50 protein-coding genes (2 of these 50 only partly in view) are annotated in these 57671 nt (G+C 66.8%); 15 read left to right on the top strand and 35 right to left on the bottom strand.

Annotation, left to right across the window (positions count from 1 at the left end; translation table 11 throughout):
* The 5 genes from ACFVVI_RS19245 to ACFVVI_RS19225 form a co-directional block, all read right to left on the bottom strand.
* Positions 1-1182 carry the 5' portion of a hypothetical protein gene (locus ACFVVI_RS19245; protein WP_387446150.1) on the bottom strand. Its footprint begins 384 nt before the window's first position, so the window shows 1182 of its 1566 coding nt (coding positions 1-1182); the start codon lies at positions 1180-1182; its stop codon lies beyond the left edge, outside the window.
* The gene (locus ACFVVI_RS19240) at positions 1179-1604 is read right to left on the bottom strand and encodes a DUF2744 domain-containing protein (RefSeq protein ID WP_378635157.1); all 426 of its coding nucleotides are present in this window, start codon (positions 1602-1604) and stop codon (positions 1179-1181) included. Before ACFVVI_RS19240 ends, ACFVVI_RS19245 begins: the two co-directional genes overlap by 4 nt.
* Positions 1605-1630: 26 nt before the next feature.
* On the bottom strand, positions 1631-3313 hold the full coding sequence (locus ACFVVI_RS19235) for a phage tail protein (RefSeq protein WP_387446149.1): 1683 nt from the start codon (positions 3311-3313) through the stop codon (positions 1631-1633).
* On the bottom strand, positions 3310-4188 hold the full coding sequence (locus ACFVVI_RS19230) for a phage tail protein (RefSeq protein WP_387446148.1): 879 nt from the start codon (positions 4186-4188) through the stop codon (positions 3310-3312). The genes ACFVVI_RS19235 and ACFVVI_RS19230 overlap by 4 nt, the downstream gene beginning before the upstream one ends.
* 92 nt (positions 4189-4280) lie before the next feature.
* Entirely contained in the window at positions 4281-6149 is a 1869-nt protein-coding gene (locus tag ACFVVI_RS19225; protein ID WP_387446147.1) for a hypothetical protein, read from the bottom strand.
* A gap of 65 nt (positions 6150-6214) precedes the next feature.
* Here ACFVVI_RS19225 and ACFVVI_RS19220 point away from each other — a divergent pair, with 65 nt between their 5' ends.
* Positions 6215-6916: a hypothetical protein gene (locus ACFVVI_RS19220; RefSeq protein ID WP_387446146.1), complete on the top strand. Its 702-nt coding sequence runs from the start codon at positions 6215-6217 to the stop codon at positions 6914-6916.
* A gap of 21 nt (positions 6917-6937) precedes the next feature.
* Here the strand turns inward: ACFVVI_RS19220 and ACFVVI_RS19215 are convergent, their stop codons facing one another.
* The 11 genes from ACFVVI_RS19215 to ACFVVI_RS19165 all read right to left on the bottom strand — a co-directional run bounded on the left by ACFVVI_RS19215 (position 6938) and on the right by ACFVVI_RS19165 (position 14016).
* Entirely contained in the window at positions 6938-7234 is a 297-nt protein-coding gene (locus ACFVVI_RS19215; protein ID WP_387446145.1) for a hypothetical protein, read from the bottom strand.
* Between the two features lie 161 nt (positions 7235-7395).
* A complete protein-coding gene (locus ACFVVI_RS19210; protein ID WP_387446144.1) occupies positions 7396-7740 on the bottom strand; it encodes a hypothetical protein in 345 nt (114 codons plus the stop codon).
* Between the two features lie 53 nt (positions 7741-7793).
* On the bottom strand, positions 7794-7940 hold the full coding sequence (locus ACFVVI_RS19205; protein ID WP_378635134.1) for a hypothetical protein: 147 nt from the start codon (positions 7938-7940) through the stop codon (positions 7794-7796).
* Positions 7941-8040: 100 nt separating this feature from the next.
* Positions 8041-8706 carry a hypothetical protein gene (locus tag ACFVVI_RS19200; protein ID WP_378635131.1) on the bottom strand — a complete coding sequence of 222 codons (666 nt, stop codon included), beginning with the start codon at positions 8704-8706 and terminating at the stop codon, positions 8041-8043.
* 31 nt (positions 8707-8737) lie between these two features.
* The gene (locus tag ACFVVI_RS19195; protein WP_387446143.1) at positions 8738-9193 is read right to left on the bottom strand and encodes a hypothetical protein; all 456 of its coding nucleotides are present in this window, start codon (positions 9191-9193) and stop codon (positions 8738-8740) included.
* Between the two features lie 232 nt (positions 9194-9425).
* Entirely contained in the window at positions 9426-10193 is a 768-nt protein-coding gene (locus ACFVVI_RS19190) for an N-acetylmuramoyl-L-alanine amidase (protein WP_387446142.1), read from the bottom strand.
* 228 nt (positions 10194-10421) lie between these two features.
* On the bottom strand, positions 10422-10676 hold the full coding sequence (locus ACFVVI_RS19185; RefSeq protein ID WP_063005185.1) for a hypothetical protein: 255 nt from the start codon (positions 10674-10676) through the stop codon (positions 10422-10424).
* Positions 10677-10695: 19 nt separating this feature from the next.
* Entirely contained in the window at positions 10696-10926 is a 231-nt protein-coding gene (locus ACFVVI_RS19180) for a hypothetical protein (RefSeq protein WP_387446141.1), read from the bottom strand.
* Positions 10927-10959: 33 nt separating this feature from the next.
* Positions 10960-11727, bottom strand: a complete 768-nt coding sequence (locus tag ACFVVI_RS19175; protein WP_387446140.1) for an alpha/beta fold hydrolase — start codon at positions 11725-11727, stop codon at positions 10960-10962.
* A gap of 276 nt (positions 11728-12003) precedes the next feature.
* Entirely contained in the window at positions 12004-12573 is a 570-nt protein-coding gene (locus tag ACFVVI_RS19170) for an ImmA/IrrE family metallo-endopeptidase (RefSeq protein ID WP_379316974.1), read from the bottom strand.
* A 750-nt stretch (positions 12574-13323) separates the two neighbouring features.
* Positions 13324-14016, bottom strand: coding sequence for a hypothetical protein (locus ACFVVI_RS19165; protein ID WP_378989182.1), 693 nt, complete (start codon positions 14014-14016; stop codon positions 13324-13326).
* Between the two features lie 381 nt (positions 14017-14397).
* Between ACFVVI_RS19165 and ACFVVI_RS19160 the strand changes: the two genes are divergently transcribed.
* A complete protein-coding gene (locus ACFVVI_RS19160; protein ID WP_378989183.1) occupies positions 14398-14787 on the top strand; it encodes a helix-turn-helix domain-containing protein in 390 nt (129 codons plus the stop codon).
* A gap of 55 nt (positions 14788-14842) precedes the next feature.
* Here ACFVVI_RS19160 and ACFVVI_RS19155 read toward each other — a convergent pair whose 3' ends face one another.
* The 4 genes from ACFVVI_RS19155 to ACFVVI_RS19140 all read right to left on the bottom strand — a co-directional run bounded on the left by ACFVVI_RS19155 (position 14843) and on the right by ACFVVI_RS19140 (position 19038).
* Positions 14843-15229, bottom strand: a complete 387-nt coding sequence (locus ACFVVI_RS19155; protein WP_378989184.1) for a hypothetical protein — start codon at positions 15227-15229, stop codon at positions 14843-14845.
* 559 nt (positions 15230-15788) lie between these two features.
* A complete protein-coding gene (locus ACFVVI_RS19150; RefSeq protein WP_379315044.1) occupies positions 15789-16319 on the bottom strand; it encodes a hypothetical protein in 531 nt (176 codons plus the stop codon).
* Between the two features lie 494 nt (positions 16320-16813).
* Entirely contained in the window at positions 16814-17683 is an 870-nt protein-coding gene (locus ACFVVI_RS19145; protein WP_387446139.1) for a MaoC family dehydratase, read from the bottom strand.
* Positions 17683-19038, bottom strand: a complete 1356-nt coding sequence (locus tag ACFVVI_RS19140) for a 3-oxoacyl-ACP reductase (RefSeq protein WP_387446138.1) — start codon at positions 19036-19038, stop codon at positions 17683-17685. The genes ACFVVI_RS19145 and ACFVVI_RS19140 overlap by 1 nt, the downstream gene beginning before the upstream one ends.
* Positions 19039-19244: 206 nt before the next feature.
* Here ACFVVI_RS19140 and ACFVVI_RS19135 point away from each other — a divergent pair, with 206 nt between their 5' ends.
* Complete coding sequence (locus ACFVVI_RS19135) at positions 19245-20582, top strand: acetyl-CoA C-acetyltransferase (RefSeq protein ID WP_378989187.1); 1338 nt, start codon at positions 19245-19247, stop codon at positions 20580-20582.
* Between the two features lie 443 nt (positions 20583-21025).
* Here ACFVVI_RS19135 and ACFVVI_RS19130 read toward each other — a convergent pair whose 3' ends face one another.
* The 3 genes from ACFVVI_RS19130 to gnd form a co-directional block, all read right to left on the bottom strand.
* Positions 21026-21994, bottom strand: a complete 969-nt coding sequence (locus tag ACFVVI_RS19130; protein ID WP_387446184.1) for an alpha/beta hydrolase — start codon at positions 21992-21994, stop codon at positions 21026-21028.
* Between the two features lie 115 nt (positions 21995-22109).
* Positions 22110-22811 (bottom strand): hypothetical protein, encoded by a 702-nt coding sequence (locus tag ACFVVI_RS19125; protein WP_387446137.1) that lies wholly within the window; start codon positions 22809-22811, stop codon positions 22110-22112.
* Between the two features lie 318 nt (positions 22812-23129).
* On the bottom strand, positions 23130-24161 hold the full coding sequence (gnd, locus tag ACFVVI_RS19120; protein ID WP_378653866.1) for a phosphogluconate dehydrogenase (NAD(+)-dependent, decarboxylating): 1032 nt from the start codon (positions 24159-24161) through the stop codon (positions 23130-23132).
* A gap of 429 nt (positions 24162-24590) precedes the next feature.
* Here gnd and ACFVVI_RS19115 point away from each other — a divergent pair, with 429 nt between their 5' ends.
* Complete coding sequence (locus ACFVVI_RS19115) at positions 24591-26324, top strand: VanW family protein (RefSeq protein WP_387446183.1); 1734 nt, start codon at positions 24591-24593, stop codon at positions 26322-26324.
* A 60-nt stretch (positions 26325-26384) separates the two neighbouring features.
* Here the strand turns inward: ACFVVI_RS19115 and ACFVVI_RS19110 are convergent, their stop codons facing one another.
* From ACFVVI_RS19110 to ACFVVI_RS19100, 3 genes are all read right to left on the bottom strand, one after another.
* Entirely contained in the window at positions 26385-27557 is a 1173-nt protein-coding gene (locus tag ACFVVI_RS19110) for a DUF5685 family protein (RefSeq protein ID WP_387446136.1), read from the bottom strand.
* Positions 27558-27617: 60 nt separating this feature from the next.
* Complete coding sequence (locus tag ACFVVI_RS19105) at positions 27618-28217, bottom strand: TetR/AcrR family transcriptional regulator (protein ID WP_378989192.1); 600 nt, start codon at positions 28215-28217, stop codon at positions 27618-27620.
* Between the two features lie 86 nt (positions 28218-28303).
* On the bottom strand, positions 28304-29482 hold the full coding sequence (locus ACFVVI_RS19100) for a glycoside hydrolase family 3 N-terminal domain-containing protein (RefSeq protein WP_379311883.1): 1179 nt from the start codon (positions 29480-29482) through the stop codon (positions 28304-28306).
* A 114-nt stretch (positions 29483-29596) separates the two neighbouring features.
* Here ACFVVI_RS19100 and ACFVVI_RS19095 point away from each other — a divergent pair, with 114 nt between their 5' ends.
* The 4 genes from ACFVVI_RS19095 (at position 29597) to ACFVVI_RS19080 (ending at position 35844) form a co-directional block, all read left to right on the top strand.
* Positions 29597-30064, top strand: coding sequence for a universal stress protein (locus tag ACFVVI_RS19095; RefSeq protein WP_387446135.1), 468 nt, complete (start codon positions 29597-29599; stop codon positions 30062-30064).
* Positions 30065-30163: 99 nt separating this feature from the next.
* The gene (locus ACFVVI_RS19090) at positions 30164-31318 is read left to right on the top strand and encodes an isochorismate synthase MenF (RefSeq protein WP_387446134.1); all 1155 of its coding nucleotides are present in this window, start codon (positions 30164-30166) and stop codon (positions 31316-31318) included.
* Between the two features lie 67 nt (positions 31319-31385).
* Positions 31386-31556 (top strand): DUF2613 domain-containing protein, encoded by a 171-nt coding sequence (locus tag ACFVVI_RS19085; RefSeq protein ID WP_022566695.1) that lies wholly within the window; start codon positions 31386-31388, stop codon positions 31554-31556.
* Positions 31537-35844 (top strand): alpha-(1->3)-arabinofuranosyltransferase, encoded by a 4308-nt coding sequence (locus ACFVVI_RS19080; RefSeq protein WP_387446182.1) that lies wholly within the window; start codon positions 31537-31539, stop codon positions 35842-35844. Before ACFVVI_RS19085 ends, ACFVVI_RS19080 begins: the two co-directional genes overlap by 20 nt.
* A 7-nt stretch (positions 35845-35851) precedes the next feature.
* Here ACFVVI_RS19080 and ACFVVI_RS19075 read toward each other — a convergent pair whose 3' ends face one another.
* Entirely contained in the window at positions 35852-37045 is a 1194-nt protein-coding gene (locus ACFVVI_RS19075; protein ID WP_387446133.1) for an acyltransferase family protein, read from the bottom strand.
* Between the two features lie 146 nt (positions 37046-37191).
* Here ACFVVI_RS19075 and ACFVVI_RS19070 point away from each other — a divergent pair, with 146 nt between their 5' ends.
* Positions 37192-38382, top strand: coding sequence for a DUF3068 domain-containing protein (locus ACFVVI_RS19070; RefSeq protein WP_378989198.1), 1191 nt, complete (start codon positions 37192-37194; stop codon positions 38380-38382).
* Positions 38383-38466: 84 nt separating this feature from the next.
* On the opposite strand, the gene ACFVVI_RS19065 is transcribed toward ACFVVI_RS19070, so the two are convergent.
* Positions 38467-39663: a polysaccharide biosynthesis protein gene (locus ACFVVI_RS19065; protein ID WP_387446132.1), complete on the bottom strand. Its 1197-nt coding sequence runs from the start codon at positions 39661-39663 to the stop codon at positions 38467-38469.
* A gap of 209 nt (positions 39664-39872) precedes the next feature.
* Here ACFVVI_RS19065 and ACFVVI_RS19060 point away from each other — a divergent pair, with 209 nt between their 5' ends.
* Positions 39873-41717: a hypothetical protein gene (locus ACFVVI_RS19060; RefSeq protein ID WP_387446131.1), complete on the top strand. Its 1845-nt coding sequence runs from the start codon at positions 39873-39875 to the stop codon at positions 41715-41717.
* Here the strand turns inward: ACFVVI_RS19060 and ACFVVI_RS19055 are convergent.
* Entirely contained in the window at positions 41714-42880 is a 1167-nt protein-coding gene (locus tag ACFVVI_RS19055; protein WP_378989201.1) for a glycosyltransferase family 4 protein, read from the bottom strand. The two genes, ACFVVI_RS19060 and ACFVVI_RS19055, sit on opposite strands and share 4 nt — an antisense overlap.
* Before the next feature lie 206 nt (positions 42881-43086).
* On the opposite strand from ACFVVI_RS19055, the gene ACFVVI_RS19050 reads away from it, so the two are divergent.
* Positions 43087-43887: a methyltransferase domain-containing protein gene (locus ACFVVI_RS19050; protein ID WP_378989202.1), complete on the top strand. Its 801-nt coding sequence runs from the start codon at positions 43087-43089 to the stop codon at positions 43885-43887.
* Here the strand turns inward: ACFVVI_RS19050 and ACFVVI_RS19045 are convergent, their stop codons facing one another.
* Positions 43888-44184: a hypothetical protein gene (locus ACFVVI_RS19045; RefSeq protein ID WP_056823697.1), complete on the bottom strand. Its 297-nt coding sequence runs from the start codon at positions 44182-44184 to the stop codon at positions 43888-43890.
* A gap of 211 nt (positions 44185-44395) precedes the next feature.
* On the opposite strand from ACFVVI_RS19045, the gene ACFVVI_RS19040 reads away from it, so the two are divergent.
* Positions 44396-45850 carry an aldehyde dehydrogenase gene (locus tag ACFVVI_RS19040; RefSeq protein ID WP_378989203.1) on the top strand — a complete coding sequence of 485 codons (1455 nt, stop codon included), beginning with the start codon at positions 44396-44398 and terminating at the stop codon, positions 45848-45850.
* Here the strand turns inward: ACFVVI_RS19040 and ACFVVI_RS19035 are convergent.
* From ACFVVI_RS19035 to ACFVVI_RS19020, 4 genes are all read right to left on the bottom strand, one after another.
* Positions 45847-46026 carry a hypothetical protein gene (locus tag ACFVVI_RS19035; protein WP_378989204.1) on the bottom strand — a complete coding sequence of 60 codons (180 nt, stop codon included), beginning with the start codon at positions 46024-46026 and terminating at the stop codon, positions 45847-45849. The genes ACFVVI_RS19040 and ACFVVI_RS19035 overlap by 4 nt on opposite strands.
* Before the next feature lie 234 nt (positions 46027-46260).
* Positions 46261-48090 (bottom strand): phosphoenolpyruvate carboxykinase (GTP), encoded by a 1830-nt coding sequence (locus ACFVVI_RS19030; RefSeq protein ID WP_378989205.1) that lies wholly within the window; start codon positions 48088-48090, stop codon positions 46261-46263.
* 249 nt (positions 48091-48339) lie between these two features.
* Positions 48340-49848, bottom strand: a complete 1509-nt coding sequence (locus tag ACFVVI_RS19025) for a hypothetical protein (protein WP_387446130.1) — start codon at positions 49846-49848, stop codon at positions 48340-48342.
* Positions 49835-50944, bottom strand: a complete 1110-nt coding sequence (locus ACFVVI_RS19020; RefSeq protein WP_387446129.1) for a hypothetical protein — start codon at positions 50942-50944, stop codon at positions 49835-49837. Before ACFVVI_RS19020 ends, ACFVVI_RS19025 begins: the two co-directional genes overlap by 14 nt.
* Before the next feature lie 133 nt (positions 50945-51077).
* Here ACFVVI_RS19020 and trmB point away from each other — a divergent pair, with 133 nt between their 5' ends.
* Genes trmB through ACFVVI_RS19005 form a run of 3 tightly spaced genes read left to right on the top strand, consistent with a single transcriptional unit; the run spans position 51078 to position 56752 of the window.
* On the top strand, positions 51078-51881 hold the full coding sequence (gene trmB, locus ACFVVI_RS19015) for a tRNA (guanosine(46)-N7)-methyltransferase TrmB (protein WP_378635039.1): 804 nt from the start codon (positions 51078-51080) through the stop codon (positions 51879-51881).
* Positions 51878-52594, top strand: coding sequence for an NYN domain-containing protein (locus tag ACFVVI_RS19010; RefSeq protein ID WP_082844190.1), 717 nt, complete (start codon positions 51878-51880; stop codon positions 52592-52594). Before trmB ends, ACFVVI_RS19010 begins: the two co-directional genes overlap by 4 nt.
* A complete protein-coding gene (locus tag ACFVVI_RS19005) occupies positions 52595-56752 on the top strand; it encodes an MMPL family transporter (protein ID WP_387446128.1) in 4158 nt (1385 codons plus the stop codon).
* 58 nt (positions 56753-56810) lie between these two features.
* Here the strand turns inward: ACFVVI_RS19005 and ACFVVI_RS19000 are convergent, their stop codons facing one another.
* Positions 56811-57671, bottom strand: partial view of a DUF2339 domain-containing protein gene (locus ACFVVI_RS19000; protein WP_387446127.1) — the end only. It continues 1344 nt past the right edge of the window; 861 of the gene's 2205 nt are visible here — the last part of the coding sequence; its start codon lies off the right edge, out of view — the gene reads right to left on this strand; the stop codon is at positions 56811-56813.

Raw genomic sequence — 57671 nt, 5'->3', positions numbered from 1 at the left:
CATCTGGTCGTCGTAATTGAGCTTCTGCCCGTAGAGATACCGACGCAAACCGTCGTCCATGCCATCGACCTGAAAGACGCCGTCGGCGGTGGTGGCAAACCGCGCCGACATCCGAACCAACGCGGTCGGCATCCCGTTTTCGAAGTCCTCGAAGAACGACAACTTGACCGGATCCCCTGTGACAGAGGCCTTTCCAATCGAGATGTAAGGCGTCCTCCGTGACGCGAACGACAGGGTTCCCGCGGCGAGTGTCACTCCCGCCGACAACAGCGACGAGGTGCTGAACTGCGCGTTCACCTGGGGCGGCCACACCGTTGCCGGGCGCGGGATGTCGACCGCCTCGATCCCCAGCAGCGGCCTGCGATTTCCGCCGCCGCGCTGATGAATTCCGACGAATGCCGACTCACCCTGCTCGAACATCAATTCGGCCGGCATCTCGACGGTCTGCTCGCCGCGAGCACCGGTGATGAGTGGCGTCTGGTTCGGCGATACCCACTCGATCTTGATGTCACCGTTGTCCAGCATTCGACCGACGACGACATACAACTCGCACGGGGAGGTAACAGCATCCGGAATGTAGCTGACCACCTTCCGCCCGCCGCTGTACAGACAGCGAATGAACGCCCCCTCCAGCGAGTTCGCCGCCGGCGTGTAGCTCGGCACGTAGTTGGAGACCACGGCACCGTTGCTCGCCGAAAGCTCCCAAGCGGCACGCTGCAGGAAGTTGCGCGGAAACGAGGTCTCCTCGGTGAGGTTCATCGATTCCCAATAGGGCTTGACCGGAAGCCCGTCGATCACGACCTGCACGCGCGAGTTCGTGGCTTTGATGATCGTCGTCTGGCCATCCGCGGTCACCTGCGCACCCTGAGCAGTTTGCTGCGCCCGTGCCGAATCCTGGAGTGCTTGATCGGCTTCCGCGCGCAGGTCCCGGGCCCAGCCTCCGAGATTGATCAGCCCCCCGGTGGCACCGGTCACCGCATCGCAGAGATCAGCCGCGAACCGCTTTACGCCCGCGTCGACAGCGGAGCCCAGATTCACCGAGATGCCGCTGAACGACTTGACGATGTCCCCTGAGACGACCGACTTCATCGAATCTTGGGAGAGCTTGCCGATGGTGCCGACAGTTCTGCCACCTGGTCCGGTCAGCGCCCCCGCGGGCATCGCTCGGTCAGGGCTGGTCACGGCTGAGGCCCATCGAAGGTACCGTCCTGCGCCACATCCGGTTCCAAGGATCGTGCATCGACCAGATGCGCCAACTCCCCGGATTCATGGAGCTGTCGCACGAGTTCGCGGCGTTCGTCAACACTGAGATCGGCAACCGAGCCCAGCGTGACTTCCGGTGGGCGCGGGGTACCGATCGGGACCCAGTTGCCCGCCTGGGAGATCCAATGCTCCGAACCCGCTACTGCAGGGTGGTACTCCAACTGCTGCGCTTCCGGGTGATGTCGAAACCCCAGTTCCCACAGATGCTTCGACCATTTCCCGAGCACCTGCTGAGGAACCAGCATGGGGCCGTTGCGAGGGCCCGGCAGGCCGACGAATGCCCATACGAAGGCGTCCTCGGGATCGTTCTGATTACATTCTTCTTGTGATGGCAGCGCCATTGATATCTCCGGATCTGGATAACGAACTACATAACGCCGAGCATCTGCAGGTCACCCATGATGGTTTGCACGTGACGCAAGGACTTGACCACGGGGTCTTCGAGTGCCTTGTCGGTTCCGATGGTGATCCGCCAGGACGGTGTCGCACCTCGGGACCAGGTCAAGTCCAGTGCGGTCACCTGCTCGACAAAGATCTCGCCCGCAGGCATCCCCTCGACGGTTGCACCGATGCGGTCTCCGAGGAAGAAGTGACCGCGGCCGCCTTCGCCGATCAAATAGGGCGCTCCATCGGCAATGGTGATCTTGTGAGACGAGAAGGCCCGAGTCGCCCAAAGTCCTGCTCGGATCGACAGCAATGACGACAGCGTGTAGGCCTTGTCTGCGCCGGTCTGGAACCGCTCGAAATAGTGCGACCAGCCCATCCGTGGCGGACGCAACGGCGATTTGAAGGACATCCAAGCCAGAATCGTGTCGCTGTACAGCGGTTTGAGAAATGTGTCGAGGGGGCCGCCCATCGGAGGCAAGCTCACACCGGCACCTCCGACGATCGGAATGCTCACCGTCACAGTCGATGTCAGGTTGCCGACCATCTGCACCATTGCCGAGATGGCTTCGTTCACACCCGGCATACTGTTGCCGCCGCAGTTGATCTGCACGGCGGTCGCTGGGGAGATCGTGAACTCGGAGGTCTGGATCCCGGTGTACTGATTCTCCCGATACACCACCCAGGGGTTCGACGGGAGTGTGCCGAGCCAGTCCTGCCGTCGGTATTCCTCGGGAGAATTGGGATCGGGCAGGAAATTCGGCTCCTGCTCTGCCATGTCATTGACAAATTCCTGCACTGTGTGCACGAGACCGTCGAGCACCGTACCGCCTTCGGAAGTACCCGAGTAGTAGCCGGACTTGTCGACGATGTCGAATATCAGGCAACCGTGGCGCAGGTTCGCGCCCGGCCAAGGTGGTGGATCACCTGCCAGAAATCGACGGCAAGTGACCATCAGATGCGCGTCGTCGAGAGTGGGCGCCGCCATGTCGTGCCAGGTCTTCCACCGAGACGAGATGATCGTCCAGATCGACGTGTCAGAAAAGAATTCGCTCGGGGCAACCACCATCGACCAGCGCGACTGATCGAGGTTGAACCATTGCTCCGGGTCGAGTGGATCGTCGGGGAGTGCCCAAAGACTCGCCTCTTTTCGGAGGATGTTGAGGAACAGCGACAGCTTCAGGCACCACACCGACGGGCCGGCCAGCATGAAGACCTTCGGGAACTGAAACGCGGCGGGTAGCAGAGGATTGCTCCACACCTGGATGTACTTCAGTTCCTCGTAATCGTGCATGAACTGAACGACCACAGTTTTCAAGCCGGTCTCGGTCTTCTTCAACGTCGCCGTCTTCATGCGGCCGCCCCACCGCGCGCCGTCCTTGTCCACGGTCACATGGACGTTCTGGGTGCTCCGCCCGCGCGCATCCATGATCCACTTCGCCAGGTAGTGGTCGGCCGGGAGAACCAGCTGCCCCGTTCCGGACTCGTTCAACAACCACTTGAAGTCACCGGAGACCTCGGCGTGGGAGATGCCGCGCAGATTCCAGTCGCCGTCCCACAGGCGGATCAGCGGCGCAGATACCCGCAGGTCTCGGCGTTGCGTGCGGACCGCGAGCGCCTTCTCATAGATATCGTCGACGCGACTGCTGGTCGAGGGCTCAGTCACTGGAGCCCCCACGGGCGCGACCAGTTGCGGGGACAGCGAACCTGCACGATCGCGCCGGCCGGCGCGCCCTTGACGGTAACCGGGACCTGCACTTCCGGGGTCCACGGCGGGACCGAATGCACGAACATTCGGCCGTTCATGCGCGCCCAGACCGAGCTGTTGTCCGCCGCGACCACCATCTCCTGCATCGGGTCGGTGTCGACAGTGATGTCCTGACCATTCGTCAGGGTGGGCATGGTGATCACTCGGTTGGCAGCGTTGTCTTCCTTCCACGAGAAGTCCGGCAGCGTCCACGCTCCCGGTGCGGAAGCGACCCACCGCAACCACATCGGCTGGTCAGTAGGGTTCGAGACAGGCACCCAGAGGGTTTCGGATGCGCCGTCTGGACGAGTATCAATCGTGGATGCCGCGATCGCAGTGACATCGTCTTCGATCCACCAGGGGACACCCGCGGTACAGGTCATGGTGACCTGGCTCCAACCCTTCGAGTGGGGATCACGCTTAGGCTTGAACTCAGGCTGCTCGGACAAGCGAAGACGCAGTGTCCGCGAACCGTATTCGGTTGTGACGATCAGCTTCGAGTCCCGGTCGTACGCCCACGCCTTTCGCCATGCAGAGTCGGTGCTCTCCCAGTTCGAGGATTGCGTACCGAACACATTCACACCGAATACGACGTCTCGCTTCTGCCAGGTCGCGCCGCCGAAGGTGGCACCGATCTGGAACGCGGATGAATTCCAGATCGTCTTGACAGGGGCGTCGTACAGCCCGGTAGGCGACGTGCCGAGTTCAACACCCTCACGCCCTTGACCTGCACCAGAGAGGGTCCACAGCGAACCGTCGACCCCTTCGACTTCAATCAACGCAGCAGTAGACAACGCTGATACACCTCATTTCATAGTGAAAGCAAATCGCCCACATCCTGATTGGATGCGGGCGAACAGTTAGACCAGAGAGTTGTTTCGAACTCCTACCAGCGGCCGGCGTAGGTCAACGCCCGCTGCGCCTCCAACGTCTTCGACTTCTGGAATGCAGTATCAAGATCCGGGGTCTGCAAGTTGATCGTCATCGACTGGTCCACCGCACCCCCCTTGGCCATCGCCGAAGCAACCAGAGCCTTCGCCGGAACGGCTTGCTTAGCAGCGGACCCCACCATCGCACCTAGCTGCGGCCCAGCTGATTTCAACAACTCAGCGGCCTGAGTACCCGCCTTCATCGCGGCCGGCGTGTCCTTCAACCCAAATGTCTTCATCACATCGCCGGATTGCCCGGACACAAATGCCTTCGCCGCGTCCCCAAACCCACCGGAAGCCTTCTCGAGCACCGACGACATCGCCGGATTCATCCCTGTTGGAGCAAACCCAGGGACCCCCTTATTAATAGAATCCAACAATGGCTTGAACCGCCCAGCCGAAGCCGCATTAACCACATACTCGCCATGCGAAAGCATCGCCGGGATGATATCCCCGACAGATGAACCAGCACCCAGAACCGGACCACCATCCGCCATCTTCTTCTTGAATTTATTGGCCGCCCAATCCCACCCCTTCTTCGCCGCTTTCGTGGCTCCCAGACCGACAGCTGCGCCTACTACCGCCCCCGCGACAGTGCCCACGACCGGAACCGGAATCATAGTGCCAACCGCAGCTCCCGCCGCGATCGAAGCACCAAGTCCCACCCCATTCGTGACCACCGCCTTTTTAACCGACTCCCCATTCTTGATATCAGAACCAATTGCCAGACCAGTGCCAACAACTCCAAGCGCCCGACCACCCAATTTGCCAACTGGCGAGGAAGCGACCTTGGAAATCTTTGAGGCCGTATTGGAATTTGCGAGATTGGCCGTCGCAGAAGCCAGACTCGAGTTGGCTATTTTCTGGGTTACACCCGCCACCGGCTTGCTTTTCAGCAGCAGATTACCAAAACCGACCCCGGCCGAGATCGGGGCTCTCGTCACCTTTTGCACCACACCTGCGCCAGGAATCTTTGCCGCATTTTGCTGCGCCCACAATATATTGTTATTTATCCGATCGTATCGAGTATCCGGCATCGCTTTTGCAATTGCAGTCAGCGATTCCCGAGCCTTTACCTGGGTAGGATTGGGAGCAGGAATCCACCGGTCCCAGTTTTTCAACGTACTATTGATCAACCGAGGCGTGGCGTTCACATGTCGATCAAATCGTGCTATCTCCACATGCGACACGGCCGCAGGTCGCTGCAGAATATTTTTGTCCTGCAATTTAGCGATTTCATCGGGCAAGAAAGTGTTCGACTTTGCCGGAGAAGTGGGGTGCTTGAATGGTGTTAATGCATGCCCTCCTTCATTGTACGTCTTGAAACCCGGCCGTTGCCCGGCCGTGTACCCGGCTCTCGGTCCGACCTTAGAATCACCGATAACGATATTGCGCATACGAGACCAAGGACTCTGACGGCGGGCGGTTATACTGTCGGGCTCAAAGGCAGCCCCGCCCGCTGGCGGTACAATTTTAGCTCCCGCTCCGCCCCCGACCAAGAATTTGTCTCCCAGAAGATGGTTGAATTGATTCAGTAGCGGCTCGCCAACTGCACCCTTAACCTGTCTGGAAAATTCGAGCGGGTTACCGCTGGGTCCGTTCTGCGCCGGCAAGGAGTTGAATGTGCGTTCGAGAAGTTTGTTCTGCCCCGGCGCAACGGGGTGCAGGTATCGTGGATCCACGCGGGGCGCATTCTCACCGCGCAATGTCGGGTACACCATAGGCTGCCATGGATTCCTCATAACGCCGATGGTATGAGCGCCAACGCCTGCGTCAGTTGCTATTCGAATACCATCAGAAAGCAGCCCTGCATCTTTGTCGGACATGACACTTCCTTAGATTTATAGATATTTGAGCGTATGCGGACCCCGCCATCCAGTACTATGAGCGCATGAGTTCCTCAGGGGGATCGCGGCTGGATCGAGCGATCGACAAACATCTGACGTCCAGTTTGGATGCGCGTGGCTTTTCGTTGAAATCGGCCCCTCGGGGTCCGGATACAGGATGGTTCGTATGGGACCGCCAGCTCCCGCACAACCTCAGTGTTGCGATCGAGGTGATTTCATCGGGCGTTGGTCGCGGCAGTGCTATCCAACTAGATGGGATTATCCATCTCGTCTCGGAACCGGTAGTAGCGAAATTTCAATCGATGCCCATCGAGTTCGCGCATTCGATTCCAATCAAGCGATTCTCGATCGATTCGGCTATACATTTGTGGACGCCAGAGGAGAAACGGAAGAGATTTATTGTTGCACAAATCGTGGACGCAGAATCTGTCTGCAATGAATTTTCCGAGACCTTCGCAACGCTTGCCATAAAATGGGCGTCCGAACGTGACAGCAACGCGAAACTGCTCAGGGTCGCGAAACATCGAGAACGGGTCGATCGTTTCTGGCTCAACATCAGCCCGACCACTGTACGCGGCGTTGCCTTACATCTGGCCACTATTGGAGAATACAAACTAACGAGAAAATTAATGCGATGGTATCTACGCAAACCCATAGGTTTCAATACCGGGATAGATTCCCCGGAGCGCGCCAGAGAGTTTGACGAATGGCTGATATTTGAATTTCCCGACTACGCCAAAGGCTGACGCTGATTTCTAATTACACCGTCAATTGAGAGTCATCGGACAAAATTGCGCGATCAACAATTCGAGACCTCGACGTCGGCGTTCCTCACGCAATTCTTCCAATGCTGTCGTCGGTCGCGTCAAAGGCACGACGGGCGGCGGATCGACGCCGGCTGCGGCAATGACGGCTGCTTGAACGGCTTGCAGGTTGTCCACGATCGTCATCAGCAGATAGGTGTCGACTGTGAACCCTCGGGCGTCCCCGTTGACTTCGTCAGGTTGCGTGTCTGTGCTTTCGTCGCGGAGGAACAGCTCGGCTAGTGGGCGATCGGTTGACAACGCTGTCTTGTAGTGAGAACCGAGCGGGAGTCGATCTTTGAGACGCCAGATCGTGCGCCAATCACGGGTACGGATTTCACTGGGCCCGAAGCAGTCTCGGACATCGATGCCGCGCTCGAACAGGTCGAACTCGAGCGCGGCACCGAATCGGTCCCAGAACTCTACGAGCCCTGAGATCCCCCCGGCAGCTCCGTGGCGCCTTCGCCGAAGAAGAAGGCGTTCAGGTCTTCCTGAAAGGCAAGCCACTCGTCGACCGGTCGGTCGGCGAACAGTTCCTCTACGGCTTCGTAGTCCTGGCCGAGAACGATCGCCAGCTGTTTGTCCTCGTCCTGCTCGGCGCGGATCGCACGCATCTGTCGACGCGTGATCGGCTGGATGAGGATGTCCTCGGTGAGCCGATAGGGGCCGCGGCGCTTGCTACTGAGCTCCTGCTGGATCTCGAAGAAGCGGCCGGCATCTCGTCCGGACTGGTCGCGCTGGTCAGTGTTCTCGGTGGTGGCTGCCATAGGGGATCTCCGGTTCATCTATCGGACGGGAGCGATCCCGCCCATATGGGTTGTTACTGGTCGGACTTCAGCGACTGCTCGGCGGGTTCCGCCAGGCGGTGGCCCAGGCTGAAGACCGCGTTGATGTACTGGGTCGCGTCGTTGACGACGTACTCATTGGTTCCATCCGTCATGAAGACCGGGTACTCAGTGGGGGTCATTTGCTTCCTCGCATATCTCCTCCGGTACCAGTGCTGTACTGGGCTTGCGCACAGGCCGGAGGATCGCTGCGCACGCCCATCGTGGATTCCGCTGAGCCGATCAGGCTGTCGCGGTAGCGATCCCGGCCTTGGTCAGCAGCCGCTTCCAGCCCAGACCACCGAAACCGTGTGCGACGGCGTAGCCGGCGGTGTCGTCCTTGAAAGCGGTGAGGGTCACCTTCTGCGACATCAGGTTGGCCGAGGTCCACTGCTCGCCGCCGTACTTGCTGACCGCGACCTTGGGCATCACCTTGAACACGTAGACCGGGGCGGCGTCGTTGCCGTCCTTGGCGATGACGATTGCCGAGTAGTAGGTGATCTGCTCAGCAGTCGGCTGCGCGAAGAACACCTCACCGGACTGGGCGTTCGCCTTGGCCTGGTCGAGGTTGGCGTTGGTGGTCAGTGCGAGCGTCAGCGCGTTGGTCTGCTGCGGTTCGAACTCGATAGTGCTGATGTCGCTGGTGATGTCGTTGCGCGACGGCTGAAGCTCACCGTAGGACTCGATCGGGGACGCGGTGATGCCGCGGGCGAACGCGATGCCGGTCTTCTTGTCGATCAAACCGACCGACTTGTAGGCGGCGGGCAGGGTCTGCAGCACGCTGGACGCGTCGGTGAAGGCAGTGGGTACGGGGGTGTACCAGGGCGCCAGGAAGACCGCGGCATCGAGCGGCTTGATGAGAAGCTCGTGCTGAGCATCTTTGATCGCGGTCAGGTTGGTTGCGGGCATTTTCTCTCCGTTTCGTTGGTTTCTTTGTTCACTAGCTTTGGCGTCGGGCGTGGACTGTGAATCCGAGCTCTACGAGTTGACTGACTGGGTCGAGGTTCGGCAGGTCAGCCGCGCCCTGACTCCGAGCTAGCGTGGGCGGGAAGTACTTGACTTCTGCGGGCGTCATTTCTTCTGCCCAGTCGATGAGGACCCCGTTGACTGATTTGCCTGGCGCAGCGAGGATCTCCACACGTGCGCGAGCAGCAGCAGCCTGTGCCGCAGCCCGGTCGGAGGCAGCGGCAGTTACTCGCACCTTCGCGGTATAGGTGATCTCGTTGATATCGGTGCTGCCACCGATCTGCCGGACCCAGAAGAACGGGAACTGCGCCACCATCAGCTCGCCCGTGGCGGGCAGGGTTGTCAGCGTGGTCTCGATCGGGGTGAGCAGGTCGACGAGAAACTGCTCGAAGTCGGGGAACTCCCCAGGTTTGGGATATGGCGAAGTCACTGCTTCACCTCGACTTCAACGGCCAGGATGCCGGCGCCGACGATGTCGTCCGCATCTTCTCCGGCGTCGGAAGGCGCCATCATCGTCTCCATATCTTGTGTCGGTTGTTCGTCAGAGGCCGAGTAGCGGCAGGACCACCGGCGCGAGCACGATGGCCAGCTGAAGCAGTTCGAGGAGGACAGGGAGCATGGAATTCACCTCCTTTCGCTGTGCGGCAGACGGCTGTGGCGCGTCAGATACGGGGTGATTCGAGGGCCTTCAGGCGGTCCAGGATGTCGGCCAGGGTGTCGACCACAGTCATCCCGTCGAGCTGTTCCCAGCCCGCGAACATGCCCGCATCCCGCTGCTGGCTACCGCACAGCTGCTCGCGGATGTCTTTGACATCGGTGCCGATCGGGCCGCAGAACGCGGTGATGAAATCCTGGATCTGGGTTACTTCGGATGCGCTCATCGGAGCGTCCTCTCCGTCGATGAATGCCTGCACTTCGCGACGGAACTCGTCCATGTCGATGCCGGCGGGGTCGATTTTTCCTTCGTGGGAGTACTCGCGGTGGGCCACGCAGTCCTCGGCGTCGCGGCCGATGCGGGCCAGGATGGCCGCGCAGCCGCGCTTGTAGGCGTCGAGTTGGGCTGGGGTCCAGTCGGTTCCGTCGCCGCGGGAGACGGCTTCGATGCCGATCACGTGGTAGTTGGCGTTGTCGGTGGGCCAGCCGGGCCAGGAGCCGCGGCCCGCGTGCCAGCACACGCCTGCGGCGATCACGCGGAAGGTGCCGTCGCGTTCGAGGACCAGCTGGGCCAGCGGGCCGGGGAGGTCGGCGCGGCCGTCCTGGACGATGCGCCAGTCGTTCTTGCCGCCGCCCGCGGTGTGGTGGCAGAGCACGCCGCGCAGGTCACGGAAGTCGCCGTGGCCCCGGTCGCGCCAGCCTTCGTGTTCGATGACGTCCAGCCCTGCAGCGCGCAGCACATCGGCCAGCCATACCGGGTCGCCTGTCCAGGCCATGGGTATCTCCTTGTGTGAGTGAAGGTTCGGGGTCCCGCCCTCGTGGACGAGGGGAAGCGCCGAGGGCGGGACCGTCACTCCTGACGCAGCGGCGACATCTACGACCGCAGACCACCTGCGGGAGACGGGCGCGTCAGGAGCGCGGCATGCGGCGGGCTCGAATCCCGCACCGTGTCGAGTGTTCTCCGGGGGCCGACCGCATGCAGTTCGGGAACGGCGGGGTCGCCGTCAGATTTCTTCTTGGAGGGTGGCGGGGATCTTGTAGTCCGCCACCGGGGGCTCCATGCCAGGGACGTGCAGGCGCAGGAAGCCGAGCAGTTCGTCGATGTGTCGCTGCAGTGCGCGGATCAGCCGGATCGCGTCGCGGAATCGGAGGTGATCGTCGGCGGCCTGTTCCTCGAGCGCGACTACCCGCTCACGCAGCTTGGCGACTTCACGGGCCTGCCATGCGGTCACCGCGCCGATGACTGTCGCAAGGGCCATCCCTGCCGCTTGTACGAGTTCAGGGCTCAACCACGATGCCATCCGGTTCACCCACCGATCCGGTCAGCGGGGTGACGGCGGGCCTGATGAGCACGCCCGCGATCAGCGGCGTCGCCAATCCGTACAGGGTGAGCAGTGTTTCGATCCATGCCGTATCGATCTCGCGACCGAGCAGATAGGCGAGGACACCCGTCACAGCGACGAGCACCGACCGGACCAGCGCGGGCTCTGGGGTTTTGCTGATTCTCATGATGTGTTCCTTCCCACTGGTTTTCGCGGGGTCTCAGATGCGCCCTTCGGCGACATCGCGGTTCAGTGCCTGGGCGAGTGCGCGGGCGTGGCCGTATCGGACGTAGTCACTGGTGTGCCTGCCGTCGAACAGATAGCCGCGGGCGTAGGCGATGGCGCCGGTCCAGTGGCTCCAGTTGGACGGTGACCACCAGCGCTGCAGTTGATTTCGGGTGGCGGTGTCGAGCATCCGCTGTGCCCAGCGCACCGCCGAGTTCGCGCTGGCGAAGCTGAAGAAGGCGCTCAGATCCGCGATGGTCCGCAAGGGGTTGCCGGCGGGCAGTGCGGTGATGGGATCGCCGGGCGCCGCGGCCCAATAGGCGGGGATACCGTCGATCGGCCGCTCACCGACAACGCCGTAGCCGCCGGGGTCGGTGTCGCCGAGGTACTTGCCCGCCGGTCTGCGCGGATCGGCGATCAACGCGCAGGCGATCACCGCACGGCCCGGATGCTCACCGCGGCCGATCTCCGCCGCGAGGTCACCGGCAACCGCCGCACCCTGCGAATATCCCGCCAGCACAACAGGGTTCGGTGACCGGTCGACAGCCGCCAGAAGCGCGCGCTTACCTTCGGCAACACTCTCGGCGTAGCTCACCTGCGACCCGTAGTCGGCGGGATACGGGACCATCCGAGGGGTGAACATCGACTTGTTCAGCGCGTCGGTGAAGGCAGCTGTGACGCCGTCGCCGCCAGGATTCCAGGTTCCGCCGACCACGAGTACATCGATCGTGCGGGGCGATCCTTTCGGAGACCACAGTGACATGTTCGTACCTCTCTGGGACGTGAGTGGAGGTCCCGCTCCGACGGAGTGCTCCGCCGGAGCGGGACCGATGCGCCCCTGCGCTGCGACAACGCCTTTCGACCGCAGCGAGCTGCGGGAGACGGGCGCGTCAGGGGCGGGCATGCGGCGGGCCCTGAACCCGCTGGCTCGAGGTGTTCGTGTCCGGGGGCCTGCCGCATGAGTTCTGAATCGGCGGCACGCGCCAACGACAAAGCCCCCGTGCCGTTTTCACGGAACGAGGGCTGAGGAAGACTGTGGCTACCGGTGGTGTCGGCCGGGTGCCAGCTGGCGAAGCATCTCACCCGAGCTGGATGTCGGCCACAAGCACCGATAAGGGTATTCGGAGGGCATCCCGGGCAGCCAGCCCAGGCGGTTCAGCAGGTGCACCGGGATCACCGCGAACTCCTCGTTCGCCAGGTGCTGCAATCGCCAACCGAGCAGGAACTCGGTGACCCCGAGGAGCGCGGAGACATCGGTGAGGTTGTCGCCCACCTCCAGCGCGTCACGCAGGTGGGCGACGGGGATGAGGCGTTGTGCCACCACATCGTGCACCTGCATCTCGATCCGGCCCCGCCATCGCTCGCCGTCGAGTGCTGCTGCCAGTTCGCGTGATTCGGCCATCTCGATGTGGGCGACGGCGTGGGCGATGACTTCGTTTCGTACATGACCGGACAGGTCGGCCTGGATAAGGACTGCGCGGTCGACTACCGACCAATACGACACGAAGTCGAAGACCACGGCCGAATCGACCCGGATTCCCTGGTTGAACGCAGATTCTTGGGCGTTGAACCCATTGCGCTGCACCGCGATATCTTGTCGGTCCGGCATCGAGGCATCCGACTCACCTTCATCACCCATGGCAATACACAACTCTCACAACTCGGAACTGACCACGACCCGTCGCATCATCACCACCGGAGACGGTGTCAGATGCCGTGTGTCAGGTCACCGAGAGGTGGTACGCGTCACCGTGGTCGGCGCCCGGAGCGAGCGCCAGCGATCCACCGCACCAGCGACAACCTGGAGGTCTTCTACGCAGATGTCGGAGAGATCGACATGGCCGACACGGTTCCTTCGACCTGGTATCGAGTCGTCTACTCGATAGAGGGACTCGCCTTCGCGAGTAGGTCTCTCACCGGTCGGCTTACCGGATTCATCGGGAGTAAATGCATCGAATGCACCTGACACAAGTAGAACCTCACCCAGCAGCCGAAATGTCGAGACTCTCGGTCGAGAGCACGCGCCCATTCTAGCGTTGACGTGAACCGAGTCCCGGTCAGGATCTGCGGGATCAGCGCTCGCTGACATCGAATCGCGGTGTGCCGAAATTATTTTGGGCACGACAAATCCCGCTGGCACTAGTTTGCGTCATCGGCCACAACTTGTCAACACCGACTTTCACACGATGCCAAATCCCAGGTAGGCGTGGGTATTTCGATACACCGACGCGACGAGATGAGCCCGAACTTCATGCGGCCTAAGCACTTCGGGCACCCGGATCCAGCCGTTTCGGGTCCCCACAACGCCAGCGGGGCGCCGGCAACAATCTGCCGACGCCCCGCTGGGTCACTCTGTTCGCTATGCATCTTTCGCCCGGTGCCGCGCCGGAAGGGCACGGTGCGCATCCAAAACCTCACCCACGATGAAGAGCTCCGGCCAGTCCGGCGACCAGGGCCCCGGGACGGGACTGATCAGACCAGCCTTGCGCAGTGTGCGCACCCGCCGAGCGGTGAGGTTGCGGAAACCGTCACCCAGCTCTTCGGCGAGTTTGCCGATCGCGGCCGCATGGAGGCGAACCGCCCTGGCGCGCAGGACCAGAGCCGCATCGGCGGGAGCGAGATCGACCGGCGGACACACCACCGCTTCCGCGGCCTCGATCGCCGCGGCGAACTCGGCGGGCGCGGCCTCCACACCTTCCGTCATCGCCAGCGCGACGATGTTGCGCTGCAACCATTCCGCCATGCCGCTGGTGGTCGCGACCCCGGTGTAGTCGATGCCGCGCTGTTCGCAGACCAACCGAACCCAGGCCACCAAGACCGACTGGAGGTGGTCGGCCGCGCGAGCAGCCACGGGATTGAACGGAAGTCGCTGTTCCCGTGAGCCATTGCGCGTGCGGTAGTCCACCGCGCCGAAGCGGGTCTGGCGCGTGCGCGCGTCCGACAGGTCCTCGGCCAGGTCGGGGATGTCCCCGAGCATCCGGGCCAGATCCCGCGCGGCTTCCCGATCCAGGTACAGGTGGTTGTCATCGGCCCACCTGTCCAGGGGGGTCACGCCGCATGAATCCTCACGAATGCGGTTCGACGCCGTGACGGCATCGTATGGGCCCATGTACTTGCTCCTTCGGTCGATAGCGGGCCGGAGCCCCGGTCGTACCCTGCTACGCGGCCGAAATCGAGTGGCGCGCCCCCGGGCGGTGTCCAGGAGTGGCTCCTACTGGGACCCACAATCGGACACCCGTTGTATGCAACGTTGTTGCAACGCGTCTGTCAAGCCGAGGCGGCAGAGTGCTGTACCCAGTCACGTACCGCCACAAACAAACTCGCCATTCGCTGTTACGGTCTACATCCGGTGCAGGATTTCGATTCGCAAATTCGCAGCCGATGACTACATACACTTCATGCATCAGTGCAAACAATCTGCTACCCTCGATGCATGGTGAGACAACGGAGCGCGGTGGTCCCCGCCGAGGTCAGCGCCACCCTGCGACTTGCTCGCAAGGAGCGCGAGATGTCGATGGACCGCGCCGCGAAAGCAGCACGGATCAGTACGAGCCTGTGGACACAGGTCGAGAACGGGACCCAGTACAAGCGCGGACAGAAGGTCCCCGCCAGCACCACGGCCGAGACCTTGCAGGCCATGGCGGCGGCGGTCGGTCTCGATGCCGAACCGCTGCTGACACAGGCGGGGCTGGACCCGATCGAGACGGAGCAGGTTCGGCCGCAATCCACCGAGGGAATCGTCGATCTCTCCGGGTTGTCCGAAGGTGATCTGCGAATTGTCGCCGCTTACGTCAACGGACTTCGCGCGGCCAGACACAGCTGAGCTCGAACGACGAATGCCCCGCTCATCGCGGGGCATTCGTCGTTCGCGTACTGCGTCAGGAGGCCGGGGGAGTTTCCACCGGGGTCTCCTCAGCCGCTGCCGAGCCGCTGGTGAGCGCCTTCAGGATCGCGGCCAGACTGTCGGCCGAACCGGTCGAGGCGTCGTCGCCCGTGCCGCCGGTGCCGGGTTCGGTCTCGTCGGCGACCTCGGTGCCGGTCTCGGTGTCCGCCGGGTCCTCCGCCGCCGACGAGCCGCTGGTGAGCGCCTTCAGGATCGCCGCCAGGCTGCCGGCCGACCCGGTGGTGGCCTCCTCGCCCGTGCCGCCGGTGCCGGGTTCGGTGACAACCGGCGGGACCTCGTCCGCGGTGGCGATGCCCGTGCCGAACACGGCCATCCCGGCGGCGATGACGATGCCGAAGCCGAGCGTGCGAATCTTCTTCATGAAATGAAACCCCTTGGTATTAACCATGATTGCCGACTTTGTTGCCGACTGAAAGTTTCTAACACGGTCGGCGGCGGCTCCCTAGCCCGCGACATTCGGGGCATTCGCCGAACTATTGCTGCACATTTGCCCATTGAGTGCCTGACGGCAGAACTCGTTTCGGGGATCTCATATCGATTGCTCGAAGACCGCCGTTCGGCACAACGAACGGGAGCTCGAACAAGATCATTACCGCTGGACGATCGATCAATCACGCGAACCGCGGCAAGATCCCCGCAGTGAAGGATCGAGGCAGAGCATCACGCTTGTGCCGAACCTTGCTGTATACCCAGTTACTGATCGGCTTAGTCCATGATTGATATCACCATGAAAACCTGTAACGAGTTCCGGTGTGTAACCGATTGAGCGCCAGCCATATTCATGTTTTCCCGCCGTGCGCTGCGCTTACCGGAATATGTGCTGTCAGTTTTCTGCCAGATAGCTGTTTGCTCAGGGCCGCATGCCTTTTCGGGTATGCGGCCCCGACACGTGCGATATCGACCGGGATGGACCGGTCGCGCTACGACGGGCAGTTGACCGTGTACTCCCACTGGGTGTCATTCGGGCCTGTGACCCGAACGCTCACCGTCGAGGACGACCCCGCGGGCAACGAAACGACCCGAGATCCGGTGCCCTGGTTGGCATTGTCGCCGACGTAGCCGGTGTCGAGCACCTGCCCGCCCTCGTAGAAGACCTGAATGCGGTCGGGAATGTTGAGGGTTTCGTAGGTCAGGACGAACGAGGTCGGTCCGGTGACGCCGAGCTGATGCGTCGTATTGGTGACGCCGGCCCCGCCGGACTTGGTCGAGCGGTTGCACGGCTGCACGCTCTCGGACGACCCACCGCTCGAGCTACCGCCGAGGATTCCACTGCCGGTATCGAGCAGATCCCCCAGAATCCCGCTGCCCGTGTCGATTACCCCGCTTCCGGTCTCGCCGCTTCCGGTGTCCGCGCCTGCCGCCGCGCCGGCGCTCGCGACCAGCGACAGCGCCGCCCCCACGAGAGCAACCGCGCGCAGAATCCCCCGATTCGAATGACTGATCTTGTTCACAACGCTTCCTCCACAACACTTCTCGCCACGGATCTGGATCAGGTGAACCCGCCGACGCGACCGAACGATCGCTGGGCAAGAGAAGTTCTACACGCGTTTCAGAGGAACCGGAATGCTCGAAATTCGGCCACCACGGTGTTCAGATGCCGAATAGTTGCCCGGTGGCGCGAGCCCGCGGTATTGACAGCCGGGCAACACTACAAAGTCAGCCCTCCGCGCCCCGGGCAATTTCTTAGCACGCAGAAGAAAACACCGGACGGTAGACCAAAATGGGTGCCAGAATTCCTTATGGCAACTTCATAGCGAATCATTTTATGTCGATGAGTAAAGTCACAGCAATTGCCCGTAACGACACCTATCGGGATGACGATCGGCGAGATCCTCGAAAGCGTAAGGCCCCGAACACAATCCGTCGTGACGACCGATTCACCGTGCCCTGAAACAAGTAAGGGCCGCACACCCCCCTGGAGTGTGCGGCCCTTGCCGGTGGAGACTCAGCGCAAGGTTGCGGTGAGGTGTGGGTACCCCTTCTTGGGATGCAGGATGGAGAGATCCCAGCCGGATCCGACCTGGTCGGCGTAGATGTTCACCGAGGACGGAAGGAAGATCGGCTTGCCGAACTTGACCGCGTAAGTGGCCTTTTCGGGGACGCGGCCCTCGATCGTGCTGAGGATCGCTGCCGCCGACCACATGCCGTGGGCGATGGTCTGCGGGAAACCCATTGCCTTCGCGCCGATCCCGGAGACGTGGATCGGGTTGTGGTCGCCGGACGCGGCGGCGTAGCGGTTGATCATCTTCTGATCCACGCGCTGCACGCGCAACGGGGGCGGGGGCACCTCATCGGCGGGGGGCGCCGACTTGGGACCGCCCGAGAGCGACGTGCGCTGCTGGTGCAGGAAGGTGGTCACCTGCCGCCAGACGAGTTCACGACCGACGCTGATCTCCGTGATCGCGTCCACCAGAAGACCTTTCGGGTGTTCGCGGAGGTTCTCGATATGGGTGGAGAAATCGAGGGGCTCGGCGACCGAGATCTCGCGGGTGCGTTCGATGACGTTCTCGAAGTGCACCGCACCGACCGCGCTGAACGGGAAATCCCGTGCGACGACGAGTTGCATCGCCAGCGGGAAGCTGAGGATGAACGGGTACGTCAGCGGCAAGGTGTCGCTGAAACGCAGGCCGGTGGCATGGCAGTACGCGGCGAGATGGTCGGGGTCGACCCGCACGCCCTCGAGGACTACTCGACGGTCGGGCAGGGTGGACTTGCGCGCCGACAGCGGAGCGGGCAGCGGGATGGCGCCCAGCGCCGCCTTGGCGTACAGGCCGCCGTTCTTGGGAACCTCGGTGAGGGTGATCGTCTGAGTCATCAGGCGCCGATCAGGCTCTGACCGCAGACGCGAACCACGTTGCCGCTCACCGCGTTCGACGCGGGGCTCGCGAAGTAGGCGATGGTCTCGGCGACGTCGACGGTCTGGCCACCCTGCAGCAGCGAGCTCATCAGGCGACCGGCCTCGCGGGTGCCGACGGGGATGGCGGCGGTCATCGCGGTCTCGATGAAGCCGGGCGCCACCGCGTTGATGGTGATGCCCTTCTCGGCCAGCACCGGGGACTCGGCGTCGACCATGCCGATGACGCCCGCCTTGGACGCGCCGTAGTTGGTCTGGCCGCGGTTGCCCGCGATGCCCGCGATGGAGGACACGTCGATCACGCGCCCGCCTTCCTTGAGCACGCCCTTGGCGACGAGGCCGGAGGTGATGCGGTGCGGGGCAGCGAGGTTGACGTTGATCACCGAGCTCCAGCGGCCCTCGTCCATGTTGGCGAGCAGCTTGTCGCGGGTGATGCCGGCGTTGTGGACGACGATGTCGATGCCGCCGAAACGCTCGGTGGCGAAGTCGGCCAGACGCTCGGCGGCGTCGGGCGCGGTGACGTCGAGGGCCAGCGCGGTGGCGCCGATCTTGTTCGCGGTGTCGGACAGCGCCTCGCCCGCGGCGGGGATGTCGGCGACGATCACGGTGGCGCCGTCACGGGCGAACACCTCGGCGATGGTGGCGCCGATACCGCGCGCGGCACCGGTCACGACCGCGACCTTGCCCGCGAGCGGCTTGTCCCACGAAGCGGGGGCGACGGAGTCGGCGGCACCGACCCGGATGACCTGACCGTCGACGAAGGCCGACTTGCCCGAGAGCAGGAAGCGCAGGGTCGACTCGAGGCCGGTCGCGGATGCGCCCGCTTCGGGGTGCACGTAGACGAGCTGGCCGGTCGCGCCGCGCAGCAGCTCCTTGGCGACCGAACGGGTGAAGCCCTCGAGCGCGCGCTGGGCGATCTGCTCGTCGACCGAGCCGACCAGTTCGGGGGTGGTGCCCAGAACCACGACACGGCCCGACGGCGCGAGGCTGCGCATGGCCGGCTGGAAGAACTCGAACAGCTGCGCGAGCTTGTCGATCGAATCGATGCCGGTGGCGTCGAAGACCAGCGCGCCGTACTTGGTGCCCGATTCGAGCGAGTCCGCGACGGTGTAGTCCGACAGCAGCGCGCGGACCGGCTCGGCCAGGCGACCCTTGCCGCCGAGCAGCACCGGGCCGGGCAGCGCGGGCTCGCCCGCCTTGTAGCGGCGCAGTTCGGCCGGCTGAGGGAGGCCCAGCTTGCTCGCGAGGAACGCGCCGGGGGCGGAGTGGATGAAAGATCCGTAGAGGTTCGGTGCACCCTTGCTCTTGGCTGCCACTGTTCCTACCTTCTCTGTGCTCGACGAGTGTGGTGACCGTGCTCCGCCCAGTGTCCCCCGTGTGAGCGCACACTTGCGGGTACGGTGTCGACAACGAACTTACTCCGGAGTAAGTTTAATGTAAACCGATACGACGCCGCGACCGCACGGGGGCCGATTCCAGCGGCCGGCGTTACCCGGAACCGACGAGACCATGGAGAACTCGAGTGACAAGCAAAGCCCGCTCGGCGACGGCCAAGGCCGCAGCTAAGCCTGCCAAGGCCGCGAAGACCCAGCGCCCGATTGCCATCGTTGGCGGCAACCGCATCCCGTTCGCGCGCTCCGACAAGGCCTACGCCAAGGCGTCCAATCAGGACATGTTCACCGCCGCCCTCGATGGGCTGGTCAGCCGGTTCGGTCTGCAGGGCGAGCGCCTGGGCATGGTCGTCGGCGGCGCTGTGCTCAAGAAGGTCGGCGAGCACAGCCTGATCCGCGAGAGCGTGCTCGGCTCGAAGCTCTCGCCCTACACCCCGGCCCACGACCTGCAGCTCGCCTGTGGCACCGGCCTGCAGTCGATCGTCACCGTCGGTGACGCGATCGCGCTGGGTCGTATCGAGTCCGGCATCGGCGGCGGCGCCGACACCACCTCCGACGCGCCGATCGGCGTGAGCGAGGACATGCGCGAGTGGATGCTCACCGCCAACCGCGCCCGGACCACCAAGGACAAGGTCAAGCTGGTCGGCCAGCTGCGCCCCTCGATGCTGGGCATCGAGATCCCCAAGAACGCCGAGCCGCGCACCGGTCTGTCGATGGGTGAGCACGCCGCCATCACCGCGAAGGAATTCGGCGTCGCCCGCGAAGCGCAGGACGAGCTGGCCTACCTCTCGCACAAGAACATGGCGGCCGCCTACGACCGTGGCTTCTTCGACGACCTGATCACCCCGTTCCTCGGCCTGACCCGCGACGACAACCTGCGTCCCGGCTCCACCGTGGAGAAGCTGTCGACCCTGAAGCCGGTGTTCGGCGTCAAGGCGGGCGACGCCACCATGACCGCGGGCAACTCGACCCCGCTCACCGACGGCGCGTCCGCGGTGCTGCTGTCCACCGACGAGTGGGCGGCCGAGCGCAACCTGCCGGTGCTGGCCCACCTGGTCGACTCCGAGGTCGCCGCGGTGGACTACATCCACGGCCCCGACGGCCTGCTGATGGCGCCCACCTACGCGGTCGCGCGCCTGCTGGCCCGCAACGGCCTGACCCTGCAGGACTTCGACTACTACGAGATCCACGAGGCGTTCGCCTCCGTGGTGCTGGCCACCCTGGCCGCGTGGGAGTCCGACGCCTACTGCAAGGAGCGCCTCGGCCTCGACGGCGCGCTGGGCTCGATCGACCGTAGCAAGCTCAACGTCAACGGCTCCTCGCTCGCCGCGGGCCACCCGTTCGCCGCGACCGGCGGCCGCATCGTCGCCTCGACCGCGAAGCTGCTGGCGGAGAAGGGTTCCGGCCGGGCGCTGGTCTCCATCTGCGCCGCGGGCGGCCAGGGTGTGGTGGCGATCATCGAGCGCTAGTCCGCGCTGATCACGCACAGAAACGGCGGGTGTTCTCCGATTCTTCGGAGAACACCCGCCGTTTCGTTGTCAGACCTCAGCGGCACGTCGGGTTCGGGTGCGGCTCCGTGGACGCCCACGGCCCGCAGAGAATGAGCTTGAGGAAGCCGAGTGGAATGTCGATCGCGGCGGAACCGGTTCCGGCGGACCCCGATTCGGCTACCACAGTCGGTTGCGCGGGGGCGGCGAGCGCTGTTGGCGCGCCCGCGGCGATACCGGCGACAGCCGCGGTGGCAACAAGGACTCGGATCATTCGACGGTGCATAACAAGCCTTTCAATGGAAAACTGAGCGAAGCTGATAACCACATCGGGTGCCTCGATACGAGCGTTATCTATAGCTTCCATGGGCTTGACACCTCGAATTATTCAGTGCTACAAGACATTCGAGTTGCACACCGCACTGTCAGTTCGCTTCGATAGCGGCGGCGAGAAGTGGCCAGGAGTTGTGCAGATCTTGTTCCCAATACCGCCAGGTATGGGTGCCGGCGGGGCGGAATTCGGTGTGGGCGGGGATGTTCAGCTCCGCCAGGCGCGCAGCCAGGCGCTGGGTGCACTGGTTGGCAGCGGCTTCGATGGCGCCGCCGAGCAGGATCTGGTCGGTCATGCCGATGATCTTTCCCGGCGTCGCTCCGGGCGGGAGAGTTTCGGCGGCGCCGGGGAGCCCGTTGGCGCTGGACAGGTAGATCGCCTTGCCGCGCAGGCGTTCCGCGTTGAGGTAGGCGTCGTTCGCACGCCAGGCGGGGTCGCCGGGCGGGCCCCACATGTTGGCGGGGTCGGCACCACCGCGGGCGAGGACGAAATCGATATAGGCGCGGCTGACCGGATCGTCGACCGAGGCGCAGCCGCTGTAGGAACCGACGGCGCGGTAACGATCAGGGGCGGCGATGGCCAGGTTGAGCACCGCCGTGGCCGACATCGACAGGCCCGCGATGGCATTCACGCCGGTGGTGCCCAGGGTGGCGTCGATGATCGGCGGGAGTTCCTCGGTGAGGAAGGTCTGCCATTTGTTGCGGCCGAGCTTCGGATCGTCGCGCAGCCAATCGGTGTAGTACGAGAACGCGCCCGCCGCCGGCGTGACGACGTTGACGTTCTTGTCGGCGAAGAACTGCACGATGTCGGTCTGGTTGTACCAGTTCGCGATGTCCTCACCGCCGCCCGCGCCGTTGAGCAGATACAGCGTCGGACGTGGCGCGCTGGTGTCGTGCGGCGTGATGACCTGCAGCGGAATCACCCGGTCCATGGACGCGGAGTACACGTGCAGCGTCTGCTGCCGCTGGCCGGGCCGCTCGATCCGATCCAGCCGCGATCCGTCCGCACCGGCGGTTCCGATGGCGACGACCGACAGCGCGATAACGGCGAGCGCGGTCAGCACCGTCCGCTTACAGGGGAACACGAGTCCTCACAGAGTTCGAAAAGATTGCGCCACACAGAGAATGGTTCGCCGGGACGGCAGCGCGAGACCGTCCCGGCGACCAGGTGCCAGACGATCAGCTACCGATCAGATCGCCCAGCACGTCGGAGATGATGTCGCTCAGCGAGCCGGTGGAGCTCAGCTGGCCATCATCGGAACCCAGCCCGTTGTCACCGAGGCTGCCGATCACCGTCTCGCCGGCGTTGGCGCCGCGCGCGGTGAAACAGGCGGTGAGGCCGGGCATCTCATTGCCGACGCCCACGGTGCCCGCGACCCCGACGCCACCACTGGTGACCATCTGACCCGTCTTGACACTGCTCGGCACCGGGTAGGTGATGGTCAGAGTGACCGGGTTGCCCGAGTTGACGAACCAGCCGGTGCTCGTGACCTTCCAGCCGCCCGCGTTGGGCTCGGCGGTGACGTCCTCGGTGACCTGGCCGCCGATCGCGTGATACGCGGTGATGGTGGCCTTGGTCGGTGCGCCGAAGCCGACCGGCGGGAAGTCGGTGATGGTGTTGACGTACGGGTTACCGATCCCGGTGGTTCCCACGATCACCTTGTAGGTGACCGAGGTGCCGACGCCGATCTGCTCGGCGCTCGCGATCTTGTCGTAGACGTGGGTGACGCCGACGGTGCTCGCGTCTTTCTTCTGCGCGTGACTGCTCACCGCACAGGTGGCGTCTGCGGCGGCGACGCCGGATCCAAGGCCGACACCGACACCGGCGACGACCAGGGCGGTGGTGGCGACGCCCGCGGCGATACGCGAAGTCCGGAACATGCTTTTCCTCCAAAGCCCCGGGCGAGACGACCGGGGCGAATTCCTCATCAGGTGGGCTTTCCCCCCTCTGACCACAAGGTATAGGTCCGACTGGACGCTTGTCCTGGAAAAGAAGAACGTGTTCTTATTTTGTGGAACATCGTTGTTTTACTCTCCGGCGCGGGTAGCATCCGAGGATTTCGATCCACTCGAATCGACCCGGAAACGCGACAACCGGCCTCCGTCTGGCGACGAAAGGCCGGTTGCGGGCGTCTAGGGGGCTATTTCTGCGGCAGCTCGTTGTGGCCGCCGAACGCCTTTCGGGATATACGCGTCTGGCTACTTCTGCGGCAGCTCATTGTGGCCGCCGAACGCCTTTCGCATGGCCGAGAGCATCTTGTCGGCGTAGAGGGCCTGGCCGCGGGAGGAGAAGCGCTGGTAGAGGGCGGCGGAGAGGACCGGGACGGGGACCGCGGTGTCGATGGCGGCGTCGATGGTCCAGCGGCCTTCGCCGGAGTCGGAGACGCGGCCGCTGTAGGAGTCCAGGTCGGGGTCGCTGACCAGGGCCGACGCGGTGAGATCGAGGAGCCAGGAGGCCACCACCGAGCCGCGACGCCACACCTCGGTGATAGCCGGGATGTCCAGGTCGTACATGTAGTACTCGGGGTGTTCCATCGGCGTCTCCTCCGCGGAGTGCTCACCGTGCAGGTACTCCGAGCCCGCGTTGGCGTGCTTCAGGATGTTGAGACCCTCGGCGTAGGCGCCCATCGCGCCGTATTCGATGCCGTTGTGCACCATCTTCACGAAGTGACCCGCGCCGTGCGGACCGCACAGCAGGTAGCCCTTCTCGGCCTGCGACGGCTCACCGGTGCGGCCAGGGGTGCGCGGGGCCGACTCGTAGCCGGGGGCGATGGTCGCCAGCAGCGGCTCCAGGTAGTCGACCTGGGCCGCGTTTCCGCCGATCATCAGGCAATAGCCGCGCTGTAGGCCGAACACGCCGCCCGAGGTGCCGATGTCCAGGTAGTGAATACCCTTGGGCTCCAATGCCTTCGCGCGCTTGATGTCCTCGTGGTAGCGGCTGTTGCCGCCGTCGATGATGATGTCGCCCGGCTCGAGCAGCTCGGCGACGTCCTCGATCACCTTGCCGGTGGCACCGGCGGGAATCATCACCCACACCACGCGGGGCACCTCGAGCATGCCGATGAACTCGGCCAGGTCGGTCGTGCCGCGGAACTTGCCGCCGAGCTCGGACTCCATCTCGGCGATCGGCCCTGGGTGACGCTCGTAGCCGACGGCGGTATGCCCGTCGCGCACGATCCGGCGCACGATGTTGGCACCCATCCGGCCGAGGCCGATCATTCCCAGCTGCATCAGTTCTCCTCGTTCGTCCGGTCCGTGGTGTCGAGTCTCACCCCGATTGTCTCGCGCCGCCGGGTCGTCGGTCCTGGCGGCGTCGGCCCGCGCGCCGAAATTCTTCCGAATGGGCTGTAACGCCCCGCTCCGCGCCCCGATAAACAGATCGGCTCCGTGTAGTTGCCAGACCCCCGACCCGGCAACTACGCGGAGCCTTTCTGCTGCCCCCACCCGGTTGCCGAGCTGCCGAGCGCGCCGAAGCGCGTTACCCTCGGGCCGGACCCCGCAAACATTCGGGGCCAACCTAACGGAAGGACCTCCGTGCCCAGCGAGTCGACCGCCGGACAACCGGCCGACCGAAGGGGCGAGGTCGGATTACGCAAGCTGCTCGAATCAAATCGCACTTTCGATCCGGACACCACCGCCCTTACGCAGCCCTTGAACACCGTGACCCGCGATCGCTGGTCACCCACCCCCGGCCCGGCGGGCCCACCCCCGCCTGCCCCGCCGGGCAACCAGCAGCTGGTCAAGCGGATCGGGATCGCGGTCGGCGCCGTGCTGGCCGTCGGGACCGCCGCCTACCTGGCCGACCTCGCGTTGAGCACGGGTGAGGTGGCGCGCGGCGTCGTCGTCGCCGGTATCGACATCGGCGGGATGGACCAGGCCGAAGCCGACGCGCTGCTGCACACCGAACTCGGGCCCAAGGCCGAGCGACCCCTACCCGTGCGGATCGGCGATGTGCAGGCCAGCATGGTGCCCGCCACAGCCGGTCTGTCGGTGGACTACGACCGCACCTGGGACGCCGTCGGCAGCCAGCCACTGAACCCGGTGAGCCGACTGATCTCACTCTTCGGCACCCGCGAGGTTCCGGTGTCGAGCACCGTCGACACCGCGGCCCTCGACGCACAGCTCGAGAGCTTCCGCGTCCACGACAATCCGACTGTCGAAGGTACGGTGCGGTTCGAGAACGGCAGGCCGGTCGCGGTCGCGCCGGTGCCGGGCCGGGTGCTCGACACCGAGGCCGCGCGCACCACGATCACCGACCGCTGGGCGGCGACCAGCCAACTGGATCTGCCCGTGGTGGCCGCGCCGGTCGCCGTGCGCGCCGACGCCGTGCAGGCGGCGGTGCGCGACATCGCCACACCGGCCGTCGCGTCACCGATCACTGTGTCCGGCAAGGATGTTCAGGCCACGTTGACCGGCGGCCAGATCGCCGACGTGCTCGGTTTCGTGCCGGACGGCAACGGCGGGCTGGCACCCCAGTTCAACAACGACGCCGTCATCGCCTTGCTCGCACCACAATTGGCGAAGTCCGAGGTGGAACCCAAGGACGCCACCTTCACCGTCGGCGCGGGCAAACCGACCGTGGTGCCCGCCGTGGTCGGCGAGAAGGTGGACTGGCCCAAGACGCTGGAGAAGCTGCCCACCCTGCTCACGCAGCCGGGCCCGCGCACCAGCCCGGTGGTGTATCAGCGCATCGAGCCCAAGCTCACCACCGAGGCCGCGAACGCGCTCGGGGTCAACGAGACGATCGGCCAGTTCACCACCGGCGGCTTCAGCGGCCCCTCCGGGGTGAATATCCGCACGGTCGCCGCCAAGGTCGACGGTGCGGTGGTCAAGCCGGGAGATACGTTCTCGCTCAACGAGTTCACCGGCCCGCGCACCGCGGCGGAGGGCTATGTGGAGTCCGGCATCATCGACAAGGGCAGGCCGAGCACCGCGGTCGGCGGCGGCATCAGCCAGTTCGCCACCACGCTCTACAACGCGGCGTACTTCGCCGGGATGGAAGACGGCGGACACACCGAGCACAGCTACTACATCTCGCGCTACCCGGCCGCGCGCGAGGCGACGGTGTTCGACGGTGCGATCGACCTGGCGTTCCGCAATACCGGCACGACCGGTGTCTACATCCAGGCGGTCGCCACCGGCTCCGAGATCACCGTGCGGCTGTGGGGCACCAAAACGGTGAACGTGGAATCGATTACGGGTGAGAAGTCGAAGCCGACCGAACCCAACGAGGTCGTGCTGCCCAAGGGCAAGGACTGCATCGCCTCCGAGGGCGCGCCCGGCTTCACCATCTCCGACACCAGGGTGATCACCGACGCCAAGTCCGGCGCGCAGGTGTCGCGGCACACGCGGACGGTGAAGTACGACCCCATCCCGATCGTCAAGTGCGAGTAGGGGTTCGATAGCAGAAGGCTCGCGCGGTAGGCGGATTCGCCACCGCGCGAGCCTTTTTCGTCAGCAGCCGCAATCGCAGCTGCAGTCACCGCAGCAGCAGTCCTCGCCGCAGCAGTTGCCGCAGCACTCACCGCAGTCGCAGCAACTGCCGCAGTCGCATTTCTTGGCCCAGGCGTCCTTCTGTTCGCCGGTGCACGGGCTGGTGTGGTCGACGCAGCAGGCCATGCCGGTGCAGTAGACGCCGAGCACGAGTCCACTCGCCTTGAACGGCCCCGGTCTGCCGGGGCGCCGTCCGGGCGGGGACGGGAACTCGTACGGCGAATGCTGTTGCGCCGTAACTGAAGTACGGCAGGCATGGCCGACCGCGATGCCGAGACCTCGACCGAGGCTGCGCAACAGGCTCGCCAGCGGATCGAGCAGCGCCCAGCGCACCGTCGGCAGCTGGTCGAGTTCGGCCTCGGACGCGGCCTGCCGGATGCGGGATTCACTCTCGCGCAACAGATCGTAGGCGCGGGGCATATCCGTGCCGGTGGCCGCCAGCGGATTGAAACGGCCACGGGCGCGGTCGCGCTCGAGGTCTTCGATGGCGTCGGCCAGATGCGCGATGCGGCCGACGTGCCGACCGATCTCCTGAAGGGCCGCAACGTTTTCCGGACGCCCGGCCAGGGTGGCGGTGTGCCCGAAAAGGGTCGCGGCACAGAGTTGAGTCGGCCCGGTGAGTTCCTCGAGCGTGATCACCTCGACCGCCGCGCGCGACTCCATCGAGGACTGGGTGGCGATCGCGGTCAGCATGGGCCCCACATCGAGCCCGATCAGATCAGCCTGCTGCTGAGCTCGCGCGGCCCAGGCGTTCGACACCCGCCGCATCGGTCGGCGGGTGAGGACGGAGGTGTCCCCGTCCTCGACGTGATCGCCGATCTTGGCCGCGCCCAGCAGCAGTGACGCCGTGGCGGCCAACCGCACACCCGGCGCGTTCGCGGCGACCACCGACGCGCGCTTCATCCCGCGCAGCGGACACGGACCGGCGCTCGTGCGCGCACTCGCGCCCGACTGCGCCTCGGTGAGCACACTGAGCACGATCGCGTCGGTGTTGGTCGCGGCGCGGGCCAACTGACCGTGCCCGTCTCGCAGACCCAGACACAGCCCGCACATGTGTGCCTGCCACTGCCCCGGATCGATGCCATATTTCGCCGCGCCGTGCGCACACGGCTTCAACACACCGAACACTGCCACCCCGTCTGTCGTGAAACGTCAACCGTGCACGATCGCAGCCGACGGGGCCGGGCGCAACCGCTAGTCGATCTTCTTCCGGCCGGCCAGACCGCGCCAGGCGAGATCGTCGAGCAGGTCGACCGCCTCGGCCACTTCGATCCGCCCGCTCGCGACCCGGTCGGCGATGGCCTCACCCGCACCGATCACCGCCGCCGCGACGACCTCGAAATTGGTGCCGGGGTCGGCGTTCTTGGCACTGGATTCCAGCAGTTTCGCGGTGAGCTCGATGACGCGCTCACGGGCATTGTCGATTTCGGCGGCAAAAGTTTGCTGACCGATAGCCTGACGGTAGAGAACCTGCCAGGACTGCCGATTGCGGTCGACGAAATCGAGGAAACCCTCCAGCGCGGTGCGGACCTGTTCGTGCGGGGTCAACTGCGGATTACCCGCGGGCGCGACGGCCTCGATGAAACGCAGACCCTCGCGCTGGATGCAGGCGCGGAACAGCTCGTCCTTGGAGCCGTAGTACAGGTAGAGCATGGGTTTGGAGATCTTCGCCTCGGCGGCGATCGCATCCATCGACGTGTCGTGGAAGCCCTTGCGTGCGAATACCTCGACGGCGGCATCGAGCATCTGTTGCTCGCGAACTGCCCGGGGAAGTCGCTTGGTCCCGCCTGCCATCCACTCTCCTACCGCAGGGTGAACAACCTATCTTACTCCAAGGTAAGTTCACCCGCGCTCATTTGCCGCACAGTCGCCGGGTGCGATCAGCAGCCCAGCGCTACGCCCTTGTAGCGCGCCATCCGCAGTACGGAAGTGTCGACCCGGTCGGCGGGCAGTTTGCCACTCGCGACCGACTGTTCCAAACGGTCGAGTACCTGCGGCACCGCATCGCTACTGATCCACAGCGCATTGTCGGCGCCCGCGACGAGCGTGGCCTCGACCGCGTCGGCGATGGACATCCGGGCGGTGATGGCGGCCATGCCGCTGAGATCGTCGGTGAAGATCGGGCCGTCGTAGGGGGCGGCGCCGTAGCCCTTGCCCTCGCGCAGCAGCGTCATCGCGGCCGGGCTGATGCTGGCGGGCACGTCGGGCTCGGTCAGGCCGGGCACGTCGAGGTGGCCGACCATCACCGCCGCGCCGGAGTTCACCAGCTCACGGAACGGCACCAGGTCGGTGTTCTGCATCTGGTCCAGCGGCGGGGTGGTGACGGCGCCGGTGTGCGAGTCACCGGAACCGGAGCCGTGGCCGGGGAAGTGCTTGATCACCGAACCGAGGCCCACCTCGTTGGCCGCGCGGATGTAGGCGCCCGCGAATTCGGTGACGACCTTCGGGTCGTCGCTGTAGGAGCGGTCGCCGATCACACTGTCGTCGGGCTGGCTGCTCACATCGACATCGGGAGCGAAATCGACGGTGATGCCCAGATCCTTCAGCGCCTTCGACCTGGTCAGCGTGAACTGGTAGTACTGCTCAGGGGTCTGGGTCTGCGCGATCTCACGGGCCGACGGCGCGGCGCCGATCACGTTCTTCGCGCGCGAGACCCGCCCGCCCTCTTCGTCGATGGTCACCATCAACGGGACCTTGGCCTGCGCTTTCACCGCGTCGAGCGCCGACTTGTCCAGCAGGCTCGGATCAGTCCAGCTGCCGACGAAGATGCCGCCCACCTGCTCCGAACTCACCACGTTCGACGCGTCCGCCGAACCGGTGATGCCTACGGTCAGCAGCTGGGCCAGCTTCTCCCGCTGGGAGAGCTTGGCGAGATAGTCTGCGCCGCAATTGCTTTGGGTCGGAGTCGCCGACCCTGGCGAACTCGGCTCTCCGGCGGCAGAGGGGGCGGCCACTCCGCTGCTACCCGCCGCGGGCGTCGTCTCGTTCGACGAACCTCCCGAACAGGCGGTGGCAACGGCGGCGAGGACTGCGAACACGACCACAGGCGATTTCCGCATGCGCTCCACGGTAGCCCGCTCCCGGCGCGAACCCCACCACGGTGGTTCGGATTGATACACACATCCGCGGGTAACCTGAGGGAAAAGCTGCTCCGACCAGCGCAGGAGGTCGTCATGGCATGCGATCGGATGCTCATCGCCTACGACGGTTCCGAACACGCCAAACGAGCCATCGAGTACGCGGGACGATTCCTGACCGCCGAACGCGCGATTCTGCTCACCGCATGGGAACCGATGGTGCGCCAGGCCGCGCGCATCTCCGGGCTCGCCGGGGTGATGCAGCCGGACTGGGTGCCCGACGAGGAGGTGGAGGACATCGCCTACTCCGACGCCCGCAAGATCAACGCCGAAGGCGTGCACCTGGCCGAACTGGCCGGAATCGACGCCGAACCGCGCACCGCCGAGTGCACCACCACGATCTGGAACACCATTGTGGACTGCGCCGATGAGCTCGACGTCGACATCATCGTGGCCGGTACGCGCGGTGCCACGGGGTTGCGCGCGCTGCTGCACAGCAGCGTCGCCGAGGCCGTTCTCAAGCACGGGCACCGGCCGGTCTTCCTGGTGCCACCGCAGCAGTAGCGGTTCGCCACCCCGGAACTTCGTGGCGCCGTCGCGCGGTGAGAGTTCCGTCGCTCTCCCGGATCGGCGCCACATCGGCGGCGTTATGGTCGAAGCACCATGAACGAATTCCTGCTCGCTCGACCCGACGCGGTGTTGCGGACGTCAGGGGTGCGCCAGGCGTACTCCGACCCTCGGCAGGCAGTGGCGGCGCTGCGTGCGTGGCAGAAACGGCCCGACCACGTCACCGATTCGGCCGAGAAACAGCACGACTCGTCCGGCGCGGCACCGACATTGATCGTCGGAGCGCTCCCCTTCGATCCACGCGAACCCGCGGCGCTCTGGCAACCGGAGACGGTGCTACACACAGCCGGACCGTGGCGACCCGCGGCGCTCCCGGAATTGCCCGGCGTCCGCGTGGTGGCCGAACTACCCAGTGCGGCAGAACATGTCGCGCGTGTGACGAAGCTGGTCGAGCAACTGGGTGACCCGGCGAACGAGCTGCGCAAGGTAGTGGCCGCACGGTCGATAGTGCTGGAGGCCGACGCGCCGCTGGATCCCGAGGTACTGGCGGCACATCTGCTCACCAGGCATCCGAATGCCGCGGTGTACGCGGTCGACCTGTCCACGGCGGGACGATCCGGCGAGACGCTGATCGGGGCGACACCCGAGGTGCTGGTCGCGCGCCACGGCGACCGCGTCAGCCTGAATCCGCTGGCGGGAACCCTGCCTCGCCGCACCGATCCGGCCGATGACGCGGCCCAGGCGCGCGAACTGCTGTCCAGCACGAAGAATCACGACGAGCACGCCTTCGTGATCGACTGGATCCGGCAGCAACTGACCCCCGTCTGCACGGAACTGCGCATCCCCGACGCGCCCGAGCTCCTCAGCACCGAACAGGTCTGGCACCTGGCCACTCCCATTCACGGCGTGCTGCGTGACCCGTCTACCACCGCCCTCGACCTGGCCCTGCTGCTGCACCCGACCCCCGCCGTCAACGGCACCCCGTTCACCGCGTCCCTGGACGCGATCGCGACCGACGAACCGCGACGCGGCTTCTACGGCGGCGCGGTGGGCTGGTGCGGCGACGACGGCGACGGCGAATGGGTCGTGGCGATTCGCGGCGGCGAGCTCTCCGCCGATCGGCGGACGCTGCGGGCGAGTGCGGGCGGCGGAATCGTCGCGGCGTCGGATCCGCGCGCCGAGCTGGCCGAGACGACCGTCAAACTTCGCACCCTGCTGAGCGCCCTGCGTTGCGAGCTGCCCAACGACTGACCGAGCCCGGTAGACCTGCTAGGTTGGCCGGAGACAGGCCCCGTCGTCGAGCGTATTGGAGTGCGCGATGAAGTTTGCTGTTCCGGCTGTTGCCAGCGCGGTCGGCGGCGCCCTGCTGAGCGCGATCGCCGTCTTCGCCATCACGGCGGCGGTGCAGCAGAACACGGCGCCCTCGATCGACCGCAGCGGTGACAAAGACTCGTCGCTGCTCAACGCCCCTGAATACGGCAGCCGCTGACGCCGACGCCCGCGCGTCGCGCCCCGCATCGGGGCAACCGGACAAGGCGCCACTGGGCTGGCGCTGGCTCGTCGGCTCGGTAGTAGCCGCCTTCGTACTGACCTTCGCGCAGGCGCCCGGCCTCACCGTCGCCGACACCAAATACGACCTCGCGCAGAACCCCCTCGGTTTCCTCGCGCGAGCGTCGCACCTGTGGAGCAGCCAGGCCCCGATGGGCCAGGTCCAGAACCAGGCCTACGGCTACTTCTTCCCGCACGGCGCGTTCTTCTCCGCAGGGCACCTGCTGCACCTGCCCGCGTGGGTCACCCAGCGCGTCTGGTGGGCGCTGCTGCTGCTCGCCGGGTTCTGGGGATTCGTCAAGCTGTGCGAAACGCTCGGCATCGGCTCGCGCGGGTCACGGGTGATCGCGGGCATCGCGTTCGCGTTGTCGCCGCGGGTACTGACCACGCTCGGCTCGATCTCCTCGGAAACCCTGCCGATGATGCTGGCTCCGTGGGTGCTGCTCGCGCCCGCGGCGCTGGGCACCGCGATCAAACGGCGGCGCGGCGGCCCGCTCTCACCGGCGGGAAGCGCGCTGGCGCTGGCGCTGATGGGTTCGGTGAACGCTGTCGCGACCGTGGCGGCGTTCCTGCCCGCGGCACTGTGGTGGGCAACCTATCGGCCGAATCGGCAGTGGTGGCGGTTCACCCGAGCGTGGATTCCACTGCTGGTCCTCGCCACGTTCTGGTGGGTGGTGCCGCTGCTGTTGCTCGGCAAGGTGAGTCCGCCGTTCCTCGACTTCATCGAGTCGTCCGGGGTGACGACGCAGTGGGCCGCGTTGAGCGAGGTGCTGCGCGGGACCGATAGCTGGACGCCGTTCGTCTCGCCCGAACGAATCGCCGGCGCGGTGCTGGTGACCCAGCCCGCCGCGGTGCTCGCGACCGGCTTGCTCGCCGCGGCGGGGATGGCCGGACTCGCGCGGTCGACGATGCCCTGTCGGGGCAGGTTCGCCTTGATCCTGTGCGTGGGACTCGCGGGGATCTGCGCGGGATATGTCGGCACACTCGGTGGGCCGTTCGCCGAATCGGTGCGGATCTTCCTCGACTCCGGCGGTGCGCCGCTGCGGAATGTGCACAAGCTCGAACCGCTGATCCGGCTGCCGCTGGTGGTGGGGCTGGCGCATCTGCTCGGCCGGGTCGCCCTGCCCGCCTCCGTGCCGATGCCGGTGTGGCGCAGCTCTTTCGCCCATCCCGAACGCGACCGGCTCGTCGCGGTCGCCGCGCTGGTCCTGGCCGCGCTCACCCTCGCGACCTCACTGGCGTGGACCGGGCGGCTGGCCCCGCGCGGCGCCTACGACCGGGTGCCCGCCTACTGGACCGACACCGCCGACTGGCTGGCCGACAACGCCGCCGACACCCGCGCACTGGTGGTACCCGGTGCGCCGTTCGGCAGCCAGATCTGGGGACTCACCCGCGACGAGCCGCTACAAGCCCTGGCCAGTACCCCCTGGGCCGTGCGCGATTCGGTTCCCCTGAACCCGCCGGGCACGATTCGCGCGATGGACTCGGTGCAGCGGCTGATCGCCGACGGCAGGCCGTCGACCGGCCTCGCCGCCACCCTCGCCGACCAGGGCATCGGAATCCTGGTGTTGCGCAACGACCTCGACCCCGAGACCTCGCGTTCGACGCGTCCGATGCTGGCGCACCGCGCGATCGAGGGCTCGCCGGGCCTCACCAGGGTGACCTCGTTCGGCGCGAACATCGGGCCGCGCGCGGCGGATGCGGGACTGGTGGTCGACAATGATCTCCAGCCCGCCTACCCGGCCGTCGAGATCTACCGGGTCGACGTACCGCCGCCCGGCACACCCGTCGACGTGCGCAGTGGCACCGGCGCGCCGCCAGGGTTCCCCGGCGCGTACACCGTCCCGCTGGAGTCGACCCCCGTTGTCCAGGGTGGCCCCGAAGTGCTGGAGCGGGTGCGCCGCGACGCGGGGAACCCCACGGCGCCGGTACTTCTCGACGCCGACGCGCGACGTGCCGGGTTACCTCCGCGGCCCGTGCTGCTGACCGACACCCCGATGGATCGCGAGTCCGACTTCGGCCGGGTCGACAACCACAACTCCGCGGTCCGCGCCGCCGACGACGCCCGGCGCACCCACAACCTGGTCCCCGACTACCCGGTCGAAGGCGCCGAACTCGTGCAGGGCGAATGGTCGGGCGCGAAGGTCACCGCGTCCAGCTCCGCCGCCGATGCCACCCAGATCGGCGGAGCGGCGCCCGGCAGCTCCACCGCGGCCGCCGTGGACGGCGATCCGAGCACCGCGTGGATCAGCAACGGCTCCGAATCCGCTCTCGGGCAATGGATTCGACTCGATCTCGACAAGCCGATCGCCAACGGCTCGCTGCGTTTCACCACCACGGCGGCGGCGCTGGGTGATCCGGTGAAGTGGGTCGAGGTCCGCACCTCGCGCGGAACGGTGTCGGCGCGGATCACCGAACCCGGTGAGCCCGTGTCCGTGGCGCTGCCCGCGGGCAAATCCGACTGGGTGATGATCAGCGCCGCTCGCACCGAAACAGGCACTCGTGGCGGGCAATTCGGGATCAGCGAACTCACGCTCGACGACTACTCCAACCGGGAAGCGCCGGAGCGCGTGGATATCCGGCACCGGGTCGTGCTGCCCGAGGTGGCCGCGGGAACCGTCGTCAGCGGGTGGGATCTCGGACAGGAATTCCCCGGCCGCGGTAACTGTTTCGACGGCCCCGACCGCGTGCACTGCAGCAAGGGGCTCGGGTTGCCCGCCGAGGAGCCGGGCGTCTTCGGGCGCACGCTGTCGGTGCCGGAACCGCTCACCGTCGGCACCGACCTCACCGTGCGCACCCGGCCGGGGCCCGCGCTGGAGGCGCTGCTCACCGACCCGACCAGGCCGGTGGCACGGGGTCAAGCCGATGTCGCCGACCTGCGCGGCGCCGCCTTCGCCGCTACCGACGGCGATCCGAAGACGACCTGGACCGCACCGGAGTCCACCGTGCGTGAACCGGCGGGCGGCAAACCCACGCTGGTACTGGAACTTCCGGAACCGACACTGGTGACCGGACTCGACATCACCACCGCGCTCGGCGGCTTGCCCGCGACGGCGACCTCCGTCGCGGTGAACCTGGGCAACGGCCCGCAGATCCGCGAACTGCCCGAACGCGACCACGGCGAACCGGCCCGAATCTCGCTGTACCCCACCGAGACCGATCGCATCGAGATCAGCATCCAGAGCTGGAACGAGGTGCTCGACCGCACCGCACTCGGCTTCGTCCTCACCCAGCCCGCGGGCCTGGCCGAGGTCGACGTGCTCGGTCCCGAGTATCCCGCCCACGCTCCCGGCGACCGGCTCATCACCATCGGCTGCGAGGCCGGCCCGGTGATCGCCATCGGCGGACGCGCTGTGCACACCACGATCACCGCCACCGCCGACGAACTCCGTTCGGGTGCACCGGTTTCCGCGCGTGCCTGCCCCGAGGACGCAGCCGACATCGAGTTGCTCCCCGGCCGTCCCGACCTCACCGTGGTCCCCACCGAACTCTTCACCGTCGACCGCCTCCGCCTCCCCCGCACCGACCCTTACCCCGGCGCGCCCAGCGCGCCGACGGACGAGACTTCGGGCAACCCCGGTGAAACCGGCGAACCCTCCAACCCCGGCGAAACCACCTCAGTCGCACCTACTCCCGCCGACCCGACCGAGCAGAAGCCGGGCACTCAACTGCTGGTCCTTCCGCTCAGCACCAACGTCGGCTGGCAGGCGCACACCGCCGACGGACAGGAGCTGTCGCCTGTTGTCGTCGACGGCTGGCAGCAGGCCTGGCTCGTTCCGCCCGGAACGAACGGGGAGATCACCGTCTCGTTCCCGGCGGACCGCTGGTATCGGCTGGCGATCTTCGGCGGGCTGTTGCTGCTGATCCCCCTGGTGCTGCTCGCCGTTCCGCGCCGACGTGCCGTGCCCGACGCCGGGCCCGCACCGAGCACCTGGGGTGTCGGCTGGGTCGCGGCGATCGGGCTGACCGGTGTGATCGCGGTGATCTCCGGGCCGTTCGGTGCGGCGTTCACACTGATCACCTTGGGCTGCAACTATTTCCGGCCCGCGCTGACGGAGCGGACCCTGCCCTGGCTCGCGGGCCTCGGGACGCTGGCCTCGGCCGCGGCACTGTCGACCGGGACCTGGCGTTCCGGCACCGAATACATGGGCGGCTCGCTGCTGGCCCAGGCACCGGCCGTCATCGCGGTCGTCGCCGTCGGGGTGGCGGCGCTCCCCCGCCGTCGCTGAGCGCGACTCAGCGCACCGCCGGACGCCGCGCCGATTCCGGCCGGTGTTCGTCGGCTCGCGCGGACCCGGTCCGCCGATCCCACCGGGCCGCCCAGCGGCGGGCCGGTTCCTCGATCAGGGCGAAGCTCGCGGCGGCCAACGGGAGCGTGAGCGCGGTGGTCAGGGTGATCACGTAGAGGAAGTCACCGTTGAAGGGCACGATGCCGAAGACCGGGAAGACCACGGTGAGCACCACCAGGTGCCACAGGAAGATGCCGTAGGACCAGCGGCCGAGCATCGCGGCGGTGCGCGATTCCAGCCAGCGGTGCGGGGCGCCGGACAGCCGCAGCACCAGGGGTGCGAGCAGACAGAACCCGAAGATCATGCCCAGTGCCATCTTCATCGCGTACTGCCACGGTTGCGCGCGTTCCAGGCCGGCCGGGCCGCCGAACTCGGTCGCCGAGAGCAGGAACGCGGCGAGCGCCACCGCCCACATCAGCGGCTGACTCGACAGCACTCGCGCCCACCGGACCTCGGGTCGCACGAGGTGGATCAGTTCCGCCAGGAGCATCCCCGCCGCGAACCACGGCAGGTAGGCGGGCAGCCAGTTGTCGGCGTGGATCGCCTCCGGCGTCGGGATCGGCCACAGATTCCAGGTCAGACTCACCGCGACCAGCCCGCACAGCACCGGCACCCGCCACCGCGCCAGGGAGCCGCGCAGTCGCACGACCAGCCAGGCCAGCACCGGCAGCACCAGGTAGAAAGCCATCTCCACCGACAGGCTCCACATCTGGGTGAGCCCATCGGTCAATGTCAACGGCACGAACACCTGCAGCAGGAACAGATTCGACACCCACACCCGCAGGTTCGCCGAATGCGCCGCGCCGGGCAGCAACAGCAGCACGAACACGACCACGACCCAGTACGCGGGCATCACCCTGGCCACCCGGTGCAACAGGTAGCGAGAGGTCCGCGGTGCGCGGCCGAGCCCGTGCGCGGCCGCCGCGTGCGGGCGCCACAGCAGGAAACCCGACAGCGCGAAGAACACCGCGACCGCCATATCGAAGCGTTCCAGGATCGGGCCGAGGACCGGCACCCCGGTCGTTCCGGTCTGGAACGCGACGTGCGTGACCAGCACACCGAGCGCCGCCATCCCGCGCATGCCTTCGAGGGCGGGAATGAAGGCGCGCGGGCGCGAAACGGGGGCGGGGGCGGTCGTCATCGAGGTCCAGTCTGCCGTGTCGGCGATTTCCACGGCACAGCACCGCACCTTCGCGGCCTGGGCTGTTAGTGTCGGGGCTCACGAGTGCCTGTGGTGCAATACCAGACCACCGGGCCATCCGTGTTCGAACGACGAGGAGAGTTTGCATGGCACTGAGTGCCGGTACCAGAAGAACGGTCGCCTGCGTGCTCGTGGGTCTGGGCGCGGCATTACTCGTCGCCGCGCTGATGATCCCCACCTACACGGTGAGCAAAGTCGCCAAGACTCCACTCGATCTCGAGATCACGACGATCGCGGAGAACCAGAAGGGCGAGGAGAGCCTCGTCCTCGACTCCAAGTCGCTGACCTCCGGTGACGGTGCCGCCGTGGTGAACAAGGATGTGCCGCTGATCTCCCAGCGTTTCGTCACCGTCGAGGAGCCCTCCGACGCCGACGAGATGACGCTGCAGGCAGGCCAGACACTGCGGCGCACCGACGTGCAGGGCGATACCGGCCTGCTCACCGCCGCCATCGACCGCGTCACCATCTCGCGCACCACCGGCATGCCGGTGGACACCGACCCCAACGGGTCGATCGCGGTGACCGTGAACAAGGACGGCAGCGTCATGGAGCCGGTGCAGCACACCGGCATCGGCTACCGCTTCCCGATCGGCACCGAGAAGAAGACCTACCCGTACTTCGACATCAACGTGCGAAAGTCCTTCGACGCGAACTTCATCGAAGAGACCGAGATCAACAACATGAAGGTGTACCGCTTCCAGATGGAGGCGCCGGTCACCAGCACCTGGGACGTCGTGCAGTCGCCGACCAACCGGCTCACCCTGCCCGCCAGCAAGTGGGGCGTGGAGGGTGGCGACACCCCGGTCACCATGACGCGCTACTACACCAACGTGCGTGACCTGTGGGTCGAGCCGCAGACCGGCACCGTGATCAAGGGTGGGGAATCGATCCACCTGTTCTACGCGCGGTCCGGGGACAAGCCCGAGGTCACCGCGCTGAAGTCGCACCTGGTGTTCGACGAGGCGACCGTCGAGTCGCAGATCGCCATCGCCAAGGAGAACACCGACAAGCTCTCGCTGTTCGGGCGTGTGGTGCCGATCGTGTTCGGCGTGCTGGGTGTACTGGCGCTGCTGGCGGGGTTGTTCCTCGGACTGCGCGGCGGCGGCACCGCGGCTCATGCGAGTCCGCGGGGATCGCGTCCGACGCCCGCGCCCACCGCCGCGCCGGATGACACCCCGACTACTCGGTGGGACGGCGACGACGCGCCGACCACGCAGTTCCCCCGTGGGGACTACGACGCGCCTACCGAGCAGATCGACATCGACAAGCGTCCCTAGGCGGACACGCTCTACAACAGCCCCGGTCTTCGGCCGGGGCTGTTGTGTTTTTCCGGGACACCTCCGCCGAACCGGCCGGTTCGGTCAGTGCAGGACCGAGTCGGCCGGAGCGGGGTGGGTGCGGGCCGCGCGAAGAACGACGGCGGCGACGATCGTGGTGGTGACCGCCGCTACGGAGACAGCCGTGCCGATCAGGGATTCGATCGTGCGGGCGAAGGCGAGCATCAGGGTCACCTCGACGGCCAGGCCGATCCAGGTGACGGCCGCCAAGGCGGTGCGTTCGACCGCGATGGCCGAGAGCAGAGCGCCCTGGAGGACCGCCAGGATCGCACCGTGCAGGGCGAACAGCCACAGCATGCCCTGGATGGGGGCATAGTCGGCGCCGGCGAACAGGGGGGCCAAGGGAGCGGCCAGCGCCGCGCCCAGCACCGCGACGACGCCGATCACCGAGAGCACCGAGAGGGCGTCGCGGATCGCACGGGCGGAATGGGTGGGCTGGGCCATCCGGGGATACAGCACGACGCCGACCGCCTGCGGCAGCCAGAACGCGATCTTGGTGGCGATGGTGCCCAGCGAGTAGCGGCTGGCGTCGACCTCGTCGAGGACGATGCGGACCACGATCAGATCGACCGAGGACAGCGCCATCAGCGCCGCCTGCACCTGCACGGCACGCAACACGGGAAGGACGCCGACGGTCTTCGTCATCGGTTCCCGGCTGTTTCCGGCATCGCCGCTGTCATCGGTCGGCGGATCCGCCGACTCGGTCGTCGAGCGCGCGATGCGACCGGCCACGATCGCCGCGCCGACGATGCCCGCGGCCCCCGCCCACAGCGCACCGGCAGCACCACCGCCCAGCGCGAGTGCGAGCAGCGCGGGCGCCACCCGGGCCGTACCCGCCATCGCGAGCACGGTGGCCAGCGCGCGGAAGTGATTGCCGCCCTGCAGAATTCCCTGCTCACCCGAGAGGATCACCAACGCGGGTGCCGCGCCGAGGGCGGCGGCAGCGGCCCACACGCCCACGTCGAGCACCACGGCCACCACCGGAATCAGCACCACCGCGACCGCGGCGACCAACGCGGCACACCGCCACATCATCGCCCGCACCGCACGTGGCGACGCCCCGCGCACTACCTCTCTCGCCACCACGTTCTGCATGGCAAGGGCCGGGACCGCGCACAGCAACTGCACCGCGAGCAGACTCGCGAACTCGCTGTATCCCTCGACTCCCAACCAGCTCGCCGCCAGCAATTGCAGCAGGTACCCGGCGACGTTGGCGGTCATGGCGCCAGCCGTCACCCAGGTCAGATCGGCAACGACAGGCGGGCGGCGGACTGAGGACACGCCCCATGGTCGCACTTCACTGTGTTCGCCATCACGCCCACCCCGAAAATGTGAGTCCGAGCGGACTCACCTTCGAGCGATTCGGCCCCGAACAGCGCCTATTCGACCCCGGCCACGGCGCAGCCCGACGGGACGTAAGGTGCGTGGACGTGACGAGTAGCGGGCGAGCAAGGGCCTTGGTGGCCGGGTACTGCGCTCTGCTCACGATGATCATCGTCGGACCGCTCGCCGGATCGGGCTACCTGCTGCTGCGCGACGCGGTGAGCACCCCACGTTCCTTCCTCACCGATTCGGCACTCGGCGTGGGCGCGGCCGCACCTCGCGCCGTTCCGCAGGACGCCGTGCTCGCCGTGCTCTCGCCGGTGATCGACGGCGGAATTCTCGTGAAGGCGATTCTGATCGTCGCGCTGTGGTCGGCCGGGTACGGCGCCGCGGTACTCGCGCGACGGCTCGTCTCCGCCTCTACCGGAGCACAATTGGTCGCCGCGACCCTCGCGCTGTGGAATCCCTATGTGGCGGAACGACTTCTTCAAGGCCACTGGAGCCTGCTCGCCGGTTACGCCGCCCTCCCGTGGACCGCGCTCGCCGCCGCGCGCATCCGAACAGCCACCAGCAGAACGGAATCCGGCGACGATGCGGGGCCGGGCAGCCGGTTCGGATTCATCGCGTCGCTCGGTGGATGGGCGGCGCTGACCGCGAGTTTCGCCGCTGCCGGGTTGACGCCGACCGGCTCGTTGCTGGCCGCGGTGATCGGGCTCGCGCTGGTCGGGCGGCGGGCCTTCCTCCCCGCCGTCGCGCTGTGGATCGTGACCTGCGCGCCGTGGCTGACCGCGACCGCGCTCGGATCGGGGGCCGAGCCGTCGGACCCGGCCGGGGTCTCGGCGTTCGCGGCCCGGGCCGAACCGTGGCTCGGCACGCTCGGCAGCCTCGCCGGGCTGGGCGGGATCTGGAACGGCGAAGCGGTCCCCGCGAGCCGCACGACCCCGCTCGCCCTGCTCGGCACACTCTTGCTGCTCGGCATCGTCGCGTGCGGGGTGCGGGCGGTATGGGCGCTCGGACGTGACGGGCGAGCGCTGCTGGTGATCGCGGCGGTGGCGATCGTGCTGCCCGCCCTCGGCGCGACCAGCTGGGGACTGGCCGCCGGAGAATGGCTGGTGGTGCACGTTCCCGGGGCCGGGCTGCTGCGGGATACGCAGAAGTACGTGGCGTTGGCGATGCCCGCCTACGCGCTGTGCGCGGCGGCCGCGTGCCGAACCGTCACCGTGGCAGCCCGCCGAGTACTGGCCAACGACCCGGAAGCTTCTGCCGCCGAAGGGCACCCGGAAATTCGTGATGGCCGGACCGGATTTCGCCCCGCCGCAATCCTTTTCATTCTTCTGCTCACCCTCCCGCTGGCCGACCTCGCCTGGGGAGTCGGCGGCGCCGTGCGCCCCGTCCACTACCCCGCGGGCTGGCAACAGGTGGTCGACCACATCGACGCTCCCGGCGACATAGCGGTACTTCCCGCCGGGATGTTCCGCCGATTCCCGTACAGCGGAACAGCTCCCGTCCTCGACCCGGCTCCCCGCATCCTCCCCAACGATGTCCTGCAGACCGGCGAACTCCGAGTTCGCGGCTACGCGGTGACCGGAGAGGGCAACCGCGCCCGCACCGTCGAGCAAGCGCTCCTCGAAGGTGCCCCGGCCACCGAACTAGCGGCCCTCGGCGTCGGCTGGATCCTGATCGAACGCACCACCCCCGGCCCGCTCGGCGCCTCCGAGAAAACTCTCACCACGGCCGAATTGACGTATCAGGACAAAGACCTGGCGCTCTACCGCGTGCCTTCCCCCACCCTGCTCGACATCGCCACCCCGGCCCAGCGCCGAACCTCCGCCGCGGCCCACCTGCTCTGGGCGGCCCTGCTACTCACGGGACTGATTGCCGCGGCCGTGCGCCCGGACCGGACGGGCGCCCGGCGAGCAGATCGAGAGGCAGCGGGTAACCGAGTCGACTAGACCCGGGCCGGGGAGACCAATCCGCTGACGGTGCGGCCGCGCGCGGCGGCGGCGAGGACCTCGAAGACACCGGCGCCGGTCTGTTCCCAGGAGAACTCGTTGGCACGGGCCCTGGCCTTCTCGCCCATCACCAGGCGGGTATCCGGGTCGGCCAGGAGGTCCCCGGCGGCCGCAGCCAGGGCGGGGGCGTCGTCGACCAGCACGCCGGTGACGCCGTCGACGATGGAGTCGGTGAGACCTCGGGAACTGCGGTAGCCGATGGTGGGAACGCCGTGCTGGGCGGCTTCGATGACGGCCAGGCCCCAGCCTTCCTTGCGCGAGGGCATCACGTGGACCCAGGCCGTCGAGAGGATCTCGTGTTTGCGGCGTTCGTCGACGTGGCCGTGGAAGGTGACGGCGTCGGCGATGCCGAGTGCGTCGGCGCAGGCACGCAGGTTGGGGGCCCACCAGCCGTCGCCGATGACGTCGAGGTGCACGTCGGGGAAGCGTTCGCGCAGGTGGGCGACCGCGGTGAGGGCGTCTTCGATCTGCTTGTGCGGGACGAGGCGCGACAGGACCGCGATGCGCGGGTGGGTGGCGCGGGTGGCGTCGTCGCCGGGGACGACCGCGGCGGGGACCGGTTCGGCACCGTTGCGGACCACGGCGATGCGCTCACGGTCCACACCGAGCGCGGACAGCTCCTCGGCCGACGGCAGCGACACGGTGAGGTACTGGTTGTCGCGGTGCACGCGCGGGGACAGCGTGGATTCGATCCACCAGCCGATCCGCCCGACCAGGCGACCGGCGACCGGCCACTGCTCACGGTGTCCGTGGTGCACCAGCACCACCGAGGGCACACCCGTCGCGGTGGCGAAGAACGGAATGCCGTTCTGGGTGTCGATCACGACGTCGGGGCGCAGGCCGCGCAGCGGGCCGATACCGAGCCGACCGGCCACGATGGCGGCGAGCGCGCGGGGGTAGACGGTGAAGCGGCCGCCCGCCCGACTGATGTCGATGCCGTCGATCCGCTCACGCTTGGGGGCGCCCGGGTACCCCGCCGTACGCAGGGTGACCTTGATGCCACGCGCGGCCAGCTGGGCGCCTACCTGCTCCAGATACCGTTCGCTACCGCCACCCTGTGGGTGCCCGGTGTCACGCCAGCAGAGTAGGAGGACTTCACGCACGGTCGGGGCTCGCATTCGGTTCGGTGGCAGACAAACGTCGGCCCCCACACTAGCGGGTGTGCTCCACGCAACACGGTTGTATCGACCGCGCCCGCCCAGATCAGCCCGTCGCACCCGAGCCGACCCCGTGAAGACGAACCCAACCCACCCACCCAACGCCCCCACCACCAGCCGCGACCGAAGGGCCTGCCCATAAACTCCTGCCCGTGCCGATCGCCACCCAGCCGACAACCGAGCAGCCCGTCCATCGACGCGACCGATCGAGGTTCGCGCGCCGGGCCTCTCTGCGCCGCTCGCTGCGCCTGCTCACCAGCTTCCGCTTCGAGCAGTCCGACCCGGCCCGTTTCTACGGCGGCATCGCCACCGACAGCGCGGAGCTGATCGGCGACTTCTACGCCGACATCACCGGCCGCGACCTCACCGGCACCGTCGTCCTCGACGTGGGCGGCGGCCCCGGCTACTTCGCCGACGAGTTCACCGCGGTGGGCGCCCGCTACGTCTCGGTGGAGCCCGACCCGTCGGAGATGCACGCGGCCGGGCTGCGGGTGTCGGGTTCGGTACGCGGGTCGGGGATGGCGCTGCCGTTCCTCGACAACTCCGTCGACGTCTGCTTCTCCTCCAACGTCGCCGAACACGTGCCGCAGCCATGGCTGATGGCGGACGAGATGGTGCGGGTGACCAAGCCCGGCGGCCTCATCGTGTACTCGTACACGGTGTGGCACGGACCGTTCGGTGGGCACGAGACCGGCCTCTGGCACTACCTCGGTGGCGAGTACGCGGCCCGCCGGTACCGGCGCAAGAACGGACACGAACCGAAGAACAGGTTCGGCCGATCACTGTTCGCGGTGACCGCGGCGGATGGGTTGCACTGGGCAGCAACGACTTCAGCCGACGTGCGGACTATTTTTCCGCGTTATCACCCACACTGGGCCTGGTGGCTCGTCCGAGTTCCGGTCATTCGCGAGTTACTGGTCAGCAACTTGGTGGTGGTGGCTACCAAAGCATGATCACGCCAGCCAGCTCAAGCGCCGCGACCTCCGCATCGGCTCGGGCAACACCCTGACCCACGGCGATTCCTGAATCGCCAGGCCCACGGTCTCCAACGTGGTCAGGCCGACCTGATCGGCCAGCGCGCCGACCATCGCGACCGCCTCAGCGGCCTGGATAGCGGCAGTCGCCTGCTCGATCGTGAGTGTGCGGCCGGGCAGGAATGAGACAACCCATCCGCCACTGCCCACACTTTTCGCTTGATGGTCGGTCTGGTCGCTGGTCATCAACGATCGGCCGATCACTTGCACAGCCATGAGTCGGTCTCCCCAATTCGCTGTTAATGTTCGATGAATCGAGCGAGCTGATCAGTAGCTAAAGCATCCCCTTTTCACCAGCGGAACGCAATAGTGCGTTTCCCCGAAAAGCGAACCGACAGGTTGGAATTCACCATCTTCACAGTCGTTGCGCCGCAGCGAATTAGAACAGGTTGCAGACAATTCGCCCGCAAAACTGTAACGTGTTCTCATGCACTACGACAGTCTGTTCATCGGCGGGAAGTGGACCACCCCGGCCGGTAGTGACCGCATTTCGGTGGTCTCCCCTGCAACGGAGGAGACCGTGGGCAGCGTGCCGGCGGTAACGAACGCCGATGTCGACGCCGCGGTCGCCGCGGCGCGCGACGCGTTCGACAGCGGGCCGTGGCCATCAACGCCTCCACTGGAACGAGCGGAGGTACTCAGCAAGGTCGCGCGGCTGATCGAGCAGCGTTCGCCCGAATTGCTCGCCGCGCTCACCGCGGAGATGGGCGCGCCGACGTTAGCGGCCTTGACACTCAACCAGATTCCCGCAGTCGCGGCACTCGACGCCCTCGTCGAGCTCGCGAAGACGTTCGCCTGGAACGAGACTCGAGTCGGCCTGTTCGGAACCTCGCGTGTCTCACGGGAACCCCGCGGTGTCGTCGCCGCGATCACCGCCTGGAATGTCCCGTTGTTCCTCGCCGCGAACAAGCTCGGACCCGCGTTGCTGGCCGGCTGCACCGTGGTGCTCAAGCCGTCGCCACTGACTCCGCTGACCGCGAACATCCTCGCCGACCTCTTCACCGAGGCGGGCCTGCCCGACGGCGTGCTCTCGGTGCTGCCCGCCGACGCCGAGGCCAGTGAATACCTCGCGGGCCACCCCGGCGTCGACAAGGTGACCTTCACCGGCAGCACCCCGGTGGGCAGGAAGCTGGCCGCGCTGGCCGGTGCGCAGCTCAAGACCGTGTCGCTGGAGCTCGGCGGCAAGTCGGCCGCCATCGTGCTGCCCGACGTCGACCTCGCCGCGAGCATTCCCGTGCTCGCGTTCTCCGGGCTGATGAACAGCGGGCAGGGCTGCGTGGCGCAGACCCGAATCCTCGCACCGCGCAGTCGCTATGACGAGATCGTCGAGGCGTTGGTCGCGCACGTCAAGACCATGCAGACCGGTGATCCGACCGATCCCGCCACCCAGCTCGGCCCGCTGATCAGCGAAAAGCAGCGTGACCGCGTGGAGGGCTACATCGCCAAGGGCAAGGCCGAGGGCGCGCGGCTGGTACTCGGCGGCGGCAGGCCCGCGGGCGTGGACCGCGGCTGGTTCGTCGAGCCGACGATCTTCGCCGACGTCGACAACGCGAGCACCATCGCCCAGGAGGAGATCTTCGGCCCGGTGCTCTCGGTGATCCCGTACGAGACCGAGGACGAGGCCATCGCCATCGCCAACGACTCCGACTACGGTCTGGCCGGATCGGTCTGGACCACCGATATCGAGCACGGCGTCGAGGTCGCGGCCCGGATCCGCACCGGTACCTTCGCGATCAACTGGTACGCCTTCGACCCGACCGCACCGTTCGGTGGCTACAAGAACTCGGGCATCGGCCGCGAGAACGGCCCCGAGGGCCTCGACGCGTTCTGTGAGCAGAAGTCGGTCCTCATGCCCATGGGATGGACCGACGCCACGGCTTAGTTCTCCGGCATATGGACCCGCAGGACCGGCTGCGCGGCCACCTCACCCCGGGCGGGTAGGTCGACGACCTCGACCCGCCAGCCCGGGGGCAGGGCCCGTTCCAGTCGGCCCGCCACGCGCTGCATGGGCGTGCTCGAATAGGTGTCGGACTCGAATCCGGTCACCAGATCTGTCATGCGTCAAACCACCTCTCAGCGTCGATCTCGTCGTTGACCGCATGGCGGTGCAGGAGTCTCGCAGGGGTATCAGCTCGAGAGGAAATATAGGCGAAGGTAACGCTGCCGCCACACGCGACTCTCTGACACCGACAGATGTACCCAGAACGAGACTGTGGAAATCGTCCGACGACCTGAGACGAACAGAACCGCCCGTACCGAAACGGTACGGGCGGTTCAGTGTTTGCGGGGCGACTAGCCCAGGCGCTCCTTGAGTGCCTCGAACTCGTCACGCACGCCCGAAGGCAGCTTGTCGCCGACGAACTCGAACCATTCCTCGATCGACGGGATCTCCTTGCGCCACTCGTCGGCGTTCACCGCGAGTGCCTCGTCGACATCGGCGGCGACCACGTCGAGGCCGTCCAGGTCGAGATCGGCAGCCGAAGGCACATTGCCGACGGCGGTGGCCGTGGCGCCCGAGCGGCCCTCGATGCGGCCGACGATCCACTCCAGCACGCGGGAGTTCTCACCGAATCCGGGCCACAGGAAGCGGCCGTCGTCGCCACGACGGAACCAGTTCACGTAGAAGATCTTCGGCAGCTTGTTCGCGTCGGCGTTCTTGCCGAGGTCGATCCAGTGGTTGAGGTAGTCGCCCACGTGGTAGCCGAGGAACGGCAGCATCGCCATCGGGTCGCGACGGACGGTGCCGACCTTGCCCTCGGCGGCGGCGGTCTGCTCCGAGCCCATGGTGGCGCCCATGAACACGCCGTGCTCCCAGCCGAACGACTCGGTCACCAGCGGAACGGTGGTCTTGCGGCGACCGCCGAACAGGATGGCCGAGATCGGCACGCCCTGCGGGTCGTCCCACTCCGGCGCGAGGGTCGGGCACTGCGACATCGGGGTGCAGTAGCGCGAGTTCGGGTGCGCGGCGTGGCCCTCCGACTCGGGGGTCCAGTCGTTGCCCTTCCAGTCGATCAGGTGCTGCGGGTCGCCTTCGAGACCCTCCCACCACACATCGTTGTCGTCGGTCTGGGCGACGTTGGTGTACACGGTGTTGCCCGCGTCGATGGTGGCCATCGCGTTGGGGTTGGAGCTGTGGTTGGTGCCCGGCGCGACGCCGAAGAAACCGAACTCCGGGTTCACGGCGTAGAGCTGACCGTCCTTGCCGAAACGCATCCAGGCGATGTCGTCGCCCAGGGTCTCCGCGCGCCAGCCGGGGATGGTCGGCTGGATCATCGCGAGGTTGGTCTTGCCACAGGCGCTCGGGAACGCGGCGGCGACGTAGTAGTTCTTGTTCTCGGGCGAGATCAGCTTGAGGATCAGCATGTGCTCGGCCAGCCAGCCCTCGTCGTGGGCCATCGCCGAGGCGATGCGCAGCGAGTAGCACTTCTTGCCGAGCAGCGCGTTGCCGCCGTAGCCCGAACCGAAGGACCAGATCTCACGGTCCTCGGGGAAGTGGGTGATGTACTTGGTGTCGCTGCACGGCCACGGCACGTCGGCCTGGCCCTCGGCCAGCGGCGCACCCACGGAGTGCAGCGCCTTCACGAACGGCTTGTCGGCGCCCAGCTTGTCGAGCGCGGCCTGGCCCATCCGGGTCATCACGCGCATCGAAACGACCACATACTCGGAGTCGGTGATCTCCACGCCCAGCTTGGGGTCCTCGGCGCCGAGCGGGCCCATGCAGAACGGCACCACGTACATGGTGCGGCCCTTCATCGAGCCGCGGTACAGCTCGGTCATGGTGGCGCGCATCTCGGCGGGGTCGACCCAGTTGTTGGTCGGACCGGCGTCGGCCTCGGTGGCGGAACAGATGTAGGTGCGCGATTCGACGCGGGCCACATCGGAGGGATCGGACAGCGCGAGGAAGGAGTTGGGCTTCTTCTTCTCGTCGAGCTGCTGGAAGGTGCCTGCCTCGACCAGCTGAGTGGTCAGGCGATCCCATTCCGCGTCGGAGCCGTCGGCCCAGACCACGCGATCGGGCTGAGTGAGCTCTGCGACTTCCTGTACCCAGGCGAGCAGTTCACTGTGCTCGGTCGGCGCCGTGCCGTCGGATCCACGAAGACCAGGAATGGTCGCTGAGGTCATGAAAACTCTCCTGAGATGGGCGGTTGTTCGATCCATCGATCGCCACCATGGGCGGGTAAGGCGTCCGCAGTGACCAACCGTCGCACAACCCCGATAGACGGCTAGGAAGGCCGTACACGGACGGTGGCCGCGCATCGACTGGCAAGAGCGGACGCCCAGGTTCCTGCCTCAAGGTTAACGCGATATGACGACCGATATGGCATCGGGCTCCCTAACAGGTACCCACCGGTGTATCGGTCAATCCCGCGCTCACAGTCGATCGAGCGTGGCGATGTCACGCTCACAGGCCGTCAGCTGTGCGGGACGCTCGGCGACGAGCCTGCGCGCGAGCGCGTCGAGTTCGGTGACACGCCGATCCACGGCCACCGCTCGCGCGGTCGATTCCCGAACCACGTGCTCGGCCAATTCGGCCTCGATGTCCACGAGCACTCCCGCGACACGCTGTTCGAGCTGGGCTTTGACGTTCACCAATGCCTCGGAGACCCACTGGGCCATGTGGTTGCGTTCGGCGAGTTGGCCGCGGGCGCGCACGACCCAGTAGGCCGCGCCCGCGCCGAGCAGCAGCGTCACCGGGACGCTCGCCACGTCTAGTGTCGGGACCAGCGACAGCGGTGCCACGACCAATCGGCCGAGGCCGACGCCGGCCGACGCGCCGAGCGCGATCATGAGGTGATCTTCGACACCTCGGTGTCTCTTGCCGGGATCCGGACCGACTCGCGGCGCCGGATCGCGGCGCCGGGTGGTCGGCGCGGCAGTACCGATCCGGCGCGCCGCTTCGCTGACCCGTTCGTCGATGACGGCGTCGACCGAGACCGACAGCTCACCGGCCGCCTGCTGCAAACGCTGTGGGTAGGCGCGCAGTTCGGCGCGGTCGCAGCGGTCGAGTTCGGCGCGCGAGCGGGTGTGCAGTGCGCGCACCATCGCGCCGAGCTCGGTGGTCAGGTCGACGCGGGCGAGCTGCACCTGGCTGCGCACGGCGGCGAGACCGGTCTGGCGACCGCCGTCGCGCTCGGCGACCAGTCCGATGCGTTCCTCCCTGATCCGTGCGGTGTCCGTGCCGGAGCGCAGTGCGGTGATCTGTTCGTCGATTCTCGCTCTGGTGTCGGTGAGCACCCGGGTGCGGACGGCGGTGCGGCGCTGGGCACCGTCGGCCGGTCCCTTCGCGGTGGCCGCGGCCAGGGTGGCGTGCAGTCCGGCCACGCCGGAGCGATCGAGCAGGGCCGAATCGTCGGTGGCGCGGGCGGCGGCGGCCAGCCGGGCCGAGACGGCGACGATGTCGAGGTCGGTGATGCCGCGCGCGGCGAGCAGTTCCAGGTTGCGGTCGCGGGTCGCGCGCCAGTCTTGATAGGCGTGAAAGCCGTTCATGGCGAGCAGGATTCGCTGATCGGCGGCGCGTAGACGGTCGATCAGGGCGAACATGCCGGCGCCGAGGACACTGCCCGCGTCGAAGAGGATGAGCGCCGCGGCCGGGTCGTTGCCCACGGTCGGATCGGCCAGGTCGATATGGGGTTCGAAGCGGGCGAGTTCGGTGCGCAGCAGAGTGGTGTTGGCGTCGTCGGGGGCGTAGAAGTCGACGCTGCTGCCCTCCCCCGCGGCGGCCATCGCCCGGAGCAGGGCGCCACCCTGCGGATTCCACCGGTCGATCACCGCGTCCACCGCCGCGGGTAGGGCACCGGGGTCGTCGGCGGACGCGGCACTCGTATCGCCGCTCGCGTCGACGGCCGAGCGCTGGCCGGGCGGGACCTCAGAGGCCTGCACTGGACATCCGCTCCCAGGCTCTGACATAGCCGTTGTGCACGCGCAGCGCGGCCCGCCGGGCAGCGGGTGGCATGTCGCTGGACACGACGGCACGCCAGCGGGTGGCGCGGGCGAGCGCCTCGTCGGCGTCGCCGGGCGCGGGTGACGGGTAGCCGGCGGCCAGGTGGGAGACCTGCGGACAGGCCAATCCGGCGCACAGACCGGCCCAGAGCGCTTCGTCTCCGGTGAGATAGTGCTCGATCAGTTCTCGCGCGCGGCCGCCGTCGCCGGGAACCGCGCGGGCGGCCAGCCGGGTCAGCTCGTCGAGCAGTTCGCCGCCGCGCACCGCTTCCACCTGCTCGTACCGGCGGTGGACCAGCTTGTGCAGCGGATCGACCCCGCTCGCGGAGTGCAGGATCTGGATGATCGCCGACGCGGGCAGATCGGGATCGGCGCGCAGGGCCGACAGCGCGCAGTCCACACCGTAGAGATCCCAGTTGGCGATCAGCCGTCTGCGCGCTTCCTGGTCGGAGCCGACGCCGATGAACAGATCGGCGGCGAGCACCGACGGCACATCGGGGCCGACCGCGAGCCTGCGCAGATCGCTCAGATCCTCCGCGCTCACCGCTCCCGACCTGGTCCTGGCGGCGACCGAGGCGACGATCGGCACGATCGGCAGGCCGAGCTCCTGCACGTGCCGCTGTGCCGCGGCCACGGCCTCGCCCCAGCGCGCGCCCACCGCGTCGGCCTTGTTGAGCACCACCACGCCGCGACCCTGCGGCACGGTCGCGAGCAGGCGGTAGTCGGCGGCCTGCGGCGCACCGGCCAGCACATAGATGACCAGATCGCCGTCGAGGACCGGGTCGGGCAGCTCGGGCTGATCGACCGGCGCGGTCTCCTGCGCCGACAACAGGGCCAGCGCGGCCATCACGGTGGTCCGCCCGCTCAGCGCACGCCCGGTGATCTGGATGTGCAGCGGACGACGGCGGCGCGCAGCCGCCGCGGCGAGCTGTTCGGCGATCCCCGGATCACCCCCGCGACCTGCACCTAGAACCGAGATCAGCGCGTCGAGCTGGTCCGCGGGTCGTGTCTGTGCGAATTCAGTGGCTGTCGGCATTGCGCACACCCCCTTTTCGGAGGGCATTGTGTCAGATCCGCGCCGAGCCGGGGCGGGGCGAACCTTCTGCCGACCTGGGCGGATCAGCGGTCCCCCGAACTCGCCTGCGACGTAGCTCCGCGCATGCTGGACAATGGACGACGTGAACGACGCCGCCAACCACGCCGAGCCGACCAGCCACAAGCTGTCGGAGATGCCGAACGACGCGGGCAGGCGCTCGCTCACCGGCTCCCGGCTGTACCCGCGCGTCACGAGCTTCCGCTCGCGGCGAGGCGCGCTGACGCCGAATCAGCAGACCTCATGGGACCGCACCTGGCCGGTGATCGGGCGCGATGTGTCCAACGATCCGGTCGAAGCCGACGCCTGGTTCGGGCGCGAGGCGCCGCTGGTGATCGAGATCGGTACCGGCACCGGCACGGCGACGGCCGCCATGGCGAAGGCCGAACCGCACCTGAATCTCATCGGCATCGAGGTGTATCAGCCCGGACTGGCCCAGCTGGTCCAGCAGATCGAGCGCGAGGAGATCGAGAACATCCGGTTGCTGCGCGGCGACGCCGTGGACGTCCTGGAGAACATGGTTGCCCCGGAGTCGCTGATCGGTGTTCGGGTGTTCTTTCCCGACCCGTGGCCGAAGGCCCGCCACCACAAGCGCAGGCTGCTCCAGGCGCCGACCTTCGCCCTGATCGCCAGCAGACTCAAGCCCGGCGGCGTGCTGCACGTGGCCACCGACCACGCGGATTACGCCGAACATATTCTCGAAGTAGGCTCCAAGGAACCGCTGTTCACCGGCTTGAACGACACCACCGGCGGCGACAGCGCCGCCAACCGCACTACCGCGCCGATCGGTTTCGAACGGCCCGTCACCAAGTTCGAAGGCAAAGGCCTGCGTGCCGGTAGCGCCATCAACGAGTTCATATGGGGGAAGATCGACAGATGAGCGTGAGTGAGATCGCCCCCGAGATGCCGGTGCCCGCCCAGGCAGGCTCCGGTTCCGAGGCGTTGAGCGGTTCCGATGTTCGACGTGTCCTGCTGGTCTGGGACGCGCCGAACCTCGACATGGGGCTCGGCGCCATCCTCGGTGGGCGTCCCACCGCCGCTTACCGCCCCCGCTTCGACGCCCTCGGCCGCTGGCTGCTGGCCCGCACCGCCGAGATCTCGGTCGCCTCCAAGGGGCGCATCGAGGCCGAGGCCACCGTCTTCACCAATATCGCGCCCGGTACCGCCGACGTGGTTCGCCCGTGGGTGGAAGCGCTGCGCAATGTCGGTTTCGCGGTGTTCGCCAAGCCCAAGATCGACGAAGACTCCGATGTCGACGCCGACATGCTCGCGCACATCGCGACCCGGCAACGCGACGGTGGTTTAGCCGGCATCATGGTCGCCTCGGCCGACGGCCAAGCCTTCCGTGAACCCTTGGAAGCCATCGCGGCCAAGGGAATCCCAGCTCAGGTGCTCGGATTCCGTGAGCACGCGAGTTGGGCGGTCACTTCGGATACCCTCGGGTTCGTCGACCTCGAGGACATCCCCGGCGTGTTCCGCGAACCGCTACCGCGGGTGAGTCTCGAGTCGCTGCCCGACGAGGGCGCTTGGCTGCAGCCGTTCCGGCCGCTGTCTGCGCTACTCACTTCTCGCCCTGGTCAAGGAGTCGCTTAAGTGTTCACCCGCTGGGGCGATCTGGTCTACCGGTTCCGCTTCGTCGTCATCGTTGTCGTCGGTGCGGCGATGTTGGCGTTGGGCGCCTACGGCATGGGGCTCGGCCCCCGCCTGACTCAGAGCGGCTGGTTCGATCCGGGCTCGGAGTCGGTGAAGGGCGCGGAGATCGCCGACGGGTCATACGGGCGCGACCACAACGCCGACGTGATCGTCATGTACAACGCCCCCGAGGGCAAAACGATCGATGACCCGGAGTTCCAGCAGAAGATCGTCGCCAGCCTGACCGGGGTTGTCGCCGAACATCCCGATCAGATCGGCAAGATCAACGGCACCTATTGGAAGGTGGGCGACGCGCCCGCTGTGCCGTCGGCGTTCGGGTCGAAGGACAAGAAACACGCGTTCGCCTCGATCGCCATCGCCGGTGACAACGACACGGTCATGATGGCCAATTACCGTGCCGTGCAAGACGTCTTCTACATCCCGGGCGTCGACGTCGAGGTCTCGGGCTTGCAGCCCATCGCGGTCACGCTGACCGACACCCTCGACCACGACTCCAAGCGGATGGAAGTGCTGGCCTTCCCCGCGGTGGCGATCCTGCTGTTCTTCATCTTCGGTGGCATCGTGGCCGCCGCGCTGCCGCTGATCATCGGTGGTCTGACGATCATCGGTGCCACCGGCATCGTGACGGTGCTGACCAATTTCACCGAGGTCAACATCTTCGTCACCGGCGTCGTCTCGATGATCGGGCTCGGTCTCGCGATCGACTACGGCCTGTTCATAGTCAGCCGTTTCCGCGAGGAACTGGCCGAGGGGTACAGCACGCCCGCCGCTGTGCGGCGCTCGGTGATGACCGCCGGACGAACAGTTGTCTTCTCCGCGACGATGATCATCGCCAGCCTCGGCGGCATCCTGATCTTTCCGCAGGGCTTCCTGCGGTCGGTCGCGTACGGCACCATCGCTGCCGTCTCGCTGGCGGCACTGACCGCGATCACCATCCTGCCCGCGATGCTGGGCATCCTCGGCCCCCGCGTCGACGCGCTCGGTCTCAAGCGGTTCCGCAAGACCAAGACCGCCGAGCAGATCGAGAACGGCTTCTGGGGCAACACGACCCGCTGGGTCATGAAGCACCCGCTCAAGATCGCTATTCCGATCACCGTCGGTCTGCTGTTGCTGATCATCCCGGTCAAGGACCTGGCGTTCGGCGGCATCAACGAGAAGTACCTCCCGCCGGACAATACGACCCGGTCCGCACTCGAGCACTTCTACGAAGTCTTCCCGCAGAAGAAGACCGACCCGATCCAGCTGGTCTTCGTCTCGGACAACACCAACGCGATCGGCAAGGTCTGGAAGGAAGCCAACCAGGCTCCCGGGCTGGTCGGTCCGTTCGAGGTGCCGGTCAAGTCGCCGACCAACCCCGAGGTGTTCCGCACCTCGGCGACCCTGGTCGATCCCACCGGCGGCGCCGAACCGACGATCGACTATCTCCGCTCGATCGAAATACCCGACGGCGTCACGATGTACGTCACCGGTCAGCCCGCGCTCATGGCCGACAGCATCGACACGCTACTGGAATTGATGCCGTGGATGATCTTGCTCGTGCTGGTCACCACCACCGTGCTGATGTTCCTGACGTTCGGTTCGCTGGTGCTGCCGATCAAGGCCGCGTTGATGAGCGCGCTCGGTCTCGGCGCGACCCTCGGCATCCTCACGTGGATCTTCGTCGACGGCCACGGCGCCGGGGTGCTGAACTTCACGCCACAGCCGATCAGCGCACCGGTCTTGATGCTGATCATCGCGATCATCTACGGCTTGTCGACCGACTATGAGGTCTTCCTGCTCTCCCGCATGGTGGAGGCACGCGCCCAAGGCGCGTCGACCACCGAAGCCGTGCGGATCGGCACCGCCCAAACCGGCAGGATCATCACCGCTGCCGCACTGATTCTGCTGGTGGTGACCGGCGCGTTCGCGTTCTCCGACATGGTGATGATGCAGTACATCGCCTACGGCATGATCGCGGCGCTGTTCATCGACGCCACCATTCTGCGCATGCTGCTCGTCCCGGCGATCATGAAGCTGCTCGGCGACGATTGCTGGTGGGCGCCGAAGTGGATGAAGCGCATCCAGGAGAAGATCGGCCTCGGCGAACCCATCCTCGACGACGAGCGCCCGGAACACGGTGGCGTGGTCGACCTGGTGAAGACCACCCCGATCACCGACCCGCCGACCATGCAGATGACGGTGGTCCCCGATTCCAAGCTGGCCCGCACCCCGCGCAGGCCGCGCACGGTCGCCGAGATCGAGGCCGAGGCCCCGACCCAGCGCATCGACAAGATCACCGACACCGACGCCGCCGAACCTGCCCGTTCGCGCCAGCCGATGTCGCCCGATCCGACGCGTCCTCGCGCCTCGGTGTTGTCCTCGGGCGAGCCGACCCGGGAGTTGCCCGTGGTCAAGCCGGGTACGCCGGCGAAAGTCGCTCCGGAGGACACGGCGAAGCAGGAGGACTCCGGTCCCGACCTGCCGAAGTACGTTTCCGGCGAGCCGACCCAGGTGCTGCCGATCATGAAGCCGGATGCTCCGAATCCCGTTCAGGGACCTGATGATTCGACCACGGATACCGCCGAGGACGAAGACCGTGGCTATTCGGGGCCGAGCTTCGGCACACCCCCCATCCCCCTCGCCGATCTCGGCGATCCCCGAACCGGCCCCGGTGGCGCCGCTCGCTCGACCAACGGGCGCGGACGCACGAACGGCACCGCCGAAACCCCCACCGGCCCGTCGATCTCGCGACCCGGACCGGTCGACACCGGGTCCGGCCTCGATCTGCCCGGCATCGTCACCGGGGTTGCGCCGCGTGGCTCCGAACGCGTACAGCCGCCTTCGGGCTACAACACCTCCGGCGTGATCGGCGAGACTCCGCCGGTGCCCCGGGTGTCGACCCCCGACGAGACCGGCGACAGCGCCGGATTCGGCACCCCCCCTGCCGATTCGCCGCCGCGACCCAGCATTGTGCCCCCGGCCAGGCCGAACACGGCGACACCGCCGCCGCGTGGGATCGTCCCGCCGCAGGCGCCGAGGATCGTGAACACGCCCCCGAACGCGACACCCCCCGCGCCTGCGAGCGAGACTCCGTCGAGCGGAACTTTCAACGGGTTCAGCCCGGTGACCGCGTCGAACCTCAGGCCGGTCACGCCCGACTCCCCCGCGCCCGATCCGGTCGATGCGGCCCCTCCGGCGGAGCCGAGCCGTCCGTCAGAGCAGAGTCGTCCGTTCGAACAGAGCCGTCCATTCGCGCCGAGCCGTCCGACCGAGCCGAGCCGTCCGACCGAACAGAGCCGTCCGACGGAGCAGGCCGATCCCCCTGTGCGCGAGACGGATTCGCGCCCGTATGAGGTCGATACAGCGAGCCCTGACTTCACAGCGGCGCCCGGCGTGCATCGCGCCGAGTCTCACCAGGGCAGTCCGGCTCGCGCGGAAACGGAACCCGAGTCGCCTATCCCGCCGCAGGGCATCTTCGGCACCGCGGTACCTGTGGAACCGCAGCCGAGCTCCCCGTGGAACAACGGCATGACCGGCCCCGGCACACCACGCGGTTTCACCTCGTCCGACCAGGACAGCGGACCTCGCTTCTCGCCGGTCACCCCGTCCTCGGCCGACGAGGCGAACCGTGATCGTCCTGTCGTCGATTCCTCCGGTGACCGGCCGACTTCGGCTCGACCGGCAAACGTGGTGCGTCCGCAGATCGCGCCGCCCGGATTCACCGAGGTCCGACCCGAGGCCGCGCCTTCACCCCGGCAGCCGGATTCGGCAACCGGCGAAACATCGGCCGCCAGTGGGGAACCGGCCGGCGAGGCACCGCCGACCGACCAGATCGGCACCCCCGGTCAGTGGCAGGCGCCTTCCGGTTTCACCGCTGTTCCGACGCCGCCCGCATCGCCTGCGGAGCCTTCCGACGATGCGTCCCTGGATACTCCTGCCGCCGAAACCGATGCCACCGCAGCGGAATCCCCCGCCGATACGCGCAACGAGATCGAGAACTGGATGGCTCAGCTGCGCTCGTCGCGCCGCGGTACGGCCGCGGACGAGGGTCGCCACCACGGCAACGAGGGCCGGACGGTGAGCGTGAACGAACTGCTGCGCCGACGCGAGGACGACTGACGTTCGCAGTGCTGACACGCGACCGGCGGGGCTTTCGAGCCCCGCCGGTTCGTTGTTTCTAGGAGACCTGGCGCGGCGGTGCGGCCTCGGCGAAGGCACGTGCGTAGCGGGTTCCGGTGAGTAGCAACAGGATTCCGACAGCCAGGAACGCGGTGACGCGGACCAGGCCGGACAGTGTCGCCAGATCGAACAGGAACAGTTTCGCCAGTGCCGCCGCGGCGACCAGCAGGCCGGACACCAGGCAGACTTTCGCCACGGCGGGCGAACTGGCGAGACGACGCAAACCGTAGAACAGCGAGCCGGTGGCCACCACCATCCACACGATGGTCGCGAGGCTGTGCCCGACGATGAAACCATCGGCACCGCCCAGAGATACGCCGAGGGACACCGCGGCGACCAGCACGTAGTACAGCCCGGCGATACTCACCGCGATCCACACCCCGGTGACGAGCGCCGGATCGTCGCACCGCGGCAACCGTGGCACGGTCCACGCCACCATCGCCGCCACGCCCAACCCGACCACGGCCGCCACGGCAGTCGCGACATCGAGTTCCCGCTCCGCGAGCCACTGCAGCGCAAGTGTTTCCGGCGTAGCTGTCGCCAGCATCACCAGCCCACCGAGCAACGCGAACGCGATACCGAGCCCGGCGGCCACCCGGGTGCGACTGACGGCGGCCACCGCGAGAAACCCCAGACCGGCCGCGAACAGCATGGTCGGTAGCAGTCGAGGGTGACCGCTCGTCGCCGCCACGCAGGTCTGCGACAGAGCTACGGCACCGGTCAGACCCGCCACCAGCGCCGTGTGCCGCGCGATCCGCAACACTGCGACAGGCCGAACATCCTCGGCATCAGGAGCATTCGCGGGGCGGGGAGGCGTCGCGGCGGGGCCCACTCCCGTCAGGCGCGGAATCACCGCGGT

Origin of the sequence: Nocardia sp. NPDC058114, from assembly GCF_042884695.1 — a bacterium.
In the GTDB taxonomy this organism is placed as follows: domain Bacteria; phylum Actinomycetota; class Actinomycetes; order Mycobacteriales; family Mycobacteriaceae; genus Nocardia.
This window is presented reverse-complemented; position numbering and strand designations above follow the sequence as displayed.

What these genes read in the sequence shown, in the direction of transcription:
- ACFVVI_RS19200 (WP_378635131.1), bottom strand. Translation starts at nt 8,706, where the DNA reads ATGCCCGCAACCAACCTGACCGCGATCAAAGATGCTCAGCACGAGCTT.
- ACFVVI_RS19020 (WP_387446129.1), bottom strand. Translation starts at nt 50,944, where the DNA reads ATGCCGACAGCCACTGAATTCGCACAGACACGACCCGCGGACCAGCTC.
- ACFVVI_RS19040 (WP_378989203.1), top strand. Translation starts at nt 44,396, where the DNA reads ATGCACTACGACAGTCTGTTCATCGGCGGGAAGTGGACCACCCCGGCC.
- ACFVVI_RS19070 (WP_378989198.1), top strand. Translation starts at nt 37,192, where the DNA reads ATGGCACTGAGTGCCGGTACCAGAAGAACGGTCGCCTGCGTGCTCGTG.
- ACFVVI_RS19030 (WP_378989205.1), bottom strand. Translation starts at nt 48,090, where the DNA reads ATGACCTCAGCGACCATTCCTGGTCTTCGTGGATCCGACGGCACGGCG.
- ACFVVI_RS19035 (WP_378989204.1), bottom strand. Translation starts at nt 46,026, where the DNA reads ATGACAGATCTGGTGACCGGATTCGAGTCCGACACCTATTCGAGCACG.
- ACFVVI_RS19145 (WP_387446139.1), bottom strand. Translation starts at nt 17,683, where the DNA reads ATGACTCAGACGATCACCCTCACCGAGGTTCCCAAGAACGGCGGCCTG.
- ACFVVI_RS19205 (WP_378635134.1), bottom strand. Translation starts at nt 7,940, where the DNA reads ATGACCCCCACTGAGTACCCGGTCTTCATGACGGATGGAACCAATGAG.
- ACFVVI_RS19095 (WP_387446135.1), top strand. Translation starts at nt 29,597, where the DNA reads ATGGCATGCGATCGGATGCTCATCGCCTACGACGGTTCCGAACACGCC.
- ACFVVI_RS19190 (WP_387446142.1), bottom strand. Translation starts at nt 10,193, where the DNA reads ATGGCCTGGACAGGCGACCCGGTATGGCTGGCCGATGTGCTGCGCGCT.
- ACFVVI_RS19170 (WP_379316974.1), bottom strand. Translation starts at nt 12,573, where the DNA reads ATGCCGGACCGACAAGATATCGCGGTGCAGCGCAATGGGTTCAACGCC.
- ACFVVI_RS19240 (WP_378635157.1), bottom strand. Translation starts at nt 1,604, where the DNA reads ATGGCGCTGCCATCACAAGAAGAATGTAATCAGAACGATCCCGAGGAC.
- ACFVVI_RS19155 (WP_378989184.1), bottom strand. Translation starts at nt 15,229, where the DNA reads ATGAAGAAGATTCGCACGCTCGGCTTCGGCATCGTCATCGCCGCCGGG.
- trmB (WP_378635039.1), top strand. Translation starts at nt 51,078, where the DNA reads ATGGACGACGTGAACGACGCCGCCAACCACGCCGAGCCGACCAGCCAC.
- ACFVVI_RS19085 (WP_022566695.1), top strand. Translation starts at nt 31,386, where the DNA reads ATGAAGTTTGCTGTTCCGGCTGTTGCCAGCGCGGTCGGCGGCGCCCTG.
- ACFVVI_RS19090 (WP_387446134.1), top strand. Translation starts at nt 30,164, where the DNA reads ATGAACGAATTCCTGCTCGCTCGACCCGACGCGGTGTTGCGGACGTCA.
- ACFVVI_RS19045 (WP_056823697.1), bottom strand. Translation starts at nt 44,184, where the DNA reads ATGGCTGTGCAAGTGATCGGCCGATCGTTGATGACCAGCGACCAGACC.
- ACFVVI_RS19010 (WP_082844190.1), top strand. Translation starts at nt 51,878, where the DNA reads ATGAGCGTGAGTGAGATCGCCCCCGAGATGCCGGTGCCCGCCCAGGCA.
- ACFVVI_RS19180 (WP_387446141.1), bottom strand. Translation starts at nt 10,926, where the DNA reads ATGAGAATCAGCAAAACCCCAGAGCCCGCGCTGGTCCGGTCGGTGCTC.
- ACFVVI_RS19125 (WP_387446137.1), bottom strand. Translation starts at nt 22,811, where the DNA reads ATGTTCCGGACTTCGCGTATCGCCGCGGGCGTCGCCACCACCGCCCTG.
- ACFVVI_RS19175 (WP_387446140.1), bottom strand. Translation starts at nt 11,727, where the DNA reads ATGTCACTGTGGTCTCCGAAAGGATCGCCCCGCACGATCGATGTACTC.
- ACFVVI_RS19185 (WP_063005185.1), bottom strand. Translation starts at nt 10,676, where the DNA reads ATGGCCCTTGCGACAGTCATCGGCGCGGTGACCGCATGGCAGGCCCGT.
- ACFVVI_RS19225 (WP_387446147.1), bottom strand. Translation starts at nt 6,149, where the DNA reads ATGTCCGACAAAGATGCAGGGCTGCTTTCTGATGGTATTCGAATAGCA.
- ACFVVI_RS19075 (WP_387446133.1), bottom strand. Translation starts at nt 37,045, where the DNA reads ATGACGACCGCCCCCGCCCCCGTTTCGCGCCCGCGCGCCTTCATTCCC.
- gnd (WP_378653866.1), bottom strand. Translation starts at nt 24,161, where the DNA reads ATGCAGCTGGGAATGATCGGCCTCGGCCGGATGGGTGCCAACATCGTG.
- ACFVVI_RS19105 (WP_378989192.1), bottom strand. Translation starts at nt 28,217, where the DNA reads ATGGCAGGCGGGACCAAGCGACTTCCCCGGGCAGTTCGCGAGCAACAG.
- ACFVVI_RS19065 (WP_387446132.1), bottom strand. Translation starts at nt 39,663, where the DNA reads ATGACCGCCAACGTCGCCGGGTACCTGCTGCAATTGCTGGCGGCGAGC.
- ACFVVI_RS19220 (WP_387446146.1), top strand. Translation starts at nt 6,215, where the DNA reads ATGAGTTCCTCAGGGGGATCGCGGCTGGATCGAGCGATCGACAAACAT.
- ACFVVI_RS19160 (WP_378989183.1), top strand. Translation starts at nt 14,398, where the DNA reads ATGGTGAGACAACGGAGCGCGGTGGTCCCCGCCGAGGTCAGCGCCACC.
- ACFVVI_RS19100 (WP_379311883.1), bottom strand. Translation starts at nt 29,482, where the DNA reads ATGCGGAAATCGCCTGTGGTCGTGTTCGCAGTCCTCGCCGCCGTTGCC.
- ACFVVI_RS19210 (WP_387446144.1), bottom strand. Translation starts at nt 7,740, where the DNA reads ATGGCAGCCACCACCGAGAACACTGACCAGCGCGACCAGTCCGGACGA.